Consider the following 57,671-nt stretch of genomic DNA (forward strand, 5'->3'; position numbering starts at 1 on the left):
CGCCCCGCCCCCACAGCCGTCCCGCCCTCTCCCGCCGGAACTCGCCGCCAGGGTCGCGCACATCAACGCGCTGACGGCCACGGGCCGGATCGAGGAGGCGTCCGCTGCGGCGACCGCCCTGCGCGAGGAGCTGACCCGGTCGGCCGGCACGGAACACCCGGACGCGCTGGAGGCACGGGCCATGGAGGCGTACCTGGCACACCTGCGCGGAGACCACAGGGAGGCGACCGTCCTGGCCCTCTCGGTGGCCCGCATCCTGTGCGGCGCCGGTGCCCCCGGCGCCCCTGGGGCGATCGCACGGGCGGCGGCCGCCTGGCAGCGCCTGGAGGACGGTACGGCGGTGGTCGTCCACGGCAGCGAACTGCTGCACATGTGGGACCGGTTGCGCGGCGCCGGCCGCCTCGCGCCGGCGGACGAACGACTGGCCCGCCGGGTGCGCGCCCAGGTGGAGTCCCTGTCGGCCCGCGTGTGACCGGACGGGCGATGTACGAGCCGTGGACCGAGCGTCAAACGAGCGTGGAACGCCCCTGACCACACTCCGTTCCACCGGAGGCCCCGCTTCCAGCCGCCGCGGCTGGGCGGGCCCCCCAAGGACACAGGAGCAGGAGCACACCATGAACGTGACGGTGATCGGGTCCGCGAGCGCGGTGTCGCCCGAGGAACGGGCGTTGCGGGACCTCTATCTGGAGCACGGCCCCGCCCTCTACGCGTACGTGCTGCGCTTGCTGGGCGGGGACACCCACCGCACGGAGGACGTACTTCAGGAGACCCTGCTGCGCTGCTGGAACAAGCAGACGCTCGCCGACGGCGAGGGCATGGCCGTACGCCCCTGGATGTTCCGCATCGCCCGCAACATCGTGATCGACGCACACCGGACGAAGACGGCCCGCCCGCAGGAGATAGGCGGCGCCGACTGGCTGACCGAACTGGGCACCGACGCCGACGACATCGAACGCATGCTGTCGTCCATCGTCCTGCACGACGCCCTGCGGGCCCTGACACCGGCACACCGCGAGGCCCTGGAGGCCACCTTCTTCGCCGACCGCACCACACACCAGGCCGCCACCGCGCTGGGCGTCCCCCAGGGCACGGTGAAGTCCCGCGTCTACTACGCCCTGCGCAGCCTCAGAGCGGCCCTGGCGGAGCGCGGTGTGCACTGACCGGACGCACCGCACGAGCACCCGCCGGGGATCCGGCCACGGCCCTACGACAGCCCGAACAACCCCGGGTCCGAGGCCAGCTTCCTGAAGACCGCCGCGGGGTCGGCGACCAGCCTGCGCTGCTCCAGGTCCAGGATCCCGCCGACCGCCGTGATCTCCGCGGCCACCGTGCCGTCGGCCTTCACCACGCTCTGCTCGATCCGGAACGTCTTGCCGCCGCTCCACTCGAAGGCACAGGTCACCTCGACCTCGTCGCCCGCGAGCAGCTCGCGTTTGTAGCGGATGGTCGTCTCCAGCGCGACCGGGCCCACGCCGCTGCCGATGAGGGCGGACTGGCTGATACCCCCGGCCCTGAGCAAGGACCAGCGGGCGTGCTCCGCGTAGTTCAGATAGACCGCCTGGTTGAGGTGTCCCTGCACGTCCGTCTCGTAGCCACGGACGGTCACTGGGACGGAAAACGGCTCGCTCACGGCTTTCCCTTCTCGCGCCGGATCTCTCACACCGGACACGCACACCGGACTCTCGTGCGCTGCGCAACGATCCACTGATCCTGGCATGCCCGTCACGCCCGGCGCGGCGAGGCCAGCAGATACCGGCTCCCGGTGCGCGGCTCGCGGTGCTCGCTCACCTGCCAGCCTGCCCTTTCCAGGGTGGCCGCGCAGGCCCGCAGCGCCTCGCCGTCCGCCTCGTGGACGGCGACCGCTTCCGGCTGCGGGGTCTCCCGTACGCGATACCCCCCGCCCTCCCGCCCCGCCGGAGTGTGCCCGGCCGCCTCCAGGGCAAGGGCCGCCGCCCGCACCAGGTGCGTACGCTCCCAGCCGCACGGCCGGTCGGTGTCCCCGCCCGGGTTGGTCATCCGACGCAGCTCCACCAGCCCCTGCCAGGCGCTGTGCACCTCACGGCGCCGGGCGGGACCGGCCTGCGGAGCGGCCTCCTCACCGCCGACGCGTGCGGCGAACACGCCCGCCGACGCGGGAGCCTGCGCGGCCCCCACCGCCTCGGGCGCCTGCGTGATGCCCTGCCGCACCCGGTGCCCCTCCGGCGTCAGGAAGTGATCGTGTGGCGGCCGGGGGTGGCGGAAGGCGAGACCCCGCTTCACCAGCGCCGTGAGCTGCGACTCCGTGCCGCGGAGCCGCCCGGTGACAGGGTCGGCGGCATCGATGACACGCTGCTGTGCGACGGTCGGCGGACGGGTCACGGCGTACTCCTCTCCGGCCTCGGGCAGCCCCCCGGGGCTTCACGCCCCACCCGCTCGAAGGTTACGGCCCGGCACTGACATTCCCGGCCGGGACGACTCCCCGCCCCGCACCGCGGCCCGCCGCCCGCCTGGGCTCGGGACGCCACGTGGCGACCAACGCGCCGGCCAGCAGCAGCTCGGCCAGGTCGCCGCCGTAGTACATGACCTCCGCGCCGCCCCGCACCTGGTCGACCGGCGCGTGGACGTCGACCCAGAAGCCGCCGTACATCAACTGTGAGATCACCGCGTGCGCCGCGATGGCGACGCCGAGGTAGACCAGCCGGGCCCTGACCCCCGGCCGGGCGGGGGCCGGGTCCGGGCCGGCGATGGCGTAGGCGAACAGGCACCCGGACAGCAGGAAGTGCGCGTGCAGCAGCCAGTGCGCCGTCGGATCGGTCGCGGTCGCGTTGTACAGGGGGGTGAAGTACAGCACCGCGAGGCCGCCCGCGGAGAGCACCAGGGAGACCGACGGGTGGGCGAGCACACGGGCGGGCGGACTGTGCAGCACCGCGGTCAGGCGCCGGGCCCGAGAGGCGGGCAGGGTGCGCAGCAGGAGCGTGACGGGGGCGGCGAGGACGAGGGCGAGCGGCGCGTACATGCCGATGAGAAGGTGCTGGGCCATGTGCCCGCGGAAGTCCTGGTGGGCGTAGGGGGCCACGGGCGGCAGCAGCGCCACGCCGAGCAGGAGGATGCCGCCCAGGAACCAGCCGGTCCGCCACCGGCTCCAGCCGAGGGCCGGATTGCGGTGGCGTGCCCGTCGGGCGAGCAGCAGGTAGGCACCGGCTGCGGCGAGCAGCAGGAGTGCGGGGGGCAGCCAGTCCGGGGTGCCGCCGCCCGCGGTGTGCCCGTGCTCATGCGGATGGTGGCCCATCAGTCCTGCCGGCCTTCACGGCGGCCGGCCGCCGCACCGGGCTCGAAGGGCCGGCCGCCGCGCTGGAGCAGGTGGCCGCCGGCGACCAGCAGGGCGCCCAGGACGAGGAAGCCGATGTCCCACCAGACCTGGCCCTCGCCGGCGTGGACGTGGTGGATGCCGAGGACGTGGTGGTCCAGTACGCCTTCCACGAGGTTGAACAGGCCCCAGCCGACGAGCATCCAGCCCCACAGCACCCGGGAGGTCCACACGCGCCGCCGGTCGTGGGTGACCCGCGCGTACAGCACGGCGAGCCCGAGCAGGACCGCGAGCCAGCACACGGTGTGGAAGACACCGTCCCACAGGGTGTTCATCTCCAGCCCGGAGACGGTGTGGGGGTTGTAGTACTTCACCCCGATGCGGTCCTGGTCGGTGCTGGAGAGCATGTGGTGCCACCGCAGCAGCTGGTGCAGCAGGATGCCGTCGGCGAACCCGCCCATCCCGACCCCGAGCACGATGCCCGGCAGCTTGAGGTCCGCCGGTCGTACGGCGCCGACCCGGGCTTCACCTTGCGTGGTGGCCATCACTCGTCTCCGCTCCTGCCTGGGGGAAGGACCGAAGACGACGTTCCCTCATGCGCGGCGCTCACGCCCTGCGCCCGGCCTCCGTCCGGCTCAAAGCCCCTTTCCGGCCGTCCCCACGCATGTCCGGGAATCGCTCGGCGCCTACTGCCGGTACCCGCCGAGGAACCGCCCGATCCGGCCGATCGCCGCCTCCAGGTCCTCCGCGTGCGGCAGGGTGAGGATGCGGAAGTGGTCCGGTGACGGCCAGTTGAAGCCCGTGCCCTGGACGACCTGGATCTTCTCCCGCAGCAGCAGGTCCAGCACGAACCGCTCGTCGTCGTGGATCCGGTGCACCTTGGGGTCCAGGCGCGGGAAGGCGTACAGCGCGCCCTTCGGCTTCACGCACGTCACGCCCGGGATCTCGTTGAGCATCCGCCAGGCCACGTCCCGCTGCTCCAGCAGCCGCCCGCCCGGTGCGGTGAGCTCGCGGATGGACTGCCGGCCGCCGAGCGCGGCCTGGATGGCGTACTGCGCGGGCGCGTTGGCGCACAACCGCATGGAGGCCAGCATGGTGAGGCCCTCCAGGTAGTCCTTGGCGTGCTGCCGCGGCCCGGTGACCACCAGCCAGCCGGAGCGGAAGCCCGCCACGCGGTAGGTCTTGGACAGCCCGCAGAAGGTGAGGACCACCAGGTCGGGGGCGAGCGCGGCGGCCGAGTGGTGCACGGCGTCGTCGTAGAGGATCTGGTCGTAGATCTCGTCGGCGAAGACCATGAGGCCGTGCCGCCGGGCGAGGTCGAGGATGCCCTCGACGATCTCCTTGGGGTAGACCGCGCCGGTGGGGTTGTTCGGGTTGATGATCACGACCGCCTTCGTCCGGTCGGTGATCTTCGACGCCATGTCGTCGAGGTCGGGGTACCAGTCGGCCTGCTCGTCGCACAGGTAGTGGACCGCCTTGCCGCCCGCGAGGGTGGTCACCGCCGTCCAGAGCGGGAAGTCCGGGGCGGGGACGAGGATCTCGTCGCCGTCCTCGATGAGCGCCTGGACGGCCATCGACACCAGTTCCGAGACGCCGTTGCCGAGGAAGACGTCGTCGACGCCGACCTCCAGGCCGAGCGTCTGGTAGCGCTGGGCCACGGCCCGGCGGGCGGACAGGATGCCGCGCGAGTCGGTGTAGCCGTGCGCCTGCGGCAGCATCCGGATCATGTCCTGGAGGATCTCGTCCGGTGCCTCGAACCCGAAGAGCGCCGGATTGCCGGTGTTCAGGCGCAGCACGCTGTGCCCCGCCTCCTCCAGCGCGTCGGCGTGCTCGATGACCGGGCCGCGGATCTCGTAACAGACCTCGCTGAGCTTGCTCGACTGCCGGAACTCCATGCGCCGCTCTCCTCTGCCGATCGTGTTGCTTGGTTTTACCAAGTACGCGCTTGGAAAGTCCAACAACTTGTCTAGACTGCGTCGCATGCCACCTCGCCGAAGCTACGACCAGTACTGCTCCGCCGCCCGCGCGCTCGATGTCGTCGGTGACCGCTGGACCCTGCTGATCGTCCGGGAGCTGCTCGCCGGCCCGCGCCGCTACACCGACCTGCACGCGGATCTGCCCGGCGTCAGTACCGACGTCCTCGCCTCGCGGCTGAAGGACATGGAGCGCGACGGCCTCGCCACCCGGCGCCGGCTGCCACCGCCCGGGGCGGCCTTCGTCTATGAACTGACGGCGCGGGGACGGCGGTTGCTGCCAGTGCTGCAGGCGCTGGGGGAGTGGGGGCAGGCCGAACTGGGGGAGCGCCGGGCGACGGACGCGGTCCGGGCGCACTGGTTCGCGCTGCCCCTGCTGCGTCTGCTGGACGGCGAGGGACTCGTCGAGGTCCGCCTGGAGGAAGGCCTGTTCCACCTGTACGCGGGTGGCGAGGACGGGCCCGTGTACGGCGACGGGCCCGCCCCCGCGGAGCCGGACGCCCGGCTGGTGCTGGACACCGGCACCTGCACGGCCATCGGCCGCGGGGAGCTGAGCATCGCCCGGGCCGTGCGCGAGGGACGGGTCGAGGTGAGCGGCGAGGGCACGCTCGCCAAGGCGCTGCGCACGGCATGAAAGAAGGCCCGCGGGCAGCGGGCCTTCTGTTTCAGCGAATCGGCCGGGTGAGGACCGGTCAGGTGAGACCGGTCAGGCGCCCGGCGGTACCCGGGACGGCCGGCCCGCCCCGCGCGTCAGCGCGTAGCCGCCCACCCCCGCCAGGGCGGCCAGGATCCCGCCGGCCGCGGTCCACACCCACCGGTCCGACCACCAGCCGGACGCCCAGCCGTCCTCGGGTTCGAGACCGGCCAGCACCGCCGCGTCCTCCTGCTCCTCCTCGGGTTTCGAGGCGATCCCCGGCACCAGCGGCTCGGCGAGCGAGCCGTCCACCGCCGCGGATCCGCCGATGTCCGCGGAGTCCACCTGTATCGCCGTGCTCACGGGGAGGCCGAGGTCGGCGGTGGCGACGCCGGTGGCCGTCAGCCGGACGTAGTAGGTGCCCGGCAGCGGGTCGTTCGCCCACTGCTCCGACCAGGCCCGGACCGTGCGCAGCACACAGGCCAGCTCCACGGAGGACGTGTCCGCCCCCGCGGTGCGCGTCTGCGCCCCGTACTGACAGGCCTGACGGCGGCGCAGACCGTCGTAGACGTCGATCTGCCAGGTCTGGGAGGCGTGGGTCTCCGGCAGTTTCACCGTCGCCCGGACCGTGGGCCGCTGTCCGGTGTCCGCGGGGAACGACCAGTACAGGTAGTCACCCGTGGAGCCGCTCGCCGTGGCCCGCTGCCCCTGTTCGATCTCCGTCGCCGTACGGAATGACGTACCGGCCTGCGTGGGAGCCGACGACTCCTCCTGCGAGGGGCTCGGCGAGGCGTCGGCCGCGGCCGGGCCGGCCGCCACGCCCAGGGTCAGCAACGCCGCGCTCAACGCTCGTACCCATCGCATCAGTTGGTCCTCCAGACCGCGATCCGCCAGCGCGACAGCCAGCCCCAGACGACACCGGCGAGGAAGCCGGTGAGGATCAGCACGCCGAGCAGCCACCAGCCGCGGCCGAGGCCGAAGGCGGCCACGTCGCCCGCCTGGTCCGGGGCGTCCACGACGTCCACCGTCAGCTCCAGTGGCAGACCGGGGGTGGTCTTCACGCCGGAGGCCGCCGAGAAGGAGTGCGAGACCGCGAGGCAGACCGCCTCGGCGGGGGCGTCCTCCTCGTCGCTCTCGGCCTTCGGGTAGCGCAGCCCCGTCGAGAGCACGTCGGTGCGGCCGTTGCCCGCCGCCTCGCCGCGCACGATCTCGCGGCCCTTCGACGTGACCGCACGCATCAGCACGCCGTAGCCGGGGTTCACCGCCCGGTCCGCCGCGACGCTCACCGAGGCGCGCAGCTCCTTGCCCGGCGGAACGTCCACCCGGTACCAGCGCTGCTGCCCGAACTCCTCGCGGTCGGTGTACAGACCCGACTTCAGCGTCGGCGCCCCGGCGCACCGGTCGGCCCCCTCGGCCGGCACCGGCGTCACCACCGGATCGGCCGCCCGGTCCACCAGCTGGTTGACCCGGTCGGTGAGTTCGTCCTGATGCTCGACCGAGGTGTAGGTGCCGCCGGTGGCCTCGGCGATGCAGCTCAGCTGCCGGCTCAGCTTGGCCGTCGGCACCAGGCCCAGGGTGTCGATGGTCAGGCCGATCCCCTTGGCGGCGATCTCGCGGGCCACCTCGCACGGGTCGAGCGGGGCGCAGGTGTCCTCGCCGTCGCTGATCAGCACGATGCGCTTGGAGCCGTCGCCGCCGTCCAGGTCACCGGCCGCCTTCAGCAGGGCCGGGCCGATCGGCGTCCAGCCCGTCGGGGTGAGGGTGGCGACGGCCGTCTTGGCCTCGGTGCGGTCGAGCGGGCCGACCGGATAGAGCTGCGCGGTGTCCTTGCAGCCCGTCCTGCGGTCGTCCCCGGGGTAGTTCGCGCCCAGGGTGCGGATGCCGAGTTCGACCTCCTCGGGCGTAGCGTCGAGCACCTCGTTGAACGCCTGCTTCGCGGCGGCCATCCGCGACTGGCCGTCGATGTCCCGCGCCCGCATCGAGCCGCTCACGTCGAGGACGAGGTCGACCTTGGGGGCGTCCTGGCCCGTGGGTTCGCCGGCGGCCGCCCCGGCCGGGAAGGCGAGCCCGGCCGTCAGCGCGGCGAGCAGGGCACAGACCCCCGCCGCCAGCCGTGTTCTTGTGATCATCGCCGGATCCTATTGATCACCCCGCTCCGGTTCCAAAACGGGTTTCACCGCAGGGGGTTGGGCAGTTCCGCCCACTGGTCCCCGGGCGTCCGCGGCGAGAGCCGCATCAGCGTCAGCGCCTTCGAGGGCAGCGGATCGGCGCACAGTGCCGCGAGATCCGGGGTGCGCGGCAGGTCCCGTACGGCCGTCTCCAGCGCCGCGCCGAGCGCCGGACCCGACCCGGCCGTGCCGGCCAGCGCGCCCGCCACGAGCGAGCCGAACAGCTTGCGGCGCAGCGCGCGTTCGTCGTCCGTGACCATCCGGGCCGGCAGCTCGGGCACCTCGATGCCGTGCCGGGCCAGGCGGGCCGGGCTGACCCGGATGTCGGCCAGGTCGCGGTAGACCAGCCGCACCGGGTCGCCCGCCGCCGAGAGGACTACCAGGAGGTTCTGGCCGTGCGCCTCCAGAGCCACGCCCAGCTCCAGCAGCCGCAGCCCGACCGTGAGCGTGAGCCGTGCGAAACCGGCCAGCCAGGCGGGGGAGTGGGGGAGGCCGGTGGTCGCCAGCGCCGCCACCGGCAGGACCCGCTCGCCGCTGCCCGCGTACGCCTGCGGCGACTCCCGCAGGACGGCGGCGAGGTCGGGGGACCCCGCGGCCGCCGCGCCCAGGGTGCGGGTGATGTGCAGCAGGCCGTCCGAACGTTCCGCCGGCGTCGCGGCGAAGTCCGACAGCGTCGCGGAGGCGGCGACCGAGGGCAGGGAGATGTCCCGCACCGAGGACGTCAGCCGGGCGCTCAGCGAGGTCTTCACCTGCGGCCCGCCGGGCACGGCCAGCGTCCGCAGCGACATCAGCGGATGCGCCGGGCGCCGCTCCTCGCACGTCCGCTTCAGCACGTGCGCCGCCTGCCACGGATGCACCGGAAGCACCACCCGCCCGCCGTCCCGCAGCTCGTCCGGCCACACGCCGCTCACCAGGCACTCCTGCGCCCGCACCGGCACCAGCCCCAGCTCCACGACAGGCCGGTGCTCGGGCCCGTAGGCCAGCTGCTCGGCCACCGAGAAGCCGGGACGGGACCGGCACGTCGGATGGAACGGATGCCCGTCGACGATCCGCTGCTCCCACTCCCAGTCGCTCTCGGGCCACTCCTCCCGGTCCCCCTGCTGCCCCGCCCGGGACAGCGCCAGCGACGCGACGCTGTGCCCGAGCTCGGCGGCGAACGCGGCGGAGTGCGGTACGGCGAGGTCCGTCATCAGCCGCGCCGGATCCGTGTACGCCGTCTCGTCCAGCCGTACGGCGGTGACGTACGCGCCGGTCGCGTACGGGTCCGGCCGGGGCCCGTGCAGTCGGCGGCCGTCGGACAGGGACAGCGTCAGACCGTCCCGGGCCTGCTCCCGGCGGGCGACCCAGGGCAGCGGCTCGTGGGCGAGACCGCGCCACAGCCGGGACAGCACGGCCGCCCGGGCGCCGGGCAGTTCGGCCTCGTACCGCGGCAGGAGCCCGGGCCGGACGACGGACAGCTCGTCGGCCACCTCGGCCTCGGCGGTGGGGGGACGGTGCACGGGCGGGCTCCTCGGGTACGAATAGGGGCGTCACAGCGGAACGGCGACGACCGACATACTGATCATCTCCGCCCGGCACGCTGAAACGACCATAGGGACGAGTGGAACGCGTGGACCTCATGCCCCCGCCCGCCGACGACGACTCGGCCCCAGGTGACGACCCGGCCACCGGAGCCCTCGCCGACGCGTACGCCGCCGTGCCCCTGCTGAACTGCCTGCTGCGGGAGGTCGCCCGGCCGGTGCGCCGGGAGGGCGACCGTCGCGTCCACCGACTGCCCGGCACGGGCCGGCTGTTGCGGGTGCGCGGAACACGGCGGCCCGCCGAGCCGGAGATCGAGGTCACCGGAACCTGGCACCGCGTCGGCCACACCGAGCTGGTCAAGCTCGTCGCCGAGGAACTGCGCCGGCACACCGGGCTGTCCAACCACGAACTCCCCGCCGAGATGCTCGACAGCCGCGACGCCGTGGCCGCCCTGCTCTCCGCCCGGGCCCGGGCCGTTCCGCCCGACGACACCTACCGGCGCTCCGAGCAGGCCCTCCTGACCGGCCACACCCACCACCCGGCCCCCAAGGCGCGCGGCGGCGGACCCACAGCCCGCTGGCTGCCGTACGCGCCCGAGGCGTACGCCCGCTTCCCGCTGGTGCTGCTCGGTCTGCGCGAGGACACCGTCGTCGAGGAGGGCGACACCTCCGCCCTCGACGGACTCGGCACGGCGCCGCCCGGCTACCGGCTGCTCCCGGCCCACCCCTGGCAGCTCGAGCTGGCCGCGCAGGAGCTCGCCGCGGCCTTCGCGGACGGCCGGCTGATCCGGCTCGGCACCACCGCCTCCGACGCCTGGCCGACCGCCGCGATCCGTACGCTCTACACGCCCGAGCGGGACCTCTTCCTCAAGTTCAGCCTGGACGTGCGCATCACCAACGACATCCGTCGTCTGTGGCGCCACGACCTGCTCGCCGTGCGCCGGACGGACGCGGCCGTGCGCGCCGCCTTCGAGAGGTTCGACGGGCCCTCGGCCTGGCTCAGCGACCGCGGCTACCGCACCGCCGGCTTCGCCTTCGAGGCCCTGGCCGTCCTCGTCCGCGACGGCTTCACCGGCCGTCTCCTGCCCGGCACTGTCCCGGTGCTCGCCGCCGGTCTGGTCGAGGGCTTCGACGGCAGCCCGCTCGATCGCGCCGCCGACCCCGCCCTCTGGTGGGCGGCGTACCTGGCCCAGGTCGTGCCCCCGGCGCTGACGGCGTTCGCCGAGCACGGGGTCGTCATCGAGGCGCATCTGCAGAACACGCTGGTCGCCGTGGACGCCGACGGGCTGCCGGTGCAGGCGCTGTACCGGGACGCCGAGGGCGTCAAGCTGCTGCCGGACGTGACGCGGCAGGCGGGCTGGGAGCGGCTCGTGTACTGCCTGGTGGTCAATCACCTCATCGAGATCGCCGGCGCCCTCACCGAACGGCACCCGGAGTTCGACCCCTGGCCCGCCGCCCGGCGCGAACTCGCCCGTCACGGCCTCCCCGAGATCCCCGCCCTGCTCACCTCGCCGACCCTCCCGGCGAAGACCAACCTGCTGCTGCGCTGGACCGGCGCCGACGGCGCCGACGCCCGCTACCGGCCCCTGCCCAACCCGCTCCGGCAAGGGACCTGACCCGCCGGGCCGGGCACCCCCATGACATGATCATCACTACACGCACAGAGGGGAGGGGCGGCATGGCCGCGACGCCGAACGCAGGGCTTCCGTGCCGCATCGTCGTCTGCCGGGACTGCTGCTGCGGCACCCGCAAGATCAGGGGCGTCGATCACGCCGCCCAGACCGAGCGCCTGCGCGAGGCGGCGCCGGTACGCGTCTCCGACTGCCTCGACGTGTGCGACCAGGCCAATGTGATCGTCGTCCAGCCGTCTGCCGAGGGCCGGGCCGCCGGGGGCCGTCCGGTGTGGCTCGGACTGGTCAACGACCCGGCCGCCACCGAGGACGTCGTCTCCTGGGTGCGGGCGGGCGGCCCCGGCGTCGCGCCGGTGCCGGAGATCCTCGACCTGTATGTCTTCAGCCCGCACAAGAAACGCGCCGCCGGCGGTTCGTGAAGCAGGGCTCGGCTCGCGACACAGGGCTCAGGTCACGGGCCGCGTGACACGGCCGCCGTGCCGGGAGTGCCAGGACTCCGTCGCCGGGAGCGTCAGGACTCCTTGCCGTCGACGAGGGCCGGGTCGACCACGCTCGGGTGTTCCGACCAGAAGGCGGGCGCCAGCAGCCGCCACACCACCATGAGGACCACGCCCGCGACGACGATGCCGATGCCGATGACGAGCGGGGGACCGATCCCGAACCACGAGACGCCGCTGTAGGAGTTGCCGGGATCGGACATGTCCGCCACCGACTCCACCAGCAGCCACGCCAGCAGCCCCGCACCGATCAGCGGTCCCAGGCCGATCAGGAGGAAATTGCGGGCGCTGCGGGTCAGCTGGCGGCGGTAGTACACCGCGCAGGCGAGGCCCGTGAGCGCGTAGTAGAACGCGATCAGCAAGGACAGGGCGGTGAGGGAGTCGAAGAGGGCGTTCTCGCTGATGTGGAACAGGACCAGGTACCAGGCGATGGCGATGCCCGCGACCCACCAGGTGCTCACGTCGGGGGTGCGGAAGCGCGGGTGGATGCGGCCGAAGTGGGCGGGCAGCGCGTGCCGGCGTGCCATGGACAGCCCCGTGCGCGAGGCCGGAATGATCGTCGTCTGGGTGGAGGCGAGCGCGGAGGTCGACACCGCCAGCAGCACCACCCAGTCCCAGCCGCCCATCGCCTCCTCGGCGAGCAGCGCGAAGATGAACTCCTCCTCCGACGCGTTCTCGGCGAGGTAGTCCGTGCCCGCGTAGGCGACGACCGCGAAGGCGACCGCGACATAGGTCACCAGCAGCAGCACCGTCGACCAGACGGCCGCCTTGCCGGGGGCGGTGGCCGAGTCCTCGACCTCCTCGGTGAGGTTGACCGCCGACTCCCACCCCCAGTAGATGAACACGCCCAGCAGCAGGGACGCGGTCAGTGACGCCCCGCCCGCTCCGAACGGGTCGAGCCAGCCGAACTCCGGGTCGACGGCGTCGAGGGTGCCGGTGCCGGCGTAGACGCGGTAGAGCGCCACCACGGCGAAGGCGAGCAGGCAGGCGACCTGCGCCAGGATGAGGACGTTCTGCACCTTGGCCGACAGCTCGGTGCCGATCACGCAGACGGCCGTCATCACCAGGATGAGCAGCACCGTCAGCACCTGACGGACCACGTCGTTGTCGGCCCAGCCGTCCAGGCCGACCGCGAGCAGGAAGAACGTCACGGCCACGTCCGCGAGCGACCCGACGACCAGCACGCCCGTCATCGTGATGGCCCAGCCGCCGAGCCAGCCCGCCCACGGGCCCATGGCCCGGGTGACCCAGGAGAACGTCGTGCCGCAGTCCTGGTCGACCTTGTTGAGGTAGTAGAACGCCGAGGCGATCAGCAGCATGGGCACGAACGACGCGAGCATCACACCGGGGGCGTAGATGCCGACCAGCGCCACGACGGGACCGATCACCGCCGCCACGGAGTACGCGGGGGAGGTCGCGTTGAGCCCGATGACCAGCGCGTCGACGAACCCGATGGCATCGGGCTTCAGGCTCGCCTCCGGGGGTGGGCCCGGGTCCGTGATGTCCTTGGCCATGCTCCCTCGCTCCCGTTGTATGTGGGTCCATACAACAGGCACTTTCGAGGGGGTTTGGTTATTTATGTCCCTTCAGGGCTTCATGTCGGTCAGTCGCCGGTCGTCCTCTCCAGCAGTGCTCCGTACGCGAGCTGCAGCGTGTCCGCCCCCGCCAGGGCGGTGAGCGCGCCCATGGCCGTGCGGGTCGCGCGCGGCCAGAGCAACTGACCGGCGGTCAGCGCCGAGGCGACCCAGACACTCATGCAGAACGGGCAGGTCGCGAGCTCGCCGACGGTGTGCCTGCCCTGCTCGGGCTGGGCCTCCTCGTGCAGCTCGGCGGGCCCCTGCGGTTCCACGTACCGGGTGAACGGGGCCCGCAGCGGGCTGGTCACCGACGCCTTGGTGAGCAGCCGGCTGAGCCGGAAGGTGGCCACCGAGGTCAGGACCACATCCCAGGGCTCGGGCCGCTCCGGCAGCGGGCGCCCGCGGCGCCGTACCACCGTGCTCCACGCCGCCGTGAACGCAGTGAATCCCGCCATGGCCGCGGTGTAGCCGCCCAGCGGCCGGTCGTGCCCTGCCGCGTAGTCCCTGCGGGTGCGCCGGAGCGCTCCGTGCAGCCGGCCGACGAGCCGGCTGTCAGTCCCTGTCGCCGTGCCCATGGGCAGCCCCCGATCGGCTTCCGTTCCTCCGCGCGGCCGGTTCCCCGCCGTCCTGGTGACGCAACCGCACCTCGACATGGCCGTCGGCGACCCTGGTTTCGAAGGACGGCTGGGGCGCGGTGGCCGGTCCGCGCACGTTCCAGCCGTCGGAGAGCCGGAAGACGCTGCCGTGCCAGGGGCACCGCACACATCCGTCGGCGACGGTGCCCTCGGACAACGGCCCCGCGAGGTGGCTGCACCGCTCGGCGAGCGCGTGGATCGCCCCACCGGTCTCGCGCACCACCAGCACCGGCACGTCGTCCACGCTGCGCCGCACCGCCTCACCGGCCGGGAACTCGGCCACGGCCCCGATCCGGTGCCAGCCCTGGGAGACGACGTTCGGGACCTCCTCGGCGTGGTTCGCGCCGGAGGCCTGCCGGTAGGCCAGGTGGCCGCCCAGCATGCCGCCGATCCCGACCGCGGTCAGCCCGAGGAAGCCGTACGCCCGGCCCGCCCCCTCGCGCCCCTTGACGCGGCAGGCGAGCGAGGCGGCGTACAGGCCGACGGCCGCCGTGTTGGACAGGGCGTGCACCAGCCCGACCCGCTGTTGCCGGCGGTGCAGCTCCGCCCAGTCCACCCAGCCGGCCAGGGCCGAGGGGGCGGCGGCGCCCAGACCGACCCCGACCAGCAGCCGTGACTCCCGCGAGCGGCCGGGGCGCAGGTCCAGGACCGCCGCCGACAGCCAGCTTCCGATCGGCACCTGCACCAGCAGCGGATGCACCGGGTGCCCCAGCCACCTGCCGTGCAGCAGGTCCCGGCCACGTCCCAGGGGCAGTGCCCGCACGCCCCTGCGGAGCGTTTCTATCACCGCATCGGCCCTGGCCTCGCGCTCGAGGCGGTCCAGCAGCCACAGGACCCGGTTCTGCCGCATCACCCGGCGGCGAGGTGGGGTTGCGCTCATGCCCCGCCGGGTCCCCACCGCCACCGGCGGCAAACGGAGTGGGCGGCGGCGTTCCTGGTCAGCAGCCCGCCGGGAACCAGGCGGATCCGGCCGTCCCCGTCGGCGGACATCGCGCGGTGCGCCGCGTTTCCCGGCAGGGCCGGCGGGCACCCGCCGCGCCATGAATCCCGGTCGCAGTCCACTGATCGCCGACAGCTCCCTCGCTCTCCTCGCCAAGGGGTACGCCTGGCTGCCCGACCGGAGGCGCCGCACCTCCGCCCCGCTCGTGCGCACCCGGCTCATGGGACAGCCGGTCGTCGCCCTGCACGGCCCCGAGGCGGTGCGGTTCTTCTACGACGAGCGGCACGTGGAGCGCCGCTCGGCGCTGCCCGGGCCGGTGCTGAGCACGCTGTTCGGGCACGGCGCCGTGCACACCCTGGACGGCCCGGACCACCGCGTGCGCAAGGAGATGTTCCTGTCCCTGCTCACCGGGGCGGAGGCGGTCGCCGGCCTGGTGGACCGCGTCGCCGCGGAGTGGGACGAGGCGGTGGAGTCGTGGTCCGGCCGCCGGGTCGTGCTGTTCGACGAGACGAGCCGTGTGCTCACCCGGGGCGTGTGCCAGTGGGCCGGAGTGGTCGTCGAGGACGTCGGGCCACTGGCCAGGGACCTCGTCGCCATGGTCGACGGTTTCGCCACGGCCGGCCCACGCCACTGGCGGGCCCGCCGGGCCCGGGCCCGCTGCGAGGCCTGGCTGGGACGTCTGATCGAGGAGGTACGGGCGGGGACCGCCTCCGCGCAGGCCGGATCGGCCGTGGAGGGGATCGCCCGGCACCGGGACGCCGACGGCCGGCTCCTGGACCCGCACACGGCCGCGGTCGAACTGCTCAACGTCATCCGCCCGACGGTCGCGGTGTGCTGGTTCGTCACCTACGCCGGACACGCGCTGCGCCTCAGGCCCGGGCTGCGGGAACGCCTGACCGGCGACGACCCCGCCCACGCCGTGGCGTTCGCCCACGAGCTGCGGCGCTTCTACCCCTTCGCGCCCTTCGTCGGCGGCCGGGCCGTCACCGATCTGGAGTGGCACGGCGAGCCGATCCCGTCCGGCACGCTGATCCTGCTCGACCTCTACGGGCAGAACCACGATCCCGCCCTCTGGGACGATCCGTACACCTTCGAACCGCGGCGTTTCCTCGAGCGGCCGCCTGCGGGTGACGAGCTGATCCCCCAGGGCGGCGGCGACCGGACCACCGGCCACCGCTGCCCCGGTGAGGACGTCACGATCGCGCTGCTGCGTGCCCTCGTGCCGCGACTGGCCCGGCTGGAGTACGAGGTGCCCGAGCAGGACCTGCGGATCCCGCTGAACCGCATGCCGGCCCGGGTCCGCAGCGGTTTCGTCATGGACGACGTCCGGGTGCCCGCACCCGCCGCCGCGGCCACGTCCCCGGCACCCTGAGCACGACGGGATCCGCCTGCGGGCCAGGGCCCCTCCGTGGCCGTCGCGCCTGGTTACCATGGCCCCTTCGGACTCTGCCCCGGGGGAGCTCAGGACCATGCTGAGAGAGGTCACCGCGACCCGCTACGTCGAACCCCTGCGCTCCGGCGGCTCCGTGCCCGGTGTCGTCGAGGCGGACGACCTCGGCACCTACGTCGTCAAGTTCACCGGCTCCGCGCAGGGCCGCAAGGCGCTGGTCGCCGAGGTCATCGTGGGGGAACTGGCCCGTGCGCTAGGCCTGCGCTTCCCCGAGCTGGTCCTGGTCCACTTCGACCCGGCGATCGCCGGCCACGAGCCGCACCAGGAGGTGCGGGGGCTGCACGCGGCCAGTGCGGGCGTCAACCTCGGCATGGACTACCTGCCGGGCGCCCGGGACTTCACACCGGAGATCTCTCAGGTCTTCCGCGTCGACCCGCTGGAGGCGGGCAGGATCGTCTGGCTCGACGCCCTGACCGTGAACGTCGACCGCACGGTCCACAGTTCCAACCTGATGGTCTGGCCCACCCTCGGCGTCGCACGCCCGCGCCTGTGGCTGATCGACCACGGCGCCGCCCTCGTCTTCCACCACCGCTGGGACGCCGCCGACCCAGGCAAGGCCTACGACTTCCGGCACCACGCCCTCGGCCACCACGGCCCCGACGTCCGGGCGGCCGACGCCGAACTGGCGCCCCGGGTCACCGGGGAACTGCTGCGGCGGATCCTCGCCGAGGTCCCGGACGCCTGGCTCGCGGACGAGCCGGGTTTCGCCACGGCGGACGAGGCGCGCGAGGCCTATGTGACGTACCTCCACGCACGCGTGCTGGCCTCCGCGGCCTGGCTGCCCACCGACTTCCCGAGCCGGGAGGAGCTCGCCGCCGAGGAGGCCCGCCGGGCGGCGAGGAACCAGCAAGGACGCCCCGCGTGGCTCAGGCAGGTGCCCGACCTGCACGGCAAGCCCGCGGCCCAGCAGGATTGGTCGGTGCACCTCGGATGAGTGGCCGTGTCGAGATCGAGTACTGCACCCAGTGCCGCTGGCTGCCCCGCGCGGCCTGGCTGGCGCAGGAGCTGCTGACCACGTTCGAGGCCGAACTGACGGAGGTGGCCCTGAAACCCGGCACGGGCGGCGTGTTCGTCGTCCGCGTCGGCGACGAGGTCGTGTGGGACCGCCGCGAGCAGGGCTTCCCGGAGCCGACGGCGGTGAAGAAGGCCGTACGCGACCGAGTGGCCCCGGGCAGGACCCTGGGCCACTCGGAGCGGTAGCGGCGGTTCAGCCCTTGAGCTGCTCGTACGCCGGGAGCGTCAGGAAGTCGGCGTAGTCCTCGTCGAGGGAGACCGTCAGCAGCAGATCGTGCGCCTGCTGCCAGTTGCCGGCCGCGAAGACCTCGTCGCCGATCTCGGCCCTGATGTTCGCGAGTTCCTCGGCGGCGACCTTGCGGGCCAGGTCGGCGGTGACCTGCTCGCCGTTGTCGAGGACGACCTCCGCGTTGATCCACTGCCAGATCTGGGAGCGGGAGATCTCGGCGGTGGCCGCGTCCTCCATGAGGTTGAAGATGGCGACGGCGCCGAGGCCGCGCAGCCAGGCCTCGATGTAACGGATGCCGACCTGCACGGCGTTCACCAGGCCCGCGTAGGTGGGCTTGGCGTCGAGGGAGTCGACGGCGATCAGGTCGGCCGCCTTGACGTCGACGTCCTCACGCAGCCGGTGCTTCTGGTTCGGCTTGTCGCCGAGGACCTTGTCGAAGGACTCCATGGCGATCGGCACGAGGTCGGGGTGGGCGACCCAGGAGCCGTCGAAGCCGTCGTTCGCCTCGCGGTCCTTGTCGGCACGGACCTTCTCGAAGGCGACCTTGTTGACCTCGGCGTCCCGGCGGGAGGGGATGAAGGCCGCCATGCCGCCGATGGCGTGGGCGCCGCGCTTGTGGCAGGTGCGGACGAGGAGTTCGGTGTAGGCACGCATGAACGGGGCCGTCATCGTGACCGCGTTGCGGTCCGGCAGGACGAACCTGGCGCCGCCGTCACGGAAGTTCTTGACGATGGAGAACAGGTAGTCCCAGCGGCCCGCGTTCAGCCCGGAGGCGTGCTCGCGCAGCTCGTAGAGGATCTCCTCCATCTCGTAGGCGGCGGTGATCGTCTCGATGAGGACGGTCGCGCGGACGGTGCCCTGCGGGATGCCGCAGTAGTCCTGGGCGAAGACGAACACCTCGTTCCACAGGCGCGCCTCCAGGTGGGACTCCGTCTTGGGGAGGTAGAAGTACGGTCCCTTGCCGAGGTCCAGCAGGCGCTGGGCGTTGTGGAAGAAGTACAGGCCGAAGTCGACGAGGGCGCCGGGCACGGGGGTGCCGTCGGCGTCGACGAGGTGACGCTCGTTCAGGTGCCAGCCGCGCGGTCGCATGACGACCGTGGCGAGCTCCTCGTTCGCCTTCAGGGCGTACGACTTGCCGGACGTCGGGTCGGTGAAGTCGATGTTCCGGGTGTAGGCGTCGCTCAGGTTCAGCTGGCCGCCGACCACGTTCTCCCAGGTGGGCGCGGAGGCGTCCTCGAAGTCCGCGAGCCACACCCGGGCGCCCGAGTTGAGGGCGTTGATGGTCATCTTGCGGTCGGTGGGACCGGTGATCTCGACCCGGCGGTCGTTCAGGGCGTCCGGGGCCGGGGCGACCTTCCAGGAGTCGTCGTCGCGGATCGCGGCGGTCTCCGGGAGGAAGTCGAGGGTGGAGGTGCGGGCGATCTCGGCGCGGCGCTCGGCGCGGCGGGCGAGGAGTTCGTCACGCCGGGGCGTGAACCGCCGGTGCAGCTCGGCCACGAAGGCGAGCGCCGCTTCGGTGAGGACCTCCTCCTGCCGGGGCAGGGGTTCGGCGTCGACGATGGCCAGCGGGGACGGCGCTGGAGCGGACATGGACGGTCACTTCCTTCAGCGAGCTGTGAAGACGAGCCGGCGTGCTCGGCACCGGGTGCCAGTCTTCCCGAATACGGCGTTCGGCGCCCTTGGGCCCGTAGGGCGCTTCTGAACAGTGGATACTAGTTTCCTCATGGTGGAAGTTCAATCGTCTGTTGATGTCGAGATTCTCCGAGTCGAGGCAAGGTGGCGCTCCGTGCCACGCCGTTCACTCCAGGTGGGTCAGATCGGCCTCGGTGTCGATGTCGAACGGCCGGGCCACGTCGCCGCACTCGACGAGGGTGATCGCCTGCCGGTGCTCCTTCAGGTAGGCGCGTGCTCCCAGGTCCCCGGTGGCGCCTGAGGCGATGCCCGCCCAGTGGGCGGCGCCGAACAGCACCGGGTGGCCGCGCACGCCGTCGTACGCGGCGCCGGCGAGCGTCTCCTCGCCCTCGTACGCCGCGAGGACCCGGGCCACCGCCTCGGGTCCGATCCCGGGCTGGTCCACGAGTGACACCAGGGCGGCCCGGGCTCCCGTGCCGGCCAGTGAATCGAGCCCGGCGCGCAGTGAACTCCCCATGCCCTGCTCCCAGTCGGGGTTGTCGACCAGGGTGCAGTCCGGCAGTGAGGCCCGTGCGCGCACAGCGTCGGCCTGTGCGCCCAGGACGACGTGGACCGCCGCGCAGCCGCCCTCCCGCAGTACCCGCACCGCGTGCTCCACCAGGGGCCGCCCCCGGTGCGGGAGCAGCGCCTTGGGGCGTCCGCCGAGCCGCCGCCCGCCCCCGGCCGCGAGCAGCAGTCCCGTGACCGCCCGCGCCCCGCCCGTCGTCTCCCGTGTCGTCATGGCTCCTGCATACCGCACGCCCCGTACGGGAGTGCGACGGCGCGAGGCGCGCGTCGCACAGGCGTGCGCCCCGGGCCAGAAAGTCACTCAGCGAAACAAGTCGATGACGCAATGGACTGGCGCCCGGCGGTCCGCGTCGTTTACTGTCGCGCGCACCGACCGGCCGGGCGCCCGACGGCTGCCCGGGGCGGGGGCTTCGTGTCGGAGGGACACGCGCACGGCGAGGTGCGAGGGGGAGGACTGTGTTGCGGAGCGTCGAGCAGAAGCGGCAGGGGCCCGTGACCGGCGGTGGCGAGGATCCGCGCGTGACGGAGCTGCGCTCCGCCGTGTCCCGGTTGCGCCGCCGACTGGCCGCCCATCCCGGCGAGTTCGCCGACCGGACCATCGCAGAGGAGGAACTGGCCACGGTGGCCGCCATGGCCGCCGACGGCATCCCCGAGATCCCTCGCCTGCGCCGCTCCCTCCTGCTCATCGCGGGCGCGATCGGCTCGGTGAGCGCACTGTCCGCCGAGCTGACGGAGGTCCGGCGGGCGGTGGATCTCTTCGGGGGGCCGGTGCGGGGTCAGGGTTAGGGCCTGTCCGGCGCATCGGCCGGGCGGTCCGCGATGACCAGGCCGCTCGCCGCCCCGGGGGCCGGCCCCGTCGCGCGGGGCTCGGTCGGCCCGCGCGGGGCCAGGCCGCCCAGGCCCCCCTTTACGCGGGGCTCTGGCTGGCGAGCGCCTCGGACAGCTCACCCGCGACCTGCTGGAGCACCGGCACGATCCTGTCCGTCAGGGCTTCGGTGACCCGGCCCGCCGGGCCCGAGATGGAGATGGCCGCGGCGGTGGGGGAGTCGGGTACCGGGACCGCCAGGCAGCGCACCCCGATCTCCTGCTCGTTGTCGTCGATGGCGAAGCCCTGCCGGCGCACGTCCTCCAGGGCCGCGAGGAAGCCGTCCGGCGTGGTGATCGTCTTCTCCGTCGCGGCGGGCATGCCCGTACGGGAGAGCAGCGCCCGCACCTCCTCCGGCGGGAAGCCGGCGAGCAGCGCCTTGCCCACGCCCGTGGAGTGCGGCAGCACCCGCCGGCCGACCTCCGTGAACATGCGCATCGAGTGCTTCGAGGGCACCTGGGCCACGTAGACGATCTCGTCCCCGTCGAGCAGGGCCATGTTCGCCGTCTCGCCGGTCTCCTCCACCAGGCGCGCGAGGTACGGACGCGCCCAGGTGCCCAGCAGCCGGGAGGCGGACTCGCCGAGGCGGATCAGGCGCGGGCCGAGCGCATACCGCCGGTTGGGCTGCTGACGAACGTACCCGCAGGCGACCAGGGTGCGCATCAGGCGGTGGATGGTCGGCAGGGGAAGGCCGCTGCTCGCGGACAGCTCGCTCAGGCCGACCTCGCCGCCCGCGTCCGCCATCCGTTCGAGCAGGTCGAAGGCGCGCTCCAGGGACTGGACGCCGCCGTTGGCGGAGGACCGGGCGGAGTCGGTGGTGCTGGCGCTGGACGTCGGCACGGCGCGTTCCTTTCGGGGCGGGCGGGAAGGGCAGAAGCCTACCCGGCAGTCGGTTGACTCCCCGCTTGTACATAGCTACGTTCTGCCTGCTGGAAGTTTAATTCCGCTTTGTGGAAACGTCCAGGAGTGTGCGGGAAAGGGCGCCATGGGCAAGTGTGCCCTTGACTGCGCGAAAGAGGGAGTGAAGACTCCTTCAACAGAAAGTTGAATTCCGTTTCGCGGAAGCGGCTGGAAGTAAGGGGTCCGGGTGTCCGACGCTGAACTGGTGCTGCGCTCGACGCGAGTGATCACCCCCGAAGGAACGCGGGCCGCGTCCGTCGCGGTGACCGACGGCACGATCACGGCCGTCCTCCCGTACGACGCGCCCGTACCGGAGAGCGCCCGCCTGGAGGACCTCGGCGACCACGTCCTGCTGCCCGGCCTGGTCGACACGCACGTGCACGTCAACGATCCGGGCCGCACCGAGTGGGAGGGCTTCTGGACCGCCACCCGCGCCGCGGCGGCCGGTGGCATCACGACCCTGGTCGACATGCCCCTCAACTCCCTCCCGCCGACCACGACCGTTCCGCACCTGCGGACCAAGCAGCGGGTCGCCGCCGACAAGGCGCACATCGACGTCGGGTTCTGGGGCGGCGCCCTGCCCGACAACGTCAAGGAACTCCGCCCGCTGCACGAGGCCGGGGTGTTCGGCTTCAAGGCGTTCCTGTCGCCGTCCGGCGTGGACGAGTTCCCGCACCTGGAGCGCGATCCCCTGGCCCGCACCATGGCCGAGATCGCCGCCTTCGACGGCCTGCTCATCGTGCACGCCGAGGACCCCCACCTGCTCGCCTCGGCCCCGCAGCAACCGGGCCCGAAGTACGCCGACTTCCTCGCCTCCCGCCCCCGGGACGCCGAGGACACCGCCATCGCCCAGCTCATCCGCGAGGCCAAGGCCCTCGACGCGCGCGTGCACGTGCTGCACCTGTCCTCCAGCGATGCCCTGCCGATGATCGCCGAGGCGCGGGCGGAGGGCGTCCGCATCACCGTGGAGACCTGCCCCCACTATCTGACCCTCACCGCCGAGGAAGTCCCCGACGGGGCCAGCGAGTTCAAGTGCTGCCCGCCCATCCGCGAGGCCGCCAACCAGGACCTCCTCTGGCAGGCCCTCGCCGACGGCACCATCGACTGCGTCGTCACCGACCACTCCCCGTCCACGGCCGACCTGAAGACCGACGACTTCGCGACGGCCTGGGGTGGCATCTCCGGACTCCAGCTCAGCCTGGCGGCGGTGTGGACCGAGGCACGCAGGCGCGGGCACGGCCTGGAGGACGTCGTCCGCTGGATGTCCGCGCGCACGTCCGCACTGGTCGGGCTCGACGACCGCAAGGGCGCCATCGCGGCGGGCCGCGACGCCGACTTCGCCGTCCTCGCACCCGAGGAGACCTTCACCGTCGACCCGGTGGCCCTCCAGCACCGCAACCGCGTCACGGCGTACGCGGGCAAGACCCTGCACGGCGTCGTGAAGTCCACCTGGCTGCGCGGGCAGCGCATCGTCGCGGACGGCGAGTTCACCGAACCGAAGGGGCGGCTCCTCACCCGGACCCACTGACTCCCACCCCGGACACCCGAAAGGAAGACCTGATCATCGTGACGGCGATTCCCCGTTTCACCGGCGACGCGAACCCCTACGGAGGCGGCGACCCGTACGCGGACTACCGTACCGCCGACTTCCCCTTCACCTCGTACGCCGACCTCGCCGACCGGCGCCTCGGGGCCGGTGTCATCGCCGCCAACGACGAGTTCTTCGCCCAGCGCGAGAACCTGCTGGTGCCCGAGCCCGCCGCGTTCGACCCCGAGCACTTCGGGCACAAGGGCAAGATCATGGACGGCTGGGAGACCCGCCGCCGCCGGGGCGCCTCGGCCGACCACCCCTGGCCGGCCGAGGAGGACCACGACTGGGCGCTGGTCCGTCTCGGCGCCCCGGGCGTGATCCGCGGGATCGTCGTCGACACCGCCCACTTCCGCGGCAATTACCCTCAGGCGGTGTCGGTCGAGGGCACCTGCGTACCGGGCTCCCCGTCGCCGGAGGAACTTCTCGGGGACGACGTGAAGTGGACGACCCTCGTCCCGCGCACCGCGGTCGGCGGTCACGCGGCGAACGGTTTCGCCGTCGACGTCGAGCAGCGCTTCACGCACCTCAGGGTCAACCAGCACCCCGACGGCGGCATCGCCCGCCTGCGCGTGCACGGCGAGGTCGTCCCCGACCCCGCCTGGCTGGAGGCGCTGGGCACCTTCGACGTCGTCGCCCTGGAGAACGGAGGCCGGGCCGAGGACGCCTCCAACCTCTTCTACTCGCCCGCCTCCAACACCATCCAGCCGGGCCGCTCCCGCAAGATGGACGACGGCTGGGAGACCCGCCGCCGCCGCGACCGGGGCCACGACTGGATCCGCTACCGGCTGGCCGCCCAGGCGCAGATCCGTGCCCTGGAGATCGACACCGCCTACCTCAAGGGCAACAGCGCCGGCTGGGCGTCGGTGTCGGTGAAGGACGGCGAGGACGGCGACTGGCGGGAGATCCTGCCCCGCACCCGCCTCCAGCCCGACACCAACCACCGCTTCGTCCTGCCGGCCCCGGCGGTCGGCACGCACGCGCGCGTGGACATCTTCCCGGACGGCGGCATCTCCCGGCTCCGCCTGTTCGGCTCCCTGACCCAGGAGGGTGCGAGCCACCTGGCGGCCCGCCACCAGGAGCTGGGCGGCTGACCCACCACGGTAGGACCCGTGGGGCGCGACGGCCGTCGGGCCGTGCGCCCCACGGGCTTCGGCGGTGGGGACACTGCCGCTGCGAGGCGTGTGCCTTCACCTGTGGGACAGCACCCCGTGCCACGGGCCCCACCGCACCGCGCGTTCCACCGGCTTCACGCCGCGTGCCCGCCGTCCACCGAGAACTCCGCCCCGGTCACATACGTGGCCCCCGCCAGGTAGGCGACCATCGACGCCACCTCCTCCGCCGTCCCGAACCGTCCCAGCGCGGTCATCGCAGCCTGACCCGCCGCGTACGGCCCGTCCGCCGGGTTCATGTCCGTGTCGATCGGGCCGGGTAGCACCAGGTTCGCCGTGATCCCGCGCCCGCCCAGTTCCCGGGCCAGTGCCTTGGTCAGACCCGCCAGGGCCGCCTTGCTCGTCGCGTAGAGGGTCCCGCCCGGCCCCGGCACCCGCTGGGCCATGCAACTGCCGATCGTGATGATCCGCCCGCCCTCGGGCAGCCACGCGGCGGCCGCCTGGGAGGCCAGGAAGACACCCCGCACGTTGACGTCGAGTACCCGTTCCACGTCCGCGAGCGGCAGGGTGTCCAGCGGGCCGAGCACCCCCACACCGGCGTTGTTGACCAGGATGTCGAGCCTGCCCAGCGCCTCCGCCGCCGCGTCCACCATCTCGGCCGCCTCGGTGGCATCTCCCGTGTCCGCGCGCAGCGCCACCGCCCGGCGCCCCAGCGCCTCCACGGCGCGTACGACGTCCTCGGCCGCCTCCTTGCCGTTCACATAACCGACGGCCACGTCCGCGCCCTCGCGCGCCAGCCGTAGCGCCGTCGCCGCACCGATGCCCCGGCTCCCGCCGGTCACGAGAGCCACCTTGCCGTCCAGAATTCCCTGAGAAGTCATGGGTCCATCCCAGCGGCGGCACGGCACCGGCGCTGGCGGCGAACGGACGTCGAGGTTCCCGGACGGGCCCCCGGAGGCCCCCGCTCCGGCACACCCGATCCGGCGTACAAGCGGAACCTTTGCCTCCGTCTCCCGCGTTCTCCGGTCGTGACCCTTCAGCAAGAGATCGTCGGCAACGCCATGCAGATGGCGGTCGTCAGCCTGCAGCCCGGTCAGACGGTGTACTGCGAGGCCGGAAAGTTCCTGTTCAAGACCACGAACGTGACCATGGAGACCCGCCTGGGCGGCCCGTCGGGCAGCGGTGGCGGGCAGCCGCAGTCAGGTGGCTCCGGCTCCGGCTCCGGCGGCATGGGCGGGCTGCTGCGCCAGGCCATGGGCACGGCCATGCAGGCGGGCCAGCGCGTCCTGGCGGGCGAGTCGCTCGCCTTCCAGTACTTCACCACCCGGGGCGGCGAAGGCACCGTCGGCTTCGCGGGTGTGCTGCCGGGGGAGATGCGTGCGCTGGAACTGGACGGCACGCGCGCGTGGTTCGCGGAGAAGGACGCCTTCGTGGCTGCCGAGTCCACCGTGGACTTCGGCATCGCCTTCCAGGGCGGCCGTACCGGCAGGAGCGGCGGCGAGGGATTCGTGCTGGAGAAGTTCACCGGGCGCGGCACGGTGATCATCGCCGGCGCGGGGAACTTCATCGACCTCGACCCGGCCGACTTCGGCGGCCGCGTCGAGGTCGACACCGGCTGCGTCGTCGCCTTCGAGGAGGGCATCCGATACGGCGTCCAGCGTGTCGGCGGCCTCAACCGCCAGGGCCTGATGAACGCCGTCTTCGGAGGTGAGGGCCTGTCCCTGGCCACCCTGGAGGGCAACGGCCGCGTCATCCTGCAGTCCCTCACCATCGAGAGTCTCGCCAACGCCCTGAGGAAGGCCCAGGGCGGCGACAAGCAGGGCCCGACGGGCGGGCTGTTCTCCACGAACGCCCAGTGAGCGGGCGTACGGCCCAGCGATGAGTTGCGGGTGCCGACGGGGTCTGAACCGATGACAGCAGACCTCGTCCGCTCCGGAAGGAAGGCACCCGCCATGGGCAAGCTCGTCTCCACCCTCTTCGTCACCCTCGACGGTGTCTACCAGGCCCCAGGCGGTCCCCAGGAGGACACTCGCGGCGGCTTCACCCACGGCGGCTGGAGCTTCCCTTACGCCGATGAGGACTTCGGCCGGTTCATCGGCGAGGTCTTCACCCGTCCGGGCGCCTTCCTGCTGGGCCGCCGGACGTACGACATCTTCGCGACCTACTGGCCCAGGGTGACCGACCCCGCCGACCCGGTCGCCTCCCGGCTGAACTCGCTGCCGAAGTACGTGCCCTCCTCGACCCTGAAGGACCCCGGCTGGGCCGGTACGACGGTGCTGACCGGCGATCTCGCCGAAGAGGTCGCCGCCGTGAAGGAGCGCACCGACGGTGAGGTCCAGGTGCACGGAAGCGGCGCCCTCGTCCGCTCCCTGCTCGCGCTCGACCTCGTCGACACCCTTCACCTGCTGACCTTCCCGGTCGTGCTCGGCGCCGGGTTGCGGCTGTTCACGGAGGGCGCCGTACCGACCGCGTTCGAGCACACCGGCGGGAGCGTCACCGGCGCGGGCGTCTCGGTCCAGACGTACGACCTGAAGGGCCGCCCCGAGTACGGCGAGTTCGGTCTGCCGGAGGGTGCGTGAGGGCGCCTGAGGACGGTTCGAGGATCCCGGTGCGCGGGTGACTCCTGAGTCCTCACGGACACCGCGGGCCGGACGTCCGTCGGCACGTCAGACGGACTTCCGGCTCCCGGCCGCCGCGAACAGGGCGACTCCCAGTACGAGCAGTGTGACGCTCGCGTAGACCTCGTAGCCGTCGAGGAAGCCGAGACGCTGCACCAGGCCCCAGTTCCAGTCGGTGAACTCGTGCACCAGGCCCGCCACGCCCTGGACCAGGGCGAGGAAACCGAGAACCTCCAGTACCTGCTTCATGCCACCAGCCTCGTCCCGCGGACCCCCCACGGGCATCGGCCGCGGGACGAGACCCCTGGGACGGAAGTCCCCGCTCCGGTGCCACGACGGCACCGAAAGTCTGCGATGCGGCGACTTTCGTCGACGATCCCGCGCCAGGGCGGGCGCGCCGGGCCCGCGCTGCATAGATTGAGCGCTCGTGAGTGATGACGACGTGAGGCGCGCCTCCCCGCTGCCGGCGGGGCAGACGCCTCCGCTGTTCACCGGGCGCAGATGGTTCTTCCCGTCGGCTCTCCTGCACGACCTCGACCCCGACGCGGCACGGGCCGGGCGGCGCCCCCGGCGTACCGCCCGCGACTGGGTCGTCGACTTCACCTGCTTCCTGCTGGCCGTCCTGGTGGGCGCGCTGGCCCTGGAGGCCCTCGCCGACAACCCCCGTGTGCCGCACGGTCTGGCCGTGGTCGACCAGGTGATCGGTGCGCTGGCCTGCGCGGCCGTCTGGCTCCGCCGGCGGTGGCCGCTGGGGCTGGCCGTGGCGATGACCCCCCTCAGCTTCCTCTCGGAGACCTCGGGCGGCGCGGGCCTCATCGCCCTGTTCACCCTGGCCGTGCACCGGCCCTTCCGGTACGTGGGGTGGGTGGGCGGCGTCAACGTGGCGCTGGTGCCGCTCTACTACTGGGTGCGCCCCGACGTGGACCTCCCCTACCTGGTGAGCGTTCCCTTCGCCGTGGTGCTCACCGTGGCGGCCGTCGGCTGGGGCATGTTCGTCCGGGCCAAGCGGCAGCTCATGGTGAGCCTGCGGGACCGCGCCCGGCGTGCCGAGACCGAGGCGCGGCTGCGCGCCGAGCAGGCGCAGCGGCTGGCCCGCGAGGCCATCGCACGGGAGATGCACGACGTGCTCGCCCACCGGCTGACGCTGCTCAGCGTGCACGCGGGCGCCCTGGAGTTCCGGCCCGACGCGCCCCCGGCGCAGACCGCGCGGGCCGCGGGCGTGATCCGGGAGAGCGCGCACGAGGCGCTCCAGGACCTGCGGGAGATCATCGGGGTGCTGCGGGCCGCCGAGCCGGACGACACCGGCCGGCCGCAGCCGACGCTCGCGGCGCTGGACACCCTGGTCGCGGAGTCCCGCGAGGCCGGCATGAAGGTCTCCCTGGAGCACCGCGTCGAGGACCCCGCCGGTGTCCCGTCCTCCGTCGGCCGCACCGCCTACCGGATCGTCCAGGAGGGGCTGACGAACGCGCGCAAGCACGCCCCCGGCACGGAGGCCGCGGTGACCGTCACCGGTGCCCCCGGCACGGGTCTCACCGTCCGGGTACGCAACCCGCCGCCGGAGGGTGAGGTGCCGCCCGTACCCGGCTCCGGGCAGGGCCTGATCGGCCTCACGGAACGCGCGACCCTGGCCGGTGGCCGGCTGGAGCACGGGCCCACGGCGGAGGGCGGTTTCGAGGTGCGGGCGTGGCTGCCGTGGGGGTGACGTTTTCGGACCCGTCGCCCGGCTCGGCCGTGATTACGTAGGGCTCATGACTGCGATCAGACTGCTCCTCGTCGACGACGACCCGCTGGTGCGGGCCGGGTTGTCCTTGATGATGGGCGGGGCGGACGACATCGAGATCGTCGGCGAGGCCGCCGACGGCGCCGAGGCGGAGGTTCTCGTCGACCGCACCCGTCCGGACGTCGTGCTCATGGACATCCGGATGCCGGTGGTGGACGGTCTCACGGCGACGGAGCGGCTGCGCGCCCGCGAGGACGCCCCGCAGGTGGTGGTGCTCACCACCTTCCACGCCGACGGGCAGGTGCTGCGCGCGCTGCGCGCCGGTGCCGCCGGGTTCGTCCTCAAGGACACCCCGCCGGCCGAGATCCTGGCGGCCGTTCGCCGGGTCGCCGCCGGCGACCCGGTCCTGTCGCCCACCGTCACCCGCCAGTTGATGCGGCACGCCGTGGGCACCGCCGCCGACATGCGCCGTTCCCGGGCGCGGGACCGCCTGACCGTCCTCAACGAGCGCGAGCGCGAGGTCGCCGTCGCGGTCGGCCGGGGTCTGGCCAACGCCGAGATCGCCGCCGGCCTGTTCATGAGCGTCGCCACGGTGAAGACGCACGTCTCGCGCATCCTGGCCAAGCTCGGCCTCAACAACCGGGTGCAGATCGCACTGCTCGCCTATGACGCGGGGCTCCTGGAGGAGGAACCGGAGGAGCACTGACCATCGGACAGGCGCCGCGTGGGGATCGCTGTCGGCCCGTGGCCAGGTGGGTGTCGGGGTGGCCGGGCCGGTGGGTTTGGGCCCGTTCGTCGTCAGGCCCGTGTATGGGTGGCACCCCAGGGGTCCCGGACGTCGCGCGGTCAGGCGAGGCCCGGGGAGGTGCCGCCGGAGATCTCCGCCAGGTGTACCGGTCTGCGCTCGCGTCGCGACAGTTCGCATGCCTCGGCGACCCGCAGTGCCTGCAGCGCCTCGCGCCCGTCGCAGGGATTGGCCCGCTCGCCCCGGACGACCTCGACGAACGCGTTCAGCTCCGCCTCGTAGGCGGGGCCGAACCGCTCCAGGAAGCCCGTCCAGGGCTTGTCCGCGGCCGGCGGCCCGGTCGGCTCGGTGGACGCGATCGGCGTACGGTCGTCCAGGCCGACCACGATCTGGTCGCGCTCCCCGGCGAGCTCCATGCGCACGTCGTAGCCGGCTCCGTTCATCCGGGTCGCGGTGAGAGTGGCGAGCGTGCCGTCGTCCAGGGTCAGCAGAGCCGCCGCGGTGTCGACGTCGCCCGCCTCGCGGAACATCCGGGGCCCGGCGTCGGAACCGGCCGCGTAGACGTCCGTGACCTCCCGGCCGGTCACCCAGCGCAGCACGTCGAAGTCGTGGATCAGCGTGTCCCGGTACAGCCCGCCGGACAGCGGCAGCCACGCGGCGTCCGGCGGTGCCTGGTCGCTGGTCAGGGCCCGCACGGTGTGCAGCCGCCCCAGCCTGCCGGACCGCACGGCCTCGCGCGCCCCCGTGTAGCCCGCGTCGAAGCGGCGCTGGAAGCCCATCTGCAGAACCGTCCCGGCCGCCTCGACCTCGGCGATCGCGGCCAGGGACCCCGGCAGATCCAGCGCGATGGGCTTCTCGCAGAACACCGGCAGGCCCGAGCGTGCTGCCCGACCGATCAGTTCGGCGTGGGCCGACGTGGCCGTCGTGATCACCACGGCGTCCACTCCCCAGCGGAAGATCTCCTCCACACCGGGCGCCGCCGTCTCGCCCAGCCGGTGCGCCAGCTCCTGGGCCCTGGCCGGGTCCGCGTCCGTGAGGATCAGGGAGCCGACGTCGCGATGCCGACTGAGCGTGTTCGCGTGGATGGTGCCGATCCGGCCCGTACCGATGACGCCGATGCGCATGAAAACAAAGTGCGTGCACAGCCCGCCGCTGTCAATCTGCATGTCCGGACAATCTGACTACACGACTTCCCGTCAACAACGCACGGAGCTACGCTCGGCCCGTGCCGAAACCAGAAACGGACCCGACCGTGCAGCTAGAGCTGAGCGTGGACCGCAGCTCCCCCGTGCCGCTGTACTTCCAGCTGTCCCAGCAGCTGGAGGCCGCTATCGAGCACGGCACGCTGACCCCCGGCAGCCTGCTGGGCAACGAGATCGAGCTCGCCGCCCGGCTCGGCCTGTCCCGGCCGACCGTCCGCCAGGCGATCCAGTCGCTCGTCGACAAGGGCCTCCTCGTACGCCGCCGCGGCGTGGGCACCCAGGTCGTGCACAGCCAGGTCAAACGCCCGCTGGAGCTCAGCAGCCTCTACGACGACCTGGAGGCGGCGGGCCAGCGCCCGGCCACCCGGGTCCTCGTCAACGACCTGGTTCCCGCCTCCGCCGAGGTCGCCGCGGCACTCGGCGTCGCCGAGGACAGCGACGTCCACCGCGTCGAGCGCCTCCGGCTCGCCCACGGCGAGCCCATGGCCCACCTCTGCAACTTCCTGCCTCCCGGCCTCATCGACCTCGACACCGGCCAGCTGGAGACCACCGGGCTCTACCGGCTGATGCGATCGGCGGGCATCACCCTGCACAGCGCCCGCCAGTCGATCGGTGCCCGGGCGGCGACGACGGAGGAGGCGGACCGGCTGGCGGAGGAGACGGGCGCGCCGCTGCTGACCATGCAACGCGTCACGTTCGACGACACGGGCCGGGCCGTCGAGTACGGCACCCACACGTACCGCCCGACGCGCTATTCCTTCGAATTCCAGTTGCTCGTGCGTACTTAGGCGGCGCGGGGACCCGCGTGACGAGCCCCCGCCGGCCCGCACGCGGCGAGGATCCGCACCACCCCTGTGCTCCGCACGCTGCCTCCCCGTGAGGCAGAATCGGCGGCGATGAGCACCTACCGCGACTTCACCGCCCCCATCGGCTCCCGCCGTGCCACGGCGCTCCGCACCGTCGGCACCCGGGAGCGCCGCTCGCACCTGACGGCCCCCCGCGTGCCCACGGTCGGCATCGACATCGGCGGTACGAAGGTGATGGCGGGTGTCGTCGACGCCGACGGCAACATCCTGGAGATGCTCCGCACGGAGACCCCGGACAAGTCCAAGAGCCCCCAGGTCGTCGAGGACACCATCGCCGAGCTGGTCCTGGACCTCTCCGACCGGCACGACGTGCACGCCGTCGGCATCGGTGCGGCCGGCTGGGTGGACGCCGACCGCAACCGCGTGCTGTTCGCACCCCACCTGTCCTGGCGCAACGAACCCCTGCGCGACCGTCTCTCCGGCAGGCTCTCCGTCCCCGTCCTGGTCGACAACGACGCCAACACCGCCGCCTGGGCGGAGTGGCGCTTCGGCGCCGGCCGCGGCGAGGACCACCTCGTCATGATCACCCTCGGCACCGGCATCGGCGGCGCGATCCTCGAGGACGGACAGGTCAAGCGTGGCAAGTACGGCGTCGCCGGCGAGTTCGGCCACATGCAGGTCGTACCGGGCGGCCACCGCTGCCCGTGCGGCAACCGCGGCTGCTGGGAGCAGTACAGCTCCGGGAACGCCCTGGTCCGCGAGGCCCGCGAGCTGGCGGCGGCCGACTCGCCGGTGGCCTACGGGATCATCGAGCACGTCAAGGGCAGCATCGGCGACATCACCGGCCCGATGATCACCGAGCTGGCCCGCGAGGGCGACGCCATGTGCATCGAACTGCTCCAGGACATCGGCCAGTGGCTCGGTGTCGGCATCGCCAACCTCGCCGCCGCCCTCGACCCCTCCTGCTTCGTGATCGGCGGCGGGGTCTCGGCCGCCGACGACCTGCTGATCGGCCCGGCCCGCGACGCCTTCAAGCGGCACCTCACCGGCCGCGGCTACCGCCCCGAGGCCCGCATCGTCCGGGCCCAGCTCGGCCCCGAGGCCGGCATGGTCGGCGCCGCCGACCTCGCCCGGCTGGTCGCCCGCCGCTTCCGCCGCGCCAAGCGCCGCCGCGTGGAGCGCTACGAGCGCCTCGAGCGGTACACGCAGTCGCTCCGCAGTACCCAGGAGACGCCGTGACCGCCTCCCTGCCCCACCAAGGCCCCTGGCCCGACGACCCGGACCGTCCGGTCGAGGACCGCCGGCACATGATCCGCCGCAGGTCCCTCACCCTGCTGATCATCGTGCTCCTCATCGGCATCCCGGCCGGCTACCTCGTCATCTCCGCGAACCAGAGCCGCGACAGCGGCAAGGACAAGGAGGCGAAGTACTCGGCGACCGGCCTGACCGCGGGCTGGCCCTCCAAGCTCCAGCGCCGCATCTACCAGGTGCCCGTCCCGCACCCCGCCTGGCACGTCGCGTACTACGAGACCAACAACTGGAAGACCAGCCGCCTCTACACCCAGTTCGAGACCAACGCGGCCGGCCTGGACGCCTACCTGACCGGCCTGGGCGTGACCCGCGAGGACCTCAAGCAGGGCGACGTCACCATCGGTGCACGCGACCGGAAGATCACCGGCTGGAAGTTCGCCACGACCGGCTCCTGGTACGGCTTCGTCCACCGGCAGAAGAACCCGGCGCCCACCCACGACGTGGTCGTGGACCTGTCCAACCCGGCGTACCCCTGGGTGTACGTCGTCTCCCGGACCGTGCCCTGACCCGGCCGCCGGGGCCGATTGTCAGACCCCGCCCGTAGAGTCGGAGACGGATGATCCGACACGCGGGGCGGGAGGTGGCAGGACGTATGGGAGACACGGCTGCGACGGCCGCGCGGGACGGGGAGGCGACGGTCCCGGCCCGGCTCCCTGCCGTCTTCCTGCCCGCGCCCCTTCCGCGCGAGGGGCGCATCGCCTTCTGGGACCCCGAGGGAGAACCGCTGCCCCTGCGGGGCTCCGGCGACTCCGAGGACACCGGACATGCCGTGGAGACCGAACTGACCGTCGTCCGACGGCACGGCGCGACCGGCGTCCGGCGACGCACCACCCCCGCGCTGACCCTCCCGGTCGACGCCGCCCTGCCGCTCCTCGTGCGCGCCCGGCACGACCCCGCGGCCCACCCGGCCACGGCCTGCTGGGGCGCCGCCGCCCTGCACGCCCTGCGGCTGACCGCCCGCGGCCGGCTGCTGCCCGGCCTGACCGCCGCGGGCCACGACGCCTGGCGCGCCGGCCCCCTCGACCCGGACGACATCGCACACCTGCGCGCGGTGGCCGCCGCCCTGCCCTACGAGGGGCACGCCGTGCCGCTGGACGGCCCCGGCCCGATCCGCCTTCCCGAACCGGAGGCGCTGGTGCGGGCGTTCCTCGACGCCGTCGCCGACACCCTGCCCCGCACGCCGGCCGCACCCCACACCTCCGGCCGGCCCTTCGCGGCCCGCGAGGCCCAGCATCTGCCCACCGCCCACGACTGGGCCGCCGAAGTCGCCGCGGGCATGGACGCCGGCGTGCGGATCTCGCTCCGCCTGGACCTGTCGGCCTACGACCTGTTCGACGACGCCTTTGACGGCGGGGCCCGCAGCGCCGGCGCCGCGATCGTCCAGGTGCACAGCCTGGCCGACCCCACCCTCGTGGCCGACGCGGCGGCCCTGTGGGCGGGTGCGGCCGAGGACGCCTTCGGCCCTCGCGCGCGCGTGGACGCGGCTCTCGCCGTCCGCCGCGCGGCCCGCGTCTGGCCCCCGCTGGACCGGCTCGCCGGCCAGGACGTGCCCGACGTGCTGGCCCTGACCGAGGACGAGGTCACCGACCTGCTGGGCATCGCGGCGACCCGGCTCGCCGCGGCGGGGGTCGCGGTGCACTGGCCGCGGGACCTCGCGCAGGACCTGTCGGCGGCGGCGGTGGTCCGTCCCGCCCCCGGCTCGGCGACCGACGGCACCGGCTTCTTCGAGAGCGAGGACCTCCTCCAGTTCCGCTGGCAGCTCGCGCTCGGCGGCGACCCGCTCACCGACACCGAGATGGACGCCCTCGCCGAGGCCCATCGCCCGGTCGTCCGGCTGCGCGACCAGTGGGTGCTGGTCGACCCGGCGCTGGTGCGCAAGGCCCGCAAACGGGACCTGGGCCTGCTCGACCCCGTCGACGCGCTGTCCGTCGCCCTCACCGGCACGGCCGACGTGGACGGCGAGACGGTCCCGGCCGTCCCGGTCGGCGCCCTGGCCGCCCTGCGCGACCGCCTGACCGCGGGGATCCGCCCGGCCGAACCGCCCCCGGGCCTGCGAGCCACCCTCCGGGACTACCAGCTGCGGGGCCTGGCCTGGCTCGACCTGATGACCACTCTCGGCCTCGGCGGCTGCCTCGCCGACGACATGGGCCTCGGCAAGACCGTCACCCTCATCGCCCTGCACCTGAAGCGGGCCCGCCGCGACCCCACCCTCGTCGTGTGCCCGGCCTCCCTGCTGGGCAACTGGCAGCGGGAGATCACCCGCTTCGCCCCCGGCGTGCCCGTCCGCCGCTTCCACGGCCCGGACCGCAGCCTCGACGGCCTGGAGGGCGGCTTCGTCCTCACCACCTACGGCACCATGCGCTCGGCCGCCCCGGCCCTGGCCGAGCGAGCCTGGGGGATGGTCGTGGCCGACGAGGCACAGCACGTCAAGAACCCCTACTCCGCCACCGCCAAGGCCCTGCGCACCATCCCGGCCCCCGCCCGCGTGGCCCTGACCGGCACGCCCGTGGAGAACAACCTCTCGGAGCTGTGGGCCCTGCTCGACTGGACCACCCCGGGCCTGCTCGGCCCGCTGAAGTCCTTCCGCGCCCGGCACGCGCGTGCCGTGGAGAACGGCGAGGACGAGGAGGCGGTGGAGCGCCTGGCCCGCCTGGTGCGGCCGTTCCTGCTGCGCCGCAGGAAGTCCGACCCGGGCATCGTGCCCGAGCTGCCGCCCAAGACGGAGACCGACCACCCGGTGCCCCTCACCCGCGAACAGGCCGCGCTGTACGAGGCGGTGGTCCGCGAGTCGATGCTCGCCATCGAGACGGCCGAGGGCATGCCCCGCCGGGGTCTGGTACTGAAGCTCCTCACGTCGCTGAAGCAGATCTGCGACCACCCCGCGCTGTTCCTCAAGGAGGAGCACACCGCGGCCGCCGGAGACCGGCTCGCCGCCCGCTCCGGGAAGCTCGCCCTGCTGGACGAACTGCTGGACACGCTGCTCGCCGAGGACGGGTCCGCCCTCGTCTTCACCCAGTACGTCGGGATGGCCCGCCTGATCACCTCCCACCTGGCCACCCGTGCCGTCCCGGTCGACCTCCTCCACGGCGGTACGCCGGTCCCCGAGCGGGAGCGCATGGTGGACCGCTTCCAGGCCGCATCGACGCCGGTCCTGGTGCTGTCGCTCAAGGCGGCCGGCACCGGTCTCAACCTCACCCGGGCGGGCCATGTCGTGCACTTCGACCGCTGGTGGAACCCCGCCGTCGAGGAGCAGGCGACCGACCGCGCCTACCGCATCGGCCAGACCCAGCCGGTGCAGGTCCACCGCCTCATCACCGAAGGCACCGTCGAGGACCGCATCGCGGAGATGCTCCAGTCCAAGCGGGCCCTGGCCGACGCGATCCTGGGCTCCGGCGAGTCCTCCCTCACGGAACTGACGGACCGGGAGCTGTCCGACCTGGTGTCCCTGCGGAGGTCGTCATGACACCCCGCCCGGTCTGCGAACCGCCCACCCCGTCGTCCCCGCGGAGTACGTCATGAGCGCCCGCCCGTCCGACGAGGCCCGCCGTGCCCTGCGAGAGGCCCGGGAGCGAGCGGCCCAGGACCCCGCTCCGGCCCCGGCGGACCGCCCGGAGCCGCCGTCCATGACCGGGGAAGCGGCAGACCACGCGGCGCCCAGGCCGGCGGACGTGGCACGCGAGGCCCTGCGAAGGGCGGTGTCCGAGCAGCGGGGCGGTGGACGGGCGGACGCCGATGCCGTCGAGCCCGCTGCCCCCGAGGATGCCGAAGCGTCCGGGAACGCCGGTGGGTCCGGGGTCGCCCGCGGCGAGCGGGCGGACGGTGGCGTGCCTGCGGGGTCCGGGGCGGTCGTCGGTCGAGGGGCGGACGACGGCGGGTCCGGGGATGCCGGTGGTTTCGGGGATGCCGGTGGTATTGGGGTGGCCCCCGGAGGAAGGGGCGGTGGCACCGCGCCCGAGGGCACCGGCGCCGCCGAAGGCTCCGGCGGGCAGGAGGGAAGTGCCGTCCCCGACGCGGACCGTGCTGCTCGTCCGGAGGTCGCCGACGCACCCCGGGCCGGCGGTGCGAATGAGGGCCTCCCGGCGGCCGTGACGCCGGAGCCGCAGGCATCCGGCGACCCGCGGACGAGCCCTCCGGAGGCCACGCCGCTCCGCCCGGCCCCTGCGCATGCCTCCGATCCGGCAGAAGCCGGGCCCAGGGGGGCGGACGTCGCACGCGAGGCGCTGCGCGCGGCACGGGACGAAGCGCGGCGGGCCCGGGAGGAGACGGAGCGGGAAGGCGCCCGCCGCAGGCGCCGGGCCCGGCAGAGAGCCGTGGACGACAGAGCGGCGGCGGTGCGACGGGCCGGCGCGGACGCCCCCGGCCGGGGCGCGCGTGACGTGGGGCAGCTGCTGTCCGGTGCGTTCCTGATGCCGGACCTGCGGGACACGACCTCCGACGACGACCATGAGCCGACGGCCGGCGGGGCCGAGCGGACCGGCCGCACGGCCGACCTGCTGCGCGGCGCCGACGACCGAACCGCGGGCAGGCCGCAGGGCAGGCACGCCCCGACCACGCCGAACATCGGAGCGCCCGACAGCGCCCAGAGCCCCAGGCCCCGGACCGAGCCCTCTCCGCCCGAGTCCGGTGACCCGGCATCCCGTGATGCGAGCGGGCCACCGCCCATCGACGACCGGGCATCCCGCGACTCGGGCTCGGCCCCCCACGCCGCCCACCCCTCTCCCGTGAGCTCCGCACCCGTCGCCCCCGAGCCGCCCCCGGTCCCGCCCACTCCCGCCGCGGCCCGCACGCCTCGGCCCTCCCGAACCCCCCACTCGATGGCGGCTCCGGCGCGCGACCACGAACTCCGTCGCACCTTTCCGCCCCTCCCGCCCCGGGACGGCGACCGCTTCGCCGAGAGCTGGTGGGGGAACGCCTGGGTCGAGGCGCTGGAGCAGGGTGCCCTGGACGTGAAGCGGCTGGAGCGCGGGCGGGGATACGCGGGACAGGGGCATGTCGACGCCATCACCGTGACGCCCGGACTGGTGCTGGCCTACGTCCAGGGCAGCCGCCCCCGCCCCTACCGCGTCCAGGTACACCTGCGCACGCTCGACGACACCGACTGGGACCGTTTCCTGGACGTCGCCGCCGACCGCCCCGGGCACATCGCGGCGCTGCTGGACAAGGAGATGCTCCAGTCCCTCGCGGAGTGCGGCGTGCCGCTGCTGCCCGGCCCCGGAGACCTGGAGCCCCACTGCAGCTGCCCCGACCGCGGTCACCCCTGCAAGCACGCGGCCGCCCTCTGCTACCAGACCGCCCGGCTGCTCGACGCCGACCCCTTCGTCCTGCTCCTGCTGCGCGGCCGGGGCGAGCGGGAGCTGCTCGACGCGCTGTCCCGGCTGAGTGCCACCCGCGCCGCGCGCGCCGCGCAGGACAAGGGCCCTGCCCCGCTGCCCGGCGTGCGGGCCGCCGAAGCCCTCGCATCGCGCGCCCTGCCGCCCCTCCCCGCCCCACTGCCGCCCCTCGCGCATCCGGAGCAGCCCCCGGCCTACCCGGCGGCACCCGGGGGCCCGGACCCCTTCGCGCTGGACCAACTGGCCACGGACGCCGCCGCCCGCGCCCACGCCCTGCTCGCCGGCGGCCGTGACCCGGTCGGGCAGCTGACCTTCTGGCAGGACGCGGTCCGCCTCGCCGCCGCCCGCCCCGGAGCGGGACTCACCGCCGGTACGCGGGCGCTGTACGCGTCCCTCGCCTCCGCGGCGGGCCGCACCACATCGGAGCTGGCTCGCGCGGTAGCCGCCTGGCGTCAAGGCGGACTGGAGGGCCTCGCCGTCCTGGAAGAGCCGTGGGACCCGCCCGCCGGCCGGTTCGACCGGGCCAGGCCCCTGCTCCTCGCCGCCGACCTGCCCGCCTTCCGCCCCTGGCGCAACCACCTCACCCACCCCCACGGCCACCTCCAGCTCCGCCTCGGCCGCGACGGCCTCTGGTACGCGTACGAGTCCGAGCCGGGCCGCGACGACTGGTGGCCGAGAGGCATCCCCGACCCGGACCCGGTCGGCGCCCTCACCGGACTGGGTCTGCCCGGCGATCTCTGACTCCGCACCGCCGCCACCGGCGCCCGCCTCAACCCCGCGCACCCTGGCGGCACTTCCGGGGTCCTCGGCAGGAGTCGGCGGAACCGGCCCTTGAGTCCCCGCTGTTGAAGTGGCATGGATCACAACGGCTTCATTGAGTCGGCCTTGGGGGTCAGTTCCGTACCTTCCCGTGACGCGTGAGAGCCGGACTGCGAGGATGAGGCGCCATGACCGTCGGGTGGTGTTCTCGCACGATCAGGGCCGCTGTGTTCGCGGCCCTCTGCGTGCTGCTCGCCTCCCTGGGCCACGTCATGATGTCGGGGACCGCGGTGCCCTGGTGGGCCATGGCCGCGGGAGCGGCGGTGACCGGCGGCACTGCCTGGCTGCTGGCCGGCCGGGAGCGCGGGCCGGTCGGGGTCGGCTCCGTCACGGTCGCCGTCCAGGCCGTACTCCACGCGTCGTTCTCGCTCACCCAGGCAGTCGTACACCCGCAGGCGCCCGGCGGCAGGTCGCTCGTCCAGCGGTGGCTGGGCTATCTGCTCTGCGGCTCGCCGTCGGGACCGGGCACGGAGCACGGCGCCATGCCGACGTCCATGACGTCCGTGGATCACGGAGCGGGTGCCATGCACCCCGTGGGGTCGATGGGCCGCATGGGGGCCGCGCACTCCGTGGACCACGGCATGGGAGACATGTCCTCGACCGGCATGCTCGCCGCCCACCTGCTGGCCGCGCTGCTGTGCGGCCTGTGGCTCGCCCACGGCGAGCGCGCCGCGTTCCGCGTCCTGCGCGCTCTCGCCGGATGGCTCGTCGCTCCGCTGCGCCTGATCCTCCGGCTGCCCGCGCCCCCGCACCGGCCACGCGTCCGCGCCCGCCGGGGCGGTTCGGCGCGCAGGCCGCGGCAGTTCCTTCTCACCTACGCGATCACTTCTCGGGGTCCACCCATGGGGACCGCTGTCGCCTGACGACAGCCGGCTTCCCGAGGCGGTGCACAGCCACGACGAGTCGTCGTCTCCCCGCCTCGGGCATCGGCCGCGCACACCGCGCCCGGCCGATCACCCCGTCACCCACTCACCGGGTCTCCGTGCCGCTCGCCCTGTTCTCCGGGCGCCGGCACGGACACCGGTGCCCGGATTCACGAGAAGATGAGACACCAGGTGCTCACTCCTGCCCTGTCCCTGTCCGCAACGCACGAGGAATCGAAGGAAAGGACGAGAGACGATTCGGTCACTGCCTGGGCACTGGCCGCCCGCAGCGGCGCCCCTGACGCCGTCGACCTCTTCGTCCGCGCCCTGCATCGAGACGTCCGCCGCTACGTGACGTTCCTCGGCGCCGACCCCCAGAGTGCCGACGACCTGACCCAGGAAACCTTCCTGCGCGCCCTGGACAGCCTGCACCGGTTCGAAGGCCGCTCCTCGGCCCGCACCTGGCTGCTGTCCATCGCCCGCCGCACGGTGATCGACAGCATCCGCCACAGCTCCACCCGCCCCCGCCTCGCGGACACCGACGACTGGCAGTCGGCCGCCGAACGCGCCCAGCCGCGCGGCCTGCCCGGCTTCGACGACGGCATCGCCCTCGCCGAGCTGCTGGACACGCTCCCGGATGACCGCCGCGAGGCATTCGTCCTCACCCAACTGGTGGGCCTCCCCTACACGGAGGCGGCCGGAGTCAGCGACTGTCCGGTGGGCACGGTGCGCTCGCGCGTCGCCCGCGCCCGCACGTCGCTGATCGAGTGGCTGGACGATGCCGAACGCCACACGCCGGTGGCCGCCGCTGCCTGACCGCCCGTATGCCGCTGCCGCCCGGTTCCTTCGTGTCCGGGCGGCAGCGACCCGGACCGCCGCCGCTCGCTGCGGAGCGACCTGACCCGCACAACCCCTGAACAGCAGAGCAGCACCAACACCATCGAAGCGAGGGAGTTCTCCGTGCACCACCCGACCCTGGTACGCAGCCTGCGCCTCACCGGCGCCCTCTCCGCAGTCGCGTTCGCCGTCACAGTCGCCACCGCGGGCCCGGCCGCGGCCCACGCGGAGGTCGAGGCGGAGGGCGCCCGGGCCCTCGACCAGAACGTCGAGCTGACCTTCTCCGCCGAGTCGGAGTCCGCCGCGGCCGGGATCAGCAAGCTGGAGGTGGTCCTGCCCAAGGGTCTCGTCCCTCAGGACATCACCTATGAGGAAGGCCCCAAGGGCTGGAAGTTCGCCCCTACCGGCCGGGGCTACACGGTCTCGGGGCCGAAACTCGCCGTGGGCGAGGACGCCGAGTACGTGGTGACCGTGCGGCAGCTGCCCGATGCGAAGGAGCTGGTCTTCAAGACCCTGCAGACCTACAGCGACGGCAAGGTCGACCGCTGGATCGGACTGGAGGAGGAGGCCGAGGGAGGGGGCCACGGGCACGGCCATCCCGCGCCCCGCCTCGAGCTGAAGGCCGCCGCACCCGGAGCCAAGTCGGTGAGCCCCACCCCCACCAAGGCACCGACGACCTCCGCTTCGTCGTCGGCTACCGCTCCACAAGAGCCCACCGCCGGGGAATCGTCCGCGGATCCGGTGGCCGACGAAACGAAGGACGACGACGCCATGCCCATGGCCGTGCCGCTGGGCATCGGTGCGGTCGTCCTGGTGCTCGGCGGTGGTGTGTGGTGGTTCAGGAACCGCCGGAGCGGATCTGCGTGAGGTCCTCGGTCGAGCACAGGCACCGGCGGCGCGTTCTCATCGTCGCCTACGACGACGCGCAGATCCTCGACATCGCCTGTCCCAGCGGTGCCCTGGACATCGCCAACCGGTACGGCGCACAGCCGCCCTACGCCATCGAGCTGGGCACCCTCGGCCGGCGGGCCGCCCGGAGCTCGACGGGAATCGTGCTGGCGGCCGGGCAGAGCCTGCAGGCGGTCGCGGGACGGCTGGACACGCTGATCGTCGTGGGCGGTATCGGCTGCGAGGACGCGGCGGCGGACGAGCGATTACTGGGTCAGGTGCGACGGCTGGCCGCACACAGCCGACGTGTGGCCTCCGTCTGCACCGGCGCCTACGTACTGGCCGCCGCCGGACTGCTCGACCACAGACGGGTGACGACCCACTGGGGGTGGGCAGACCGGCTCGCCCGGCGCCACCCCGCCGTGGCCGTGGACCCCGGGCCCCTCTACATCAGCGACGGCGACGTCTACACCTCGGCCGGGGTCACCAGTGCCCTCGACCTGACACTGGCCCTGATCGAGGACGACCACGGGCCGACCCTCGCCCGGACCGTCGCCCGCGAACTGGTCACTCACCTGCACCGGCCCGCCGACCAGGCCCAGATATCGATGTTCCTCGCCGCCCCGCCGCCGGGAGACCGGCTGGTGCGGGACCTGACGGGCCATATCGCCGGCCATCTGACCGAGGACCTCAGCCCGGCGGCCCTGGCGGCTCGTGCGGGAGTCAGCCGACGCCACTTGACCCGCCTGTTCACCGCGCACCTCGGCACGACGCCTGCGAGGGCCGTACGCGCGGCACGCACCGAAGCAGCGGCGCACCTGGTGCGGTCCAGCGCCCTGTCCATGGCAGCGATCGCCCGTCGCTGCGGTTTCGGGTCGGCGGAGACGCTACGGCAGGCGTTCCTCCACCACTACGGGGTCACCGGGGACAGACTTCGCAGGATGCCGGACACGCCACCTCCGCGCGGCGCACCGGGACAGCAGACTTCGGGCCCATGAGCCATTCCACGACACGCAGAAACGTCCTGCGCGGGACCGTGGCCACCGCCGCGCTCGCGGCAACGGCTGCAGCCGCCGGGACCGAAACGGCGTACCCGGCCCCGCGCGACGGCGGCACGGGCCCGAACATCGGCATCCTGCTCTACGACGGCTACAGCCTGCTCGATCCCACCGGCCCCGCCGAGGTCCTGTCCCGTCTCCCCGACGCCACCGTGACGATGATCGCCGAGAAACGCGGGGCCGTCCGCACGGACACGGCAGACGTGGCCGTGGTCGCCGACCGTTCCATCGCCGAGGTCGACCGTCTCGACGTCCTCCTGGTGCCAGGAGCGGGCAACCGCGGTACCACCGGGGCGATGAACAACCAGAAGCTCCTGCGCTGGATCCGCGAGATGCACCGCCACACCCGGTGGACCACCTCCGTGTGCACCGGCAGCATCGTCCTCGCGGCCGCCGGGCTGCTGGACGGCCGGGAGGCGACGACCTACTGGGCCTCCGCCGACTACCTCCAGTCCACGTTCGACGTCACCTACTTGCCGCAACGCTACGTACGCTCCGGAAAGATCATCACCGCGGCCGGGGTCTCGGCGGGGGTGGACATGGCCCTCTACCTCGCGTCCGTCATCGCGGACGACGACACGGCCAAGGCGATCCAGTTGGCCGTGGAATACGACCCCCAACCCCCCTTCGACTCGGGCAACGCCGCAGAGGCGGATCCCCGACTGAAGGAGCGTGCCTTGCAGTTGCTCGCCGCATCACAGGTATGAGGGCGCCGGCGCTTGGGCTGCTTGCTCCGGCGCCACGCCACGTACACGATCAAGAGCGCCGGGCTCGAGCGCTGGTACAGACGGCCCCACCGTGACGCGACGACGCGATCAGCTCGGGTTGGAGGAGGGGGTCTGAGCGCCGTCGCGGGCCATGTGCTCCCCTCCGGCCGGCTCACCGGCCCCAGCGTCCGTGGAGACATGGGTGGGGCAGCCCGGTACGCCCGCGCTGGTGGACTGGCCGGCGGTCATGGTGGCGACCGCTTCGGCGGCGGTGGCATGGACCGGCAGGACTGCGTCGACGCCGGTGAGGACGAGCATCCGCATCAGGCGGTCGGGGACGGCGGCAAGTCTGAGCGACCCGCCCACCGCCTGGGCGGCGTGCCAGAGGCCGATGAGCGCGCTCAGACCGGCGGAGTCGCAAAAGCCGACCTGAGACAGGTCCAGAACCAGGTGCGGGTGCCCTTGCTCGATGATTCCCGAGGCTTCGTGGCGCAGGGTGTCCGCGGTGCGCGTGTCCACGTCGCCGGCGACGACGGCGATCGCGAGGCCGGGACGGGGGTGCTGGACGGTCAGCTGCAGCGTGTCGGTCACGTCGGTCTTCACTCCTGGCCGAAGTGTTCGGGCGCGGCGGCGGTGTGGGCGGTGGCAGCGACACTGCCGTCGGGTGTGGTGTGAGGGTAGGGGACGGACAGGGTCAGCAGGGCCACGTCGTCGCCGGCTCCGTGGGGCAGCGAGGCCAGCAGGGTGATGCTGTCCTCGACCAGGGAGGTGGCGGTGACGGGCCCGGTGCGCTGGTGGAGGAAGCCGGTCAGGCCGTCGTCACCGAGCATGGCGCCCTCGGTGGTGCGGGCCTCGATCAGCCCGTCGGTGTAGAGGAACAGGCTTTCCCCGGCCGTCAGGGAGAATGTGGTCTGGGCGAAGGGGGCCTGGGGAAAGGCGCCGACGAGCATCCCGCCCTTGGGGCGTACGGCCCGCACCCAGACGGCGCCGCTGTCGTCGGGACGCACGTGGTAGGCCGGCGGGTGGCCGCCGGTCGCGATGGTGACGGCGAAGCCGCCGTCCTCCCGGGGCTCCAGGACGCCGAAGAGGACGGTGCAGAAGCGGCGGCCGGCGGTGACGTCGGTGAGCAGCATGGCGTTGAGCGCGCTCAGCACGGTGACGGGGTCGGCGTTGATCTGGGCCGCGGCGCGCAGGGTGTGGCGGGCCAGGGCGGTGACGGTCGCCGCCTCGGGGCCTTTGCCGCACACGTCACCGAGGAAGAACGCCCACCGGTCGCCGTCGAGGGGGAAGACGTCGTAGAAGTCGCCGCCCACGTCGTGGGCGGAGGCGGTGCGGTAGTGGCAGGCCAGTTCCAGGCCCGGCACCACGGGGAGGGCCGGGGGCAGCAGGGTGCGCTGGAGGGTGGAGGCGAACGCGGCGATGGCGGCCTTGTCCTGCTCCGCCTTCTCCCGCGCCGCACGCTCCGCCTCGGCCCGCGCCCGTTCCGCCTCGGCATGCCGCCTCTCCGCCTCCCGGCGGGCCTGCTCCTCGCGCAGGGCACGCAGCGCCGACAGCCGCAGCTCCATCTCGTCCAGCACGATCGCGGCGAGATCGGCAAGAGTGGCGGTGTCCTCCTCGGTGATCGAGCGCGGCCGGGTGTCGAGGACGTTGACCGTGCCCAGCCGGTGCCCGTCGGGGGTGATGATCGGTGCGGCAGCGTAGAAACGCACCCCCATCTCCCCGGCGACCAGCGGATTGTCCACCGCGACAGGGTCCTGGAGGGTGTCGGGGATGAGCATCGTGTCATCGCGCAGGATCGCCGAGCCGCACAGGCCCGGATCACGGCCGATCTCGGCGACACCCTCCAGGCCGTGGGCGGCCTTGAACCAGATGCGGTCGGTATCGACAATCGTGACGGTCGCCACCGGCACGTCGAAGAGGCGGGCAGCCATCGCCGCCACCCGGTCGAACGCCCCGTCGGGCGGAGTGTCGAGGATGTCGTAGCGGCGCACCGCCGCAATCCGGGCCGCCTCCACATCCGGGTCGGGGACCAGCTCGGGGCGGCGCCCGGGAGCCGGGTCGGTGGCCGATGCCTGCTGCATCATCGGCTTCCCTCCGTCGATGGGCTGCCGCCGTGAACGGCACGAATCGACGCAGCCTAAATCGCCAACACGCCCGAACGCCAATGCCGCCGCCGGCCGGGAACCGGGCGCGGCCTGAAGTGCGATGCGCCGGTTGGTACCGGCCGACGGATCCGGCTGGTGGAATCTGACTGCTGTGCTGCGTCGCTGCCCCACCGTGGCCTCGGCGGCGGGCGGCTGACGGCCCCGGACTGGAGCCGGACCCATGGCCTCGGAGCAGGCCGGTGATCCCCAGGCGGCGGAACTGGACGATGTCGTGTGCCCATCGGGGCGAAGTCTTCACTCTCGATCAGTGAGGCCGTCGGCAGTGCTCGACGAGTCGAGCCGCGGACGCACCGGGTCACCGGTTTCCCCCGGCCGTGTGAGATTTCGTGATACGTGAGAGGGTCTGGGGCGTGAGCGAGACACCACCGAGCACCCTGCAGTACCGCTTCGACGGACCAGAAGACGCCCCCGTCCTGATCCTCGGTCCCTCACTGGGTACCACATGGCACAGGTTGTAGAGACTGTCCGTGGGCGTCTACGCCGGTCCAGCGTGGGCACGAAGTAGCAGGTCAGAGCCTTCTGGTCCAGGAGGGGCCGCCCAGTTGGTGATGGCTTCGTGATAGGCGAGTGATGCGGCGAGTCCCCGCCGGTGTCCGCTCTGACGCGACTTTGGCCAAGCCGTGAGACGACGAAGCCGCATGGGAGTGTTCCGGTGCGGCTTCGTCTGAGATCGGCTGCGCCGACGCGCACAATGCAGTTGGCGCCGCATGCGGTCCGTGTTCCTCGCGACGCTTCCCGAGTGCGCTTACTTTGCGACTGCATTCGTTGAGACAGGAGTCCGTGTCTTGGACCACGTCGCAAACGGAGTTCTTGGCCGCTCAGAGCGCCGGTTGCGTGGCACGTCCGGACGGTACGGGGGCACTGACATCGGATGCCCGGCGACAGAGATGGTGCTGTTGCCGTTGTCGTCCGTGACGAGGTCGTCCAGGGTGCGCCGGTAGACGCCGGTGCGGTCGCCGGGGGCGATCTCCGCCGTGGGGCCGAGGTTGGTCCAGTCGACGTCGGCGAGGGGCCTCTTTACTGCGTGTGTAGTGGTCGGTGACGTCAGTGGGTGGGAGCGCTCGAAACGGGCGCGGCGGGCGCGGGCACGGTAGGCGACGGCACGGTCGGACTGGGCGCGGTGGGCCCCGGCACGGTCGGAGCCTGGTGGCCGAGGCGGATCAGCGCACGGCGCGCGAGGTCGGTGATGCCCTGGGCGTTGAGGAATTCCAGAGTGGGCAGTTCGCAGCCCAGCCGGCGGCGGGCGGCGATGACGGCTTCGACGGCCATGAGGGAGTCGAGGCCGAGCTGATCCAGGCGACGGTCGCGGTCGAGTCGGGCGGGGTCGGTCTGCAGGATGTCGGCCAGCACCTGCGTGATGGCGTCCGCGGCCAGTGCGAGCGCTTCCGCGGGGGTCGCGGTGGCGAGGCGGTGGCGCAGTTGGTCGGGGCCGTCGTCCTGGTGGGTGTGCAGGGGAATGAGGCCGGCGAGGCGTGGGGTCTGCACGGCCGGCATCATGCTGCGGATGCGGGCCCAGTCGATTCTGGCTACGGCGGTGACGTCGATGTCCTGTGCGATGGCGTGTGTGAGTGCCGTGCAGGCTTCTGCGGGGGTGAGGTTGTCCAGGCCGAGACGGGCGAGCATCTCGGTGATGCCGTGTCGGGCGGCGTAGCCGGTGTCCCCGACGGCGCCCCAGGCCACGGTGGTACCGGGCAGGCCGGTGGCGCGGCGGGTGCGGGTGAGCGCTTCGAGGTAGGCGTTGGCGGCGGTGTAGTTGGCCTGGTAGGCGTTGCCGAACCAGGCGGTGACCGACGAGCAGGTCGCGAAGAGGTGGAGGTCGCGGTCGCGGGTGAGTACGTCCAGGGTGGCCGCGCCGAGCATTTTGGGCTCCAGGGCGGTGCGCAGACGTTCGTCGGTGAGTTCGGCGAGCGGGGCATCGTCCAGAACCATCGCGGCGTGGATCACTCCGCCCAGCGGATGACCGCCGGCGTCGATGGCGGCGAGTGTCCGGCGCAGGTCCTCTTCGCGGGTGACGTCTGCGGTGTGGCCGGTGGCGGTGGCGCCGCGCTCGGCGAGGGACTGGATGAGCTGGGAGGCGCCGGGAGTGTCGGCGCCCCGGCGGCCCACGAGTGCGAGGTGGTGTGCGCCGTGGTCGACGAGACGGTGGGCGAGGGCTGCGCCGAGTCCGCTGAGTCCGCCGGTGATCAGATAGGTGGCCTGCGAGGAGAGCCGCAGCGACGAGGACGGGTGCTCCAGGGGCGGAGGTTCCTCGAAGGTGATGACGACCTTGCCGAGGTGGCGCGAGCGTTGCAGAACACGCAGTGCCTCGGCGATTCGGGTGGCTGGGTAGGTCAAGTGCAACAGAGGGCGGTACGTCCCGTCCGTGATCAACCGTGCTGTTTCGTCGAAGCAGGTCGCGGCCTGGGGCTGGCGGCCGGCGATGAGCTGGTAGGCGTCGATGCCGAAGAAGGCGATGTTGTTGCTGAAGGGTCGCAACGCCAGCGGCGTGGAGGTGTAGATGTCGCGCTTGCCGAGTTCCAGGAAACGCCCACCTGGGCGCAGGAGTTCCAGACTGCGGCTGATTGCTTCTCCCGCCAGGGAGTTGAGGACGATGTCGACCCCCTGTCCGCCGGTGAGGTCGCGGACGTGCTCGGCGAAGTCCAGGGTGCGGGAGTCCAGGACGTGATCCACCCCGAGCATGCGCAGCAGGTCGCGTTTGGCCGGCGTGCCGGCGGTGGCGATGACCGTGGCGCCCCGGGCTCGGGCAAGTTGGAGCGCGGCGAGGCCGATGCCGCCGGCGGCACCGTGGACGAGGACGGTTTCTCCCCTCTGGAGACGCGCGAGTCGTTCGAGGGCATGGTGGACGGTGAAGTAGACGACCGGCAGGGTGGCGGCTTCGGTGAACGCCATGCCGTCGGGGACGGTTCCGACGAGGCGGGCGTCGACGGTCACGTGGGAACTGAGGCTGCGGGGGGCGAGCGCGTAGACGCGGTCGCCGGGTGACAGGTGGGTGACGTCGCCGCCGACGGCGGTGACCGTGCCGGCGCATTCCAGGCCCAGGGCCGGTCCGTCCGGCAGTGGCGCTTCCGCACCCGGGGGCAGGAGGCCCACGGCGAGCATGACGTCACGGTAGTTGAGCGCGGCCGCTGCGACGGCGATGGTGACCTCGTTGTCCGCGGGCCGCTGTGGTTGGTCGGGAACCCAGGTGAGCCGGGGACGCAGACCGGCGTCGTGCAGGCGCAGGGTGAAGGGTGTCGCGTCGGGGGTGTCGGGAGCTGTGGCGGACGCGGCCTGGGCGATGGTGCGCGGGACGAAGCGGCCACCGCGGGTGAGGACAACCTCGTCCTCGTCGGTGGGGTCGAGTAGTTCGGCTGCCAGGCGCCGGGCGTCGTCGACGGACTGTGGCCCGGCGTCCAGGGAGATGCGCCGGACGGTCAAGTAGGGGATCTCGTTGGCCAGGGAACGCGTTGCACCCCACAGCGCCGCGTCCTGAGGAGCGCCAGGCTGCTCGGGGGCGGGGTGGATGCCACTGGGCCGGGTGACGATCCACAGGCTGGCCGTGCTCCCGTCCGACAAGTGCGAGCCGCTTCCGGCGAGTTCCCGCAACACACCGAGCCGGGCGGCCGCTCGGTCGCAGACATCGGCTGGACTGTCGTCGACGTCGTCAGCGTCGAAGACCAGTACTGTGGTCGGGAGTTGCTGCTCAGCCGAAACCTGCGCCCAGTGCCGAGGCGTCTGGGCGAGACCGGTGACTTGGACGTCGGCGCCCGCGCGGATGAGGATGTCGGCGAGGTCCCGGACCAGGCGGCTGTCGGGGGCTTCTCCGGCCAGCAGCCAGCGTGTTTCCGGAGGGGCTTGGGGCGTGGCAGGGACGGCGACGGTGGTGCGTGCCGCGCGGCGGGCGCAGAGCACCGAGTACTCGAGTTCCGGTCGGGCCCGGTCGTGTCCGAGTTGGGCGACCTCGTCGAAGCCGCATTCGTGCAGCAGCGGCTGCCAGGCATCACCCGGCAGCAGAGGAGAGTCCGATCGCAGCGGGGCGTCGGTGAAGTCCCAGAAACCCTCGAGCGTGCCGAAGCAGGGGGCCAGGAGACCGGGCTCGTGGGTCTCGTGGGCGAGAAGCTGCCCACCGTCGGCGAGGAGGTGGGTGATGCGAGCCAGGGTCGCGCGCAGGTCCCGGGTGGCGTGCAGGACGTTGGTGGCGATCACCACATCGAAGGATGCCGCGGCGAAGCCCTGCTCGGCCGGGTCCTGGTTCAGGTCCAGGCACTGGTAGTCGACGAAGTCGAAGTCCGCGAAGCGGGCCTTGGCAGAGGGGAAGAAACCGGCGGACACATCGGTGAAGCTGTACGCGGTGCGTTCCGGCGGCAGGTGGGGCAGGAGCAGGGCCGTGCTGCTGCCGGTGCCTGCCCCGACCTCCAGGACGCGCAGCGGCCGGTCCTCGGGCCACGCGCGGACCTGCTCGCGCACCAGGGCGAGCAGCAGCTGGTTGTGGAAGCGGGGCTGGACGGCGTCGCTGTAGAAGTACTCGATCAGATGGCGGTCGGGTTCGTCGAAGAGCAGAGTCAGCGGATCGTGCTTGCCGCGCAGTACATCGGCCAGGTGGAGGCAGCAGCGGCCGAACAGGGACGTCTCCACGGCGTGCTGGGGGAAGTCGTCGACGAGTTGCTGGAACAGCTCCAGTGGCGGGGGGCCGTCGGTGTCGGGCAGACGCCAGCGTGCGGAGCGGCCTTCCGCGGCTTGCTGGGTCTGACGCAGCAAGCCGCGGGTGGCGTGGGCGAGCAGTTCGGCCAAGCGGGTGTGCCGGGGCAGCATACCTCCGGCTACCAGGTCACTGACGTCGAACTCGGTCTGGTCGGCGGGCAGGAGCTGGGCGAACGCGTCGGCGATGAGGAGCGAGCAGCACTCGCGCAGACGCTGCAGCCCGATGTCATGCCCTTCCTCGCGCCAGGTCCGCTCCAGACCGTCGCGGTAGGGCAGACACGCCTGCACCAGGTTGGTGGGTGAGGGCAGGGGGGCGGCTCCTGCCGGGGCGACGGCCCCCGGCGCGGCACGGAGCACGTTGACGAGGTGCTGCACGGGCTCGGTGGGAGTGTGGCCCATGCGACGCAGCCGGCAGCCGGTGAGCTGGAGGCAGACCTGGCCGTCGGTGTCGGACAAGGTGATGTCCCAGCAGGTCTCCTGCGGGTTGCCGTCCCGCAGACGTACGTGGACCAGGCCGGTTCGCGGCGGGGTGCGCCACAGGCGCAGGGTTTCGACGGCGACCGGCAGGAACGGCAGGTACTCGCCGTCGACGCCGGTCAGGCAGCCGCCCGCCTGGAGCGCGCCGTCCAGCAGGGCCGGGTGGACGTGGTAGCCGTCCGCAGCTTCGTCCAGGGCGTAGGAAGCAAGGGCTTCCTCCTCACCCCGGCGCAGCTCGGTGAGGACCTGGAAGGCCGGACCGTACACGAGGCCGGCGCGCCGGGTACGGGCGTAGTGATCGGTGACCTCCAGGTGGGTGTGCAGGCGCGAGCGCAGGTCGGCGAGGTCGACGGAGGGCGGCGCGGCAGCCAGCAGGCGCCGGACGCGGGCACGAGCGTACTGCTGCCAAGGACGGTCGTCGCCGGTACGCGCGGCGATCGTCAGGGCCTGGTCGCCTTCGCTGAGGGAGACCTGTACGCGGACGTCGGCGGTGTCGTCGTCCCACGGCAGGTCCAGGGCACGGGTGATGAGGAGATGGTTCACCTCGACCGGGGCGTCGTGGACGAGTCCTCCCGCGGCAAGGGCCATCTCCAGATAGGCGGCGGCGGGCATGACCACGGCGCCTGCGACCTGGTGGTCGGCCAGCCACGGCAATCGGGAGGGTTCCACCAGGTTGGACCAGGCCGGCTGCTCGACGGAGACGCGTGCCCCCAGCAAGGGGTGCTGAACGGGGGAGGTCTCGCCGGCGACGCGCAGCCACCACTGCGGGTCACCGTGCCAGCGCCGCTCTCGCTGCCAGGGGTACGCCGGCAAGTCGCTCATGCGTCCGGGCCGTGGGAAGAAGGCGTCTCCATGGGTCAGGGCCCCGGCGGCCAGTACCTGTGCCACCGCGGTGTCGACGGCGGCCGGCCCCGGCACGGCTCGGGCACAGGTGGCTGTCACGAGCACTGGGCGTTCAAGCTCCTTGGTCGCCTTGCGCAGGTAGGGCCGAAGGACGGGGTGGGGGCCGATGTCGACGAAGATGTCGTAGCCGTCATCGAGCAACGTACGCAGGGCCGGCCCGAACAGAACGGGCTCGCGGACGTTGCGCCACCAATAGTGGGCTTCCAGCTCCTCACCCGGGCAGACCGCGCCGGTGACCGTCGAGACAAACGGCAGAGCGGCGCTGTCGGGACGCAGCCCGTCCAACGACTGGAGCAGGCCGTCCCGTACGGGGTCCATGGCTTGGCTGTGGAAGGCGTAGTCCAGCTCCAGCATGCGGAAGAAGACCGCGCGCACGTCCAGGTCGGCGCCCAGGGCTCGGAGTTGTTCCTCGGGACCGCAGATGGTGACGTCCTGATCGCCGTTGACGGCGGCGATCTCCAGCGTGCCGGCGTAGGGAGCGAGTTCCTTGGCCGCTTCCTCTGCGGACAGGCCGACGGCGGCCATCCGGCCCCGGCCACGTGTGACTGCCTGGGCTCGGCTGCGCTCGGCGACCACCCGGGCGGCAGCAGGCAGGTCGAGAGCACCGGCGACGTGGGCGGCGGCGATCTCGCCGACGCTGTGGCCCAGGACGGCGGCCGGTCGGATGCCCCGGGACTTGAGCAGTTCCACCAGACCGATCTGGAAGGCGAACAGCAGCGGCTGGGCGATCTCGGTGGCCTCGATACGCCCCGGGTCCGCCGCCGCCATCTCCTCGCGTACCGACCAGCCCAGGTGAGGTCGGAGTGCGTCGTCGACCCGGTCGAGTGCGTCCCTGAAGACGTGTTCCTCGCTCAGCAGGTCCGCGCCCATGCCGGCCCATTGGGAGCCGTTGCCGCCGAAGGCGAACACCACACGGCCGTCTGCCACCGCTTGCCCTGTGGCGGTGCCGGCGGGCAGGGGCAGTGCCCCTTGACCGACGGCCTCCAGCGCTTCGGCTGCCTGCCGGGCGTCGCGCGCCAGGACCACCGCCCGATGGGGGTGCAGGGTACGACGGTGTACGGCCGTCCACGCCGCGTCATAGAAGCCCTCAGGGGTTTCCCCGAGCAGCCGCCGGCCCATGCGAGTGGCCGCTGCCTCCAGTGCCTCGGGGGTGCACGCCGAGACCACCACTGGCAGCAGTCCTGGGGGTTGCTCACTGTGGTCGGGGGTGGCGGGAGCCGTCGGCGCGCCGGTGAGCACGACGTGCGCGTTGGAACCGCCGAAGCCGAAGGAGTTGACACCGACCACCGGTCGCTGCCCGGGCAGCGACCTGGCCTCGGTGCACGGGTCGAGTCGCCAGCCCTCGAAGTCGATGTGCGGGCTCAGCGGCTGCGCGTGCAGGGTCGGCGGGATGCGACGGTGCCGCAGGACGAGCAGTGCTTTCATCAGTCCGGCCATACCGGAGGCGGCCTCCAGGTGACCGGTGTTGCTCTTGACCGATCCGATCGGCAGCGGCCCGACGGTGCGGTGGGCGCCGAGAGCGCGGCCGATGGCGTCGCACTCGATCGGGTCGCCCACCGGTGTACCGGTGCCGTGGGCCTCCAGGTAGGAGAGGTCGTCGGCGCTCACGCCGGCTCGGGCGTAGACCTGTTCGAGCAGTGCCGCCTGCGCCCGCGCACTGGGAAGTGCCAGCCCGGTGGTGCTGCCGTCACTGTTGACGCCACTCGCCAGGATCACCCCGTGGACGCGGTCGCGATCCTTGAGCGCGTCGGACAGGAGCTTGAGCGCCACGACGCCTCCGCCTTCCGCGCGTACGTAGCCGTCGGCTTCGGCCGAGAAGACGCGGCAGCGGCCGGTCGGCGACAGCATGGAGGCGGCCGAGAAGCCGGTGAAGCCGAACGGGCTGAGCAGGACGCTTACTCCTCCTGCCAGCGCCATACGGGCCCGGCCCGTCAGCAGCGTCTCGCACGCCTGGTGCAAGGCGGTCAGGGCCGATGAGCAAGCGGTGTCCACCGTCATGCTCGGCCCGTGCCAATCGAGCAGGTGCGAGATGCGGTTGGCCGCGTTGGTGGCGGCAAGGCCGACCATCGTGTACGCGTTGGGTGCGTCGCCGCCGGTGGACTGCAGGTCGGCGTAGTCGTGACTCGACATACCGACGAACACCGCCGTGTCGGAGCCCGCGGTGGCGGCCTGGTCGATGCCGGCATCGTCCAGGGCCTCGACCGCCATCTCCAGCAGCAGCCGGTGCTGCGGGTCCATGCGCGCGGCCTCGCGCGGTGACACCCGCTGGAAGTAGGTGTTGTCGAAACCGGTCACGTCCTGGAGAAAGCCGCCCGCTGCCGTGTAGCTCTTGTTGTTCCTGCGCCGTTCAACGTCGACGAACCTTTCGGCGTCGAAACGGTCGGGCGGTACCTCGCCGACTAGGTCGCGTCCCGCGTGCAACGCTTCCCAAAGGTCGTCCAGACCCGAGACGCCGCCTGGCATTCGGCACGAGACGCCCACGATCGCCACGGCCTGGCTGTCGGGGTATGCGGGGGCCACAGCCACGGAGTTCTCCTGCACAAATGAGTGGGAAGCAGCGGCGAGCTGCATGCGATCGGAGCCGGCGGTGTGTTCGTCGCCGAGCCTCCGCGATCTTAGGGAGTGAGGGAACGGTCCCCTCCACGCGTTACTGCATACGTGGGAACACGACGAGCCACGTTCGGGTGTTTCGGAGGCATTCGTACCAGTCGGAATTGCGACGACGGCCTCGATGCGTTCACCACTGCGGGCGAACTGAGGAGTGCCTCTGCTGGCTCCCACCTGCGGATATTCACGATCGGGTGAGGAGGTGGCGTCAGTCCGCCGAGCGTCTGCTACCGCAAGGGTGACGGTGAGCCACCGTTCGCCAGAGCGCCGGTAGGGTCACCGCCGTGCTGGTCCCCCCGCAGGATCCGCCACCTGCACGACACGGGCAGCCGGATCTCTGTCCCCGTCGCATTTCCCGCGCCGCCGGCCACAGCCCCGCCCACGAAAGCCCACCTCGACGCGGCCTCGACGACGTATCTGGAAGGCATGCCATGAGTAGTTCACCGGTTGCCCCACCGACCGTCAGCACCGACCTGACCGCATGCGGCTGGTGGCGCCCATGCACGGTGCAGGTCATCGGAGAGGTGCCGGTCGACCATCAGGCGCTACGAGCCTTCCTCGACCGTCTGGTCGCCGCTTTCGAGTTCCAGGGCCACTCCGTCTTCGACCGTTCCCACGGTGACGTCGACCTGATGCTCATGTGCGGGCAGATCCCAGAAGGGCCGCAGCCACTGCGGGAGCGGATCCCCGAGAACTACCCGCCACTGAGCGCGATGCTGCGCCAGCGCCATGGTCTGCGCCGCAACCCGCGCCACGTCGTCGCCGTGGTCGAGGTGCCTGAACGGCTCAGCACCCTGCCCCACGCCGAAGCCGTCGCCACCGCTCGCACCGCCATGGGCCGACTGGGCGCGGCCAAGGTTTTGTTCGTGTCCCGCGGGGACGCTCCCGGCCGGGTGGCGGAGGTGACTCTGTGCACCATGGAGGGCGGCCACCCCACCGAGATGGACGACATCGCCGACCGCATGCGGGACCGGCTCGTCACCGCAGCCTGCGCCCAGCAGGTCGCCGACGACTACGACACCGCCCGCGACGCCATCACGGCCGAGGCGTGGCAGGCCGCCACCGCCCCCGAGCAACTGGCCGGTGCGGGCCGTCGGATGGGTGAACTGGGTCTGCTGTCGCCGCCGTTGAAGGTGTCCGACTTCGTTTCCGACCAACTGGCCGACATGTACGAGATCTACATGGGGGTGCGCGGCTTCAGCGAGGGCATGCTCTTCGCCTTCGACCCCGACCTCGATTGCTTGGTGGTCAGTGCCTCGGGCTCCTGGGACGTCGACAAGCGGGCATTGACCCGTGAGCAGGTCGTGGCCGTCGAGCCGCGTCTGGCCGGTGGACGGCGTCTGCGCGTCCTGGCGCCGAGCGGCACGCTGCCGATGCAGCCGTCGGTGGAGACATGGGAGATCTGTGCCCTGATGGAGGCTTGCCCCACCGTCCGTGTCACCAAAGACATGGCCGGCACATGGGTCCCGGACCCGAACGGTGAACGCGAGCTTCCCCTGGTCCGCGCCGGTATTCACGCCCACGTCGGCGTCACCTCCAGCGATGACACAGTGATCGAGACCGTGGAAGCCGACCGTGAGCAGTTTCCTTACGGGTTCGGCTGCGGCACCGACCTGACCGTAGAGATCGCACGCAACACGGTCCGCCGGTCACACGCCATCAACGACCCCGCGGACCCGCGGGTCTACGTGCGGTGGCCCTTGCTGTACCACGGGGAGATGGCCGTCGAACTGTGGAAGCCCGGCCTGCCTTCCCAGCCTTTCCAGGGCCTGCTCGACCAGTACGGCACGGCGGTGCAGTTCACGCCCGACGACGTCCCGCAGCCGCGGTGAGCGGACGTCCCCCTTCCCCGCGCAGCGGAGGGCCGTCATGCCGAGCGCGGTGATTACCGGAGCCACCTCGGGCCTCGGACTGGCCTTCGCCGTACACCTGGCCGGGGCCGGTTACGACCTGACGCTGGTCGCCCGTACCGAGCGCGATCTGGAGAGTACGGCCGACCTGCTGCGAAGCCCCGGGCGGCGGATTACCACCGTGGCCGCCGACCTGGCCACCGCCCCCGGCAGCAGCAGGCTCACGGAAAGTCTGGCCCGGACCGTCCCGGACCTGCTGGTCAACAACGCCGGCATGGCGGTCGCCGCGGCCTTTCCCGCCAGTGACTCCGGTGCCGAAGAGGCTCTCCTGCAGCTGAACATCGGGTCTGTGCTGCGCACGACACAGGCCGTCCTGCCCGCCATGATGCAGCGCGGCGACGGCGCCGTCGTCAACGTCGCGTCCGTCGCCGCCTACGGTCCGACCTGGCTGGCCAGCACCTACCCCGCCAGCAAGTCATGGGTGCTGGCTTTCACCGAGTCCATCGCCCGCTCCGCGCCGGTGCGAGACAGCGGGGTACGCATCATGGCCCTGCTGCCCGGCTACATCCGCACGGCATTCCACCAGCGGGCGGGGCTGGAGGTCGGCCACCTGCCCTCGTGGATGTGGCTGAACAGCGAGCAGGTCGTCACCGCCGCCATGCGCGACCTCGCCAGAGGCCGCCTGGTCAGCATCCCCACCCGCCGCTACAGGGCCTGTGCCTGGGGGTTGCGGCACCTGCCCCGCACGCTGACGTCCGCATTCAGCTGGGACCTCGGCCGCGCTCGGTCGGCCCTTGCCCCGCCCGATGCCCCATGCACCGAGGACCCCGCGGCATGACCCTTGGGACGGCTCACACCCACGTCGATGCGCCCCTCAGTCCCGCCCGGTGGGGCGGCATGGGCACCACGGTGCCCGGAGTGCACCTCGGCCGTGACCTCTTGCGTGGCAATCGGGTGCTGCTCGCCTTGGCCGCCGTCTTGTCTCTCTTCGCGTCCGCCGCCGACCTGACCGTGCCATGGCTGGCCATGGTCGTGACGGACGCCCTCACCCACCATCAGCCGATCACCCGTGCCGCCCTGTGCATGAGCACTGCTGTCCTGTGCGCAGCCGGATTCCAAGCCCTCACCGGATGGCTGCTGGCCGGAATCGGCGAACTCGCCGTACTACGACTGCGCTGCCAGGCCATGGACCACCTGCTGCGGCTGCCATTGCATGCCGTCCGCGACGAGGGCACCGGCGCTCTCACCGCCAGGGTCACCTCTGACGCCGTGGCGCTGCGCATACTCATCGAAACCGGTCTCGTTCATCTCCCGGTGGCGCTGACCACCACCGCAGCCACGCTCACCGCCATGGCCGTCATCGACCCAGTCCTCACCTTGGTCGCCGTCGGCGCCTTCAGTCTGGCCGGCGCCTGTATCGCCCTGATGACGGCTCGCATGAAACACCTCGCGGACGCGCAGCAGCGCGCCCTCGGACAACTCGCCCAAGGTCTCACCGCCCACCTCACCGCGCTCGTCACCGTCAAGGCGTGCCGCTACGAAGCCGCAGCCGCACGGAAACTCGGACACGCCGCGGCCGACGTGCGCTCCGCATGTCTCCCTGTCTCGCGACTCCAGTGCCTCATCGGCCCGGTGGTGAGCGTCGGCCAGCAGATCGCGGTGCTGGCCGTTGCCCTGGTAGCAGGGCAGCAGATCACGCGAGGGGTGCTCTCTCTAGCCTCTTTCAGCGGCTTCTTCCTCTACCTGCTACACCTCACCTCCCCCCTGGCCATCGTCGCCCTGGGCATCGGCCACGTGCAGGCGGGGCTGGCTGCGCAAGGCCGTTTCCGTGACCTCTTCACGATCACCGTGGAAACGGACAACGCCA

47 protein-coding genes and 1 pseudogene (1 of these 48 running past the window's edge) are annotated in these 57,671 nt (G+C 72.6%); 28 read left to right on the forward strand and 20 right to left on the reverse strand.

Translation table 11 applies throughout. The annotated features are described in order from the left end of the window. Positions 1 to 472 (forward strand): annotated as a pseudogene (locus tag ADK65_RS17350) (hypothetical protein); the annotation flags it as partial. Positions 473 to 614: 142 nt separating this feature from the next. After that, positions 615 to 1,160 carry a sigma-70 family RNA polymerase sigma factor gene (locus ADK65_RS17355; RefSeq protein ID WP_053671076.1) on the forward strand — a complete coding sequence of 182 codons (546 nt, stop codon included), beginning with the start codon at positions 615 to 617 and terminating at the stop codon, positions 1,158 to 1,160. Between the two features lie 44 nt (positions 1,161 to 1,204). Here ADK65_RS17355 and ADK65_RS17360 read toward each other — a convergent pair whose 3' ends face one another. From ADK65_RS17360 to ADK65_RS17380, 5 genes are all read right to left on the reverse strand, one after another. After that, entirely contained in the window at positions 1,205 to 1,630 is a 426-nt protein-coding gene (locus ADK65_RS17360) for an acyl-CoA thioesterase (RefSeq protein WP_053671077.1), read from the reverse strand. A 92-nt stretch (positions 1,631 to 1,722) separates the two neighbouring features. Then, a complete protein-coding gene (locus ADK65_RS17365; protein WP_053671078.1) occupies positions 1,723 to 2,358 on the reverse strand; it encodes a hypothetical protein in 636 nt (211 codons plus the stop codon). Positions 2,359 to 2,419: 61 nt separating this feature from the next. Next, positions 2,420 to 3,268 (reverse strand): cytochrome c oxidase assembly protein, encoded by an 849-nt coding sequence (locus ADK65_RS17370; RefSeq protein ID WP_063788026.1) that lies wholly within the window; start codon positions 3,266 to 3,268, stop codon positions 2,420 to 2,422. Continuing rightward, the gene (locus tag ADK65_RS17375; protein WP_053671080.1) at positions 3,268 to 3,831 is read right to left on the reverse strand and encodes a DUF2243 domain-containing protein; all 564 of its coding nucleotides are present in this window, start codon (positions 3,829 to 3,831) and stop codon (positions 3,268 to 3,270) included. Before ADK65_RS17375 ends, ADK65_RS17370 begins: the two co-directional genes overlap by 1 nt. A gap of 141 nt (positions 3,832 to 3,972) precedes the next feature. Continuing rightward, positions 3,973 to 5,181, reverse strand: a complete 1,209-nt coding sequence (locus ADK65_RS17380) for a pyridoxal phosphate-dependent aminotransferase (RefSeq protein ID WP_053671081.1) — start codon at positions 5,179 to 5,181, stop codon at positions 3,973 to 3,975. Between the two features lie 85 nt (positions 5,182 to 5,266). Between ADK65_RS17380 and ADK65_RS17385 the strand changes: the two genes are divergently transcribed. Further along, entirely contained in the window at positions 5,267 to 5,893 is a 627-nt protein-coding gene (locus tag ADK65_RS17385) for a winged helix-turn-helix transcriptional regulator (protein ID WP_053671082.1), read from the forward strand. A gap of 72 nt (positions 5,894 to 5,965) precedes the next feature. On the opposite strand, the gene ADK65_RS17390 is transcribed toward ADK65_RS17385, so the two are convergent. From ADK65_RS17390 to ADK65_RS17400, 3 genes are read right to left on the reverse strand one after another with little or no spacing between them, the layout of a single operon-like run. After that, the gene (locus ADK65_RS17390) at positions 5,966 to 6,757 is read right to left on the reverse strand and encodes a hypothetical protein (protein ID WP_053671083.1); all 792 of its coding nucleotides are present in this window, start codon (positions 6,755 to 6,757) and stop codon (positions 5,966 to 5,968) included. Beyond that, positions 6,757 to 8,022: a VWA domain-containing protein gene (locus ADK65_RS17395; RefSeq protein WP_053671084.1), complete on the reverse strand. Its 1,266-nt coding sequence runs from the start codon at positions 8,020 to 8,022 to the stop codon at positions 6,757 to 6,759. The genes ADK65_RS17390 and ADK65_RS17395 overlap by 1 nt, the downstream gene beginning before the upstream one ends. A 44-nt stretch (positions 8,023 to 8,066) precedes the next feature. Beyond that, positions 8,067 to 9,560, reverse strand: coding sequence for an IucA/IucC family protein (locus tag ADK65_RS17400; RefSeq protein WP_053671085.1), 1,494 nt, complete (start codon positions 9,558 to 9,560; stop codon positions 8,067 to 8,069). Between the two features lie 101 nt (positions 9,561 to 9,661). On the opposite strand from ADK65_RS17400, the gene ADK65_RS17405 reads away from it, so the two are divergent. Then, positions 9,662 to 11,197, forward strand: a complete 1,536-nt coding sequence (locus tag ADK65_RS17405) for an IucA/IucC family protein (RefSeq protein WP_078956017.1) — start codon at positions 9,662 to 9,664, stop codon at positions 11,195 to 11,197. A gap of 62 nt (positions 11,198 to 11,259) precedes the next feature. Next, on the forward strand, positions 11,260 to 11,631 hold the full coding sequence (locus ADK65_RS17410) for a hypothetical protein (RefSeq protein ID WP_053671086.1): 372 nt from the start codon (positions 11,260 to 11,262) through the stop codon (positions 11,629 to 11,631). Positions 11,632 to 11,723: 92 nt separating this feature from the next. Here ADK65_RS17410 and ADK65_RS17415 read toward each other — a convergent pair whose 3' ends face one another. The 3 genes from ADK65_RS17415 to ADK65_RS17425 form a co-directional block, all read right to left on the reverse strand. Further along, a complete protein-coding gene (locus ADK65_RS17415; RefSeq protein ID WP_053671087.1) occupies positions 11,724 to 13,223 on the reverse strand; it encodes an APC family permease in 1,500 nt (499 codons plus the stop codon). 89 nt (positions 13,224 to 13,312) lie between these two features. Beyond that, entirely contained in the window at positions 13,313 to 13,861 is a 549-nt protein-coding gene (locus ADK65_RS17420) for a DUF1360 domain-containing protein (RefSeq protein WP_053671088.1), read from the reverse strand. Continuing rightward, positions 13,839 to 14,771, reverse strand: coding sequence for a Rieske 2Fe-2S domain-containing protein (locus ADK65_RS17425; protein WP_053671089.1), 933 nt, complete (start codon positions 14,769 to 14,771; stop codon positions 13,839 to 13,841). Before ADK65_RS17425 ends, ADK65_RS17420 begins: the two co-directional genes overlap by 23 nt. A gap of 190 nt (positions 14,772 to 14,961) precedes the next feature. Between ADK65_RS17425 and ADK65_RS17430 the strand changes: the two genes are divergently transcribed. From ADK65_RS17430 to ADK65_RS17440, 3 genes are all read left to right on the forward strand, one after another. Beyond that, the gene (locus ADK65_RS17430) at positions 14,962 to 16,233 is read left to right on the forward strand and encodes a cytochrome P450 (protein ID WP_199825654.1); all 1,272 of its coding nucleotides are present in this window, start codon (positions 14,962 to 14,964) and stop codon (positions 16,231 to 16,233) included. A 97-nt stretch (positions 16,234 to 16,330) separates the two neighbouring features. Next, positions 16,331 to 17,245 carry a HipA family kinase gene (locus tag ADK65_RS17435; protein WP_053671090.1) on the forward strand — a complete coding sequence of 305 codons (915 nt, stop codon included), beginning with the start codon at positions 16,331 to 16,333 and terminating at the stop codon, positions 17,243 to 17,245. Beyond that, a complete protein-coding gene (locus ADK65_RS17440) occupies positions 17,242 to 17,511 on the forward strand; it encodes a SelT/SelW/SelH family protein (RefSeq protein ID WP_053671091.1) in 270 nt (89 codons plus the stop codon). Before ADK65_RS17435 ends, ADK65_RS17440 begins: the two co-directional genes overlap by 4 nt. 7 nt (positions 17,512 to 17,518) lie before the next feature. Here the strand turns inward: ADK65_RS17440 and aceB are convergent, their stop codons facing one another. After that, on the reverse strand, positions 17,519 to 19,144 hold the full coding sequence (gene aceB, locus ADK65_RS17445) for a malate synthase A (protein ID WP_053671092.1): 1,626 nt from the start codon (positions 19,142 to 19,144) through the stop codon (positions 17,519 to 17,521). Positions 19,145 to 19,352: 208 nt separating this feature from the next. Further along, positions 19,353 to 19,967: a nucleotidyltransferase family protein gene (locus tag ADK65_RS17450; RefSeq protein WP_053671093.1), complete on the reverse strand. Its 615-nt coding sequence runs from the start codon at positions 19,965 to 19,967 to the stop codon at positions 19,353 to 19,355. Between the two features lie 242 nt (positions 19,968 to 20,209). On the opposite strand from ADK65_RS17450, the gene ADK65_RS17455 reads away from it, so the two are divergent. Continuing rightward, a complete protein-coding gene (locus tag ADK65_RS17455) occupies positions 20,210 to 20,539 on the forward strand; it encodes a DUF5955 family protein (protein ID WP_053671094.1) in 330 nt (109 codons plus the stop codon). Positions 20,540 to 20,660: 121 nt separating this feature from the next. Here ADK65_RS17455 and ADK65_RS17460 read toward each other — a convergent pair whose 3' ends face one another. Next, a complete protein-coding gene (locus ADK65_RS17460) occupies positions 20,661 to 21,458 on the reverse strand; it encodes an IclR family transcriptional regulator (RefSeq protein WP_053671095.1) in 798 nt (265 codons plus the stop codon). 247 nt (positions 21,459 to 21,705) lie between these two features. Between ADK65_RS17460 and allB the strand changes: the two genes are divergently transcribed. Together allB and alc are read left to right on the forward strand one after the other, a co-directional pair. Beyond that, positions 21,706 to 23,046, forward strand: coding sequence for an allantoinase AllB (gene allB, locus ADK65_RS17465; protein WP_053671096.1), 1,341 nt, complete (start codon positions 21,706 to 21,708; stop codon positions 23,044 to 23,046). Positions 23,047 to 23,084: 38 nt separating this feature from the next. Next, positions 23,085 to 24,200, forward strand: coding sequence for an allantoicase (gene alc / locus ADK65_RS17470; protein WP_053671097.1), 1,116 nt, complete (start codon positions 23,085 to 23,087; stop codon positions 24,198 to 24,200). 155 nt (positions 24,201 to 24,355) lie between these two features. On the opposite strand, the gene ADK65_RS17475 is transcribed toward alc, so the two are convergent. Next, on the reverse strand, positions 24,356 to 25,099 hold the full coding sequence (locus ADK65_RS17475; protein WP_053671098.1) for a 3-oxoacyl-ACP reductase family protein: 744 nt from the start codon (positions 25,097 to 25,099) through the stop codon (positions 24,356 to 24,358). Positions 25,100 to 25,246: 147 nt separating this feature from the next. Between ADK65_RS17475 and ADK65_RS17480 the strand changes: the two genes are divergently transcribed. Then, on the forward strand, positions 25,247 to 26,077 hold the full coding sequence (locus ADK65_RS17480) for an AIM24 family protein (protein WP_078956019.1): 831 nt from the start codon (positions 25,247 to 25,249) through the stop codon (positions 26,075 to 26,077). Positions 26,078 to 26,170: 93 nt separating this feature from the next. Beyond that, positions 26,171 to 26,797 (forward strand): dihydrofolate reductase family protein, encoded by a 627-nt coding sequence (locus ADK65_RS17485; protein WP_053671099.1) that lies wholly within the window; start codon positions 26,171 to 26,173, stop codon positions 26,795 to 26,797. 87 nt (positions 26,798 to 26,884) lie between these two features. Here ADK65_RS17485 and ADK65_RS17490 read toward each other — a convergent pair whose 3' ends face one another. After that, a complete protein-coding gene (locus tag ADK65_RS17490) occupies positions 26,885 to 27,085 on the reverse strand; it encodes a hypothetical protein (RefSeq protein ID WP_053671100.1) in 201 nt (66 codons plus the stop codon). A 235-nt stretch (positions 27,086 to 27,320) separates the two neighbouring features. On the opposite strand from ADK65_RS17490, the gene ADK65_RS17495 reads away from it, so the two are divergent. Together ADK65_RS17495 and ADK65_RS17500 are read left to right on the forward strand one after the other, a co-directional pair. Continuing rightward, the gene (locus ADK65_RS17495; RefSeq protein WP_199825655.1) at positions 27,321 to 28,538 is read left to right on the forward strand and encodes a sensor histidine kinase; all 1,218 of its coding nucleotides are present in this window, start codon (positions 27,321 to 27,323) and stop codon (positions 28,536 to 28,538) included. Positions 28,539 to 28,584: 46 nt separating this feature from the next. Then, entirely contained in the window at positions 28,585 to 29,262 is a 678-nt protein-coding gene (locus tag ADK65_RS17500; protein ID WP_053671101.1) for a response regulator, read from the forward strand. Positions 29,263 to 29,402: 140 nt separating this feature from the next. Here the strand turns inward: ADK65_RS17500 and ADK65_RS17505 are convergent, their stop codons facing one another. Then, positions 29,403 to 30,425: a Gfo/Idh/MocA family oxidoreductase gene (locus tag ADK65_RS17505; protein WP_053671102.1), complete on the reverse strand. Its 1,023-nt coding sequence runs from the start codon at positions 30,423 to 30,425 to the stop codon at positions 29,403 to 29,405. A gap of 128 nt (positions 30,426 to 30,553) precedes the next feature. Here ADK65_RS17505 and ADK65_RS17510 point away from each other — a divergent pair, with 128 nt between their 5' ends. The 10 genes from ADK65_RS17510 (at position 30,554) to ADK65_RS17555 (ending at position 43,122) form a co-directional block, all read left to right on the forward strand. Further along, on the forward strand, positions 30,554 to 31,291 hold the full coding sequence (locus ADK65_RS17510; RefSeq protein WP_053671103.1) for a GntR family transcriptional regulator: 738 nt from the start codon (positions 30,554 to 30,556) through the stop codon (positions 31,289 to 31,291). A gap of 108 nt (positions 31,292 to 31,399) precedes the next feature. Then, entirely contained in the window at positions 31,400 to 32,548 is a 1,149-nt protein-coding gene (locus tag ADK65_RS17515) for an ROK family glucokinase (protein ID WP_053671104.1), read from the forward strand. After that, the gene (locus ADK65_RS17520) at positions 32,545 to 33,126 is read left to right on the forward strand and encodes a hypothetical protein (protein WP_053671105.1); all 582 of its coding nucleotides are present in this window, start codon (positions 32,545 to 32,547) and stop codon (positions 33,124 to 33,126) included. Before ADK65_RS17515 ends, ADK65_RS17520 begins: the two co-directional genes overlap by 4 nt. Before the next feature lie 86 nt (positions 33,127 to 33,212). Then, the gene (locus ADK65_RS17525; RefSeq protein WP_053671106.1) at positions 33,213 to 36,083 is read left to right on the forward strand and encodes a DEAD/DEAH box helicase; all 2,871 of its coding nucleotides are present in this window, start codon (positions 33,213 to 33,215) and stop codon (positions 36,081 to 36,083) included. 361 nt (positions 36,084 to 36,444) lie between these two features. Then, complete coding sequence (locus ADK65_RS17530; protein ID WP_078956026.1) at positions 36,445 to 38,691, forward strand: SWIM zinc finger family protein; 2,247 nt, start codon at positions 36,445 to 36,447, stop codon at positions 38,689 to 38,691. A 206-nt stretch (positions 38,692 to 38,897) separates the two neighbouring features. Next, on the forward strand, positions 38,898 to 39,632 hold the full coding sequence (locus tag ADK65_RS17535; RefSeq protein WP_078956020.1) for a hypothetical protein: 735 nt from the start codon (positions 38,898 to 38,900) through the stop codon (positions 39,630 to 39,632). A gap of 192 nt (positions 39,633 to 39,824) precedes the next feature. Then, the gene (locus ADK65_RS17540) at positions 39,825 to 40,448 is read left to right on the forward strand and encodes a sigma-70 family RNA polymerase sigma factor (RefSeq protein ID WP_053671109.1); all 624 of its coding nucleotides are present in this window, start codon (positions 39,825 to 39,827) and stop codon (positions 40,446 to 40,448) included. 144 nt (positions 40,449 to 40,592) lie between these two features. After that, positions 40,593 to 41,336 (forward strand): DUF1775 domain-containing protein, encoded by a 744-nt coding sequence (locus ADK65_RS17545; protein ID WP_053671110.1) that lies wholly within the window; start codon positions 40,593 to 40,595, stop codon positions 41,334 to 41,336. Beyond that, positions 41,333 to 42,355, forward strand: a complete 1,023-nt coding sequence (locus ADK65_RS17550) for a GlxA family transcriptional regulator (protein WP_053671111.1) — start codon at positions 41,333 to 41,335, stop codon at positions 42,353 to 42,355. Before ADK65_RS17545 ends, ADK65_RS17550 begins: the two co-directional genes overlap by 4 nt. Further along, entirely contained in the window at positions 42,352 to 43,122 is a 771-nt protein-coding gene (locus ADK65_RS17555; RefSeq protein WP_053671112.1) for a DJ-1/PfpI family protein, read from the forward strand. Before ADK65_RS17550 ends, ADK65_RS17555 begins: the two co-directional genes overlap by 4 nt. A gap of 108 nt (positions 43,123 to 43,230) precedes the next feature. On the opposite strand, the gene ADK65_RS17560 is transcribed toward ADK65_RS17555, so the two are convergent. The 3 genes from ADK65_RS17560 to ADK65_RS17570 all read right to left on the reverse strand — a co-directional run bounded on the left by ADK65_RS17560 (position 43,231) and on the right by ADK65_RS17570 (position 53,873). Next, complete coding sequence (locus tag ADK65_RS17560; RefSeq protein ID WP_078956027.1) at positions 43,231 to 43,713, reverse strand: STAS domain-containing protein; 483 nt, start codon at positions 43,711 to 43,713, stop codon at positions 43,231 to 43,233. Between the two features lie 8 nt (positions 43,714 to 43,721). Then, positions 43,722 to 45,206 carry a PP2C family protein-serine/threonine phosphatase gene (locus ADK65_RS17565; protein WP_063788028.1) on the reverse strand — a complete coding sequence of 495 codons (1,485 nt, stop codon included), beginning with the start codon at positions 45,204 to 45,206 and terminating at the stop codon, positions 43,722 to 43,724. Between the two features lie 1,125 nt (positions 45,207 to 46,331). Further along, positions 46,332 to 53,873 (reverse strand): type I polyketide synthase, encoded by a 7,542-nt coding sequence (locus tag ADK65_RS17570; RefSeq protein ID WP_234352902.1) that lies wholly within the window; start codon positions 53,871 to 53,873, stop codon positions 46,332 to 46,334. Positions 53,874 to 54,385: 512 nt separating this feature from the next. Between ADK65_RS17570 and ADK65_RS17575 the strand changes: the two genes are divergently transcribed. The 3 genes in view from ADK65_RS17575 to ADK65_RS17585 are tightly spaced (at most 59 nt apart) and all read left to right on the forward strand, a layout consistent with a single transcriptional unit that may run on beyond the window. Next, complete coding sequence (locus ADK65_RS17575; protein ID WP_053671113.1) at positions 54,386 to 55,786, forward strand: hypothetical protein; 1,401 nt, start codon at positions 54,386 to 54,388, stop codon at positions 55,784 to 55,786. Positions 55,787 to 55,823: 37 nt separating this feature from the next. Then, on the forward strand, positions 55,824 to 56,642 hold the full coding sequence (locus tag ADK65_RS17580) for an SDR family NAD(P)-dependent oxidoreductase (RefSeq protein ID WP_053671114.1): 819 nt from the start codon (positions 55,824 to 55,826) through the stop codon (positions 56,640 to 56,642). A 59-nt stretch (positions 56,643 to 56,701) separates the two neighbouring features. Then, positions 56,702 to 57,671, forward strand: the 5' portion of a protein-coding gene (locus ADK65_RS17585; protein ID WP_063788030.1) for an ABC transporter ATP-binding protein. 782 nt of this gene lie beyond the right edge of the window; the window shows 970 of its 1,752 coding nt (coding positions 1-970); it begins with the start codon at positions 56,702 to 56,704; its stop codon lies off the right edge, out of view.

Origin of the sequence: Streptomyces sp. NRRL B-1140, assembly GCF_001280065.1 — a bacterium.
In the GTDB taxonomy this organism is placed as follows: domain Bacteria; phylum Actinomycetota; class Actinomycetes; order Streptomycetales; family Streptomycetaceae; genus Streptomyces.

Coding starts and splice junctions, on each gene's coding strand:
- ADK65_RS17355 (WP_053671076.1), top strand. CDS start 615: ATGAACGTGACGGTGATCGGGTCCGCGAGCGCGGTGTCGCCCGAGGAA.
- ADK65_RS17370 (WP_063788026.1), bottom strand. CDS start 3,268: ATGGGCCACCATCCGCATGAGCACGGGCACACCGCGGGCGGCGGCACC.
- ADK65_RS17375 (WP_053671080.1), bottom strand. CDS start 3,831: ATGGCCACCACGCAAGGTGAAGCCCGGGTCGGCGCCGTACGACCGGCG.
- ADK65_RS17380 (WP_053671081.1), bottom strand. CDS start 5,181: ATGGAGTTCCGGCAGTCGAGCAAGCTCAGCGAGGTCTGTTACGAGATC.
- ADK65_RS17385 (WP_053671082.1), top strand. CDS start 5,267: ATGCCACCTCGCCGAAGCTACGACCAGTACTGCTCCGCCGCCCGCGCG.
- ADK65_RS17390 (WP_053671083.1), bottom strand. CDS start 6,757: ATGCGATGGGTACGAGCGTTGAGCGCGGCGTTGCTGACCCTGGGCGTG.
- ADK65_RS17395 (WP_053671084.1), bottom strand. CDS start 8,022: ATGATCACAAGAACACGGCTGGCGGCGGGGGTCTGTGCCCTGCTCGCC.
- ADK65_RS17410 (WP_053671086.1), top strand. CDS start 11,260: ATGGCCGCGACGCCGAACGCAGGGCTTCCGTGCCGCATCGTCGTCTGC.
- ADK65_RS17415 (WP_053671087.1), bottom strand. CDS start 13,223: ATGGCCAAGGACATCACGGACCCGGGCCCACCCCCGGAGGCGAGCCTG.
- ADK65_RS17420 (WP_053671088.1), bottom strand. CDS start 13,861: ATGGGCACGGCGACAGGGACTGACAGCCGGCTCGTCGGCCGGCTGCAC.
- ADK65_RS17425 (WP_053671089.1), bottom strand. CDS start 14,771: ATGCGGCAGAACCGGGTCCTGTGGCTGCTGGACCGCCTCGAGCGCGAG.
- ADK65_RS17430 (WP_199825654.1), top strand. CDS start 14,962: ATGAATCCCGGTCGCAGTCCACTGATCGCCGACAGCTCCCTCGCTCTC.
- ADK65_RS17435 (WP_053671090.1), top strand. CDS start 16,331: ATGCTGAGAGAGGTCACCGCGACCCGCTACGTCGAACCCCTGCGCTCC.
- ADK65_RS17440 (WP_053671091.1), top strand. CDS start 17,242: ATGAGTGGCCGTGTCGAGATCGAGTACTGCACCCAGTGCCGCTGGCTG.
- aceB (WP_053671092.1), bottom strand. CDS start 19,144: ATGTCCGCTCCAGCGCCGTCCCCGCTGGCCATCGTCGACGCCGAACCC.
- ADK65_RS17450 (WP_053671093.1), bottom strand. CDS start 19,967: ATGACGACACGGGAGACGACGGGCGGGGCGCGGGCGGTCACGGGACTG.
- ADK65_RS17475 (WP_053671098.1), bottom strand. CDS start 25,099: ATGACTTCTCAGGGAATTCTGGACGGCAAGGTGGCTCTCGTGACCGGC.
- ADK65_RS17485 (WP_053671099.1), top strand. CDS start 26,171: ATGGGCAAGCTCGTCTCCACCCTCTTCGTCACCCTCGACGGTGTCTAC.
- ADK65_RS17490 (WP_053671100.1), bottom strand. CDS start 27,085: ATGAAGCAGGTACTGGAGGTTCTCGGTTTCCTCGCCCTGGTCCAGGGC.
- ADK65_RS17500 (WP_053671101.1), top strand. CDS start 28,585: ATGACTGCGATCAGACTGCTCCTCGTCGACGACGACCCGCTGGTGCGG.
- ADK65_RS17505 (WP_053671102.1), bottom strand. CDS start 30,425: ATGCGCATCGGCGTCATCGGTACGGGCCGGATCGGCACCATCCACGCG.
- ADK65_RS17515 (WP_053671104.1), top strand. CDS start 31,400: ATGAGCACCTACCGCGACTTCACCGCCCCCATCGGCTCCCGCCGTGCC.
- ADK65_RS17525 (WP_053671106.1), top strand. CDS start 33,213: ATGGGAGACACGGCTGCGACGGCCGCGCGGGACGGGGAGGCGACGGTC.
- ADK65_RS17535 (WP_078956020.1), top strand. CDS start 38,898: ATGACCGTCGGGTGGTGTTCTCGCACGATCAGGGCCGCTGTGTTCGCG.
- ADK65_RS17555 (WP_053671112.1), top strand. CDS start 42,352: ATGAGCCATTCCACGACACGCAGAAACGTCCTGCGCGGGACCGTGGCC.
- ADK65_RS17565 (WP_063788028.1), bottom strand. CDS start 45,206: ATGATGCAGCAGGCATCGGCCACCGACCCGGCTCCCGGGCGCCGCCCC.
- ADK65_RS17575 (WP_053671113.1), top strand. CDS start 54,386: ATGAGTAGTTCACCGGTTGCCCCACCGACCGTCAGCACCGACCTGACC.
- ADK65_RS17580 (WP_053671114.1), top strand. CDS start 55,824: ATGCCGAGCGCGGTGATTACCGGAGCCACCTCGGGCCTCGGACTGGCC.